This is a genomic window from Actinotalea soli (genome assembly GCF_017565425.1).
Classification (GTDB): Bacteria; Actinomycetota; Actinomycetes; order Actinomycetales; family Cellulomonadaceae; genus Actinotalea; species Actinotalea soli.
Window position 1 is genome coordinate 168,077 of the sequence record NZ_JAGEMK010000005.1, and the last position, 57,671, is coordinate 225,747.

Genomic DNA, 57,671 nt, shown 5'->3' on the forward strand with positions numbered 1-57,671 from the left:
CTCCCGCGGCGTCGATCCCTCCAGCGTGCGCCCGTGCGAGGCGGGACCGCCAGGGACGGACGTCCTGGGCCCGGGGACGACGAAGGCCCCGGCCGGCGAACCGGACGGGGCCTCGTGGTGGTGGCAGGTGAGGGATTCGAACCCACGTAGCTTGCGCGGCTGATTTACAGTCAGCTCCCTTTGGCCGCTCGGGCAACCTGCCGGGTCCACCCCTGGGCAGTCGTGCTGCACAGGTGCGGATGGAAGGATAGCAAGCCTGCGCGGCCTCTCGGGACACGAGCCCAGCCGGTACGGTGCCGAAGGCCCCCCACGCACCCCACCCCAGGAGGAGACATGGCTTCCGAGTCCTCGTTCGACGTCGTCAGCAAGGTCGACCGGCAGGAGGTCGACAACGCGCTCAACCAGGCCGCCAAGGAGGTCTCCCAGCGCTACGACTTCAAGAACGTCGGGGCCTCGATCGCGTGGAGCGGCGAGTCGGTCGTGATCATCGCCAACTCCGAGGAGCGGGCCAAGGCCGTGCTCGACGTGTTCCACACCAAGCTGATCCGCCGGGGCATCTCCCTCAAGGCCCTCGACACCGGCGACCCGGTGGCCTCGGGCAAGGAGTACCGGATGGTCTCGACCCTCAAGGAGGGGCTGAGCAGCGAGGACGCCAAGAAGATCGCGAAGATCGTGCGCGAGGAAGGCCCCAAGGGGGTCAAGACGCAGATCACGGGCGACGAGCTGCGGGTCTCGGCCAAGAGCCGCGACGACCTCCAGGAGGTCATCGCGCTGCTCAAGGGCTCCGACCTCGACGTCGCCCTGCAGTTCACCAACTACCGCTGACCCCCGGGCCCACCAGGGCCCCGCTCCCACCCCGCACCGATCTCGTGTCAGAACCTGGGATACCCAGAGCACCCTGGGCTTCTGACACGAGAGGGGTCAGGGGGTGGGGTGGCCGGCCATGCGGTGCAGGCGGGCGATGCGGTCGGCCATCGGCGGGTGGGTCGCGAAGAGCTTGGCCATCCCGGCGCCCTTGAACGGGTTGGCGATCATCAGGTGCGAGACGTCGACCAGGTCACGGTTGGCGGGCAGCGGCGCTCGCTGGGTGCCGCGCTCGAGCTTGGCCAGGGCCGAGGCCAGGGCCAGCGGGTCCCCGGTCAGCCGGGCGCCGTCCTCGTCGGCGTCGTACTCGCGGGTCCTGCTGATGGCGAGCTGGATGACCATCGCGGCCATCGGCGCGAGGAGGGCCATGGCGAGCATGGCGATCGGGTTGCCGCCGCGGTCCCGCCCCCCGCCGAAGAACATGAGGAACTGCGCGAAGGCCGTGATGATCCCCGCGACGGCGGCCGCGACCGACGAGGTGAGGATGTCGCGGTTGTAGACGTGCATCAGCTCGTGGCCGAGCACCCCGCGCAGCTCGCGCTCGTCGAGCAGGTCGAGGATGCCCTCGGTGCAGCACACCGCCGCGTTGCGCGGGTTGCGCCCCGTCGCGAAGGCGTTGGGCGCCGCGGTCGGTGAGACGTAGAGCCGCGGCATGGGCTGGCGGGCCGTGGTCGAGAGCTCACGCACGATCCGGTACATCGCGGGCTGCTCGATCTCGCTGACCGGCCGCGCCCGCATGGCGCGGATCGCGATCTTGTCCGAGTTCCAGTAGCTGTAGGCGGTGCTCGCCACCCCCAGGCCGGCGAAGAGCCAGAGGAAGCTGCCGCCGTCGACCAGCGCGCCGAGGCCGAGCAGCACGGCCCACATGAACCCGAACAGCGCGGCCGTCTTCAGACCGTTGAAGTGCCGCCGACCACCCACCGTGCCTCCTTCATGCGTCGATGCCAGGTCAACGCACCGATCGCGCGGAGCGTTCCCTCAGGCCTCGCCCCGGATGATCGCGAGCATCTCCTCACGCGGGACCACCTTGATGCGCTGGCGGCCGTGGGGCTCGCCCAGGGACTGCTCGTAGGCGTCCAGGAGCATCCAGCCGGACCACTCGACGTGCCCGACCTCGCGCTCGGCCAGCAGGGCCGTGACGGCCTCGGGGTTGCGCTCGGGCGCACGCTCCAGGGCCGGCACGTCGGCGACGAGGTGCTTGATGGTCTCGGTCGCGTCGGACTTGGTGTGGCCGATGAGCCCGACCGGTCCGCGCTTGATCCACCCGGTGGTGTAGATGCCCGCCATGGGCTCGCCGTCGGCCTGGACGACGCGTCCCTCGCGGTTGGAGATGACCCCGGCGACGTCGTCGAAGGGCAGCCCGGGCAGCGGCGAGCCGAAGTAGCCGACGGCCCGGTAGACGGCCTGGACGGGCCAGTCGTGCATCTCCCCCGTGCCGGCGACCGTGCCGTCACCGGTGAGGACCGTGCGCTCGGTCCGCAGCCCGGTCACGGCCCCCTCCCCGAGCACCTCGACCGGGCGGTGCAGGAAGTGCAGGTGGATCCGGCGGCTCGCGGTGAGCTCCTCGGGCTCCTTGAGGGTCCAGTCCGTGAGGGTCTTGACGACCTGCTTGGTCTGGTTCGACGAGTGGATCGAGGCCATCGAGCCCTCGTCGAACTCGAAGTCCTCGGGGTAGACGATGACGTCGACGTCCGGCACGTGGCCCAGCTCGCGCAGCTCGAGGGAGCTGAACTTGGCCTGGGCCGGGCCTCGCCGCGCGAAGACGTGCACGTCCGTCACCGGGTTGGCGAGCAGCCCCTGGTGCACGTTCTCCGGGATCTCGGTGGGCAGCAGGTCCTCGGGGTGCTTGGCGAGCATCCGTGCGACGTCGAGGGCCACGTTCCCCGCCCCGACGACGGCGATCTGCTCGGCCTCGAGAGGCCAGGTGCGGGGCACGTCAGGGTGCCCGTCGTACCAGGAGACGAAGTCCGCGGCCCCGTAGGAGCCCGGCAGGTCGATGCCGGGGATGCGCAGGTCCGCGTCGCGGATCGCCCCGGTCGAGAAGATGACCGCGTCGTAGAAGCGCCGCATGTCCTCGAGGTCGAGGTCGGTGCCGTAGTCGACGTTGCTCAGCAGCCGGATGTCCCCGCGGTCGAGGATCTTGTGGAGCGCGACGATGATCTGCTTGATCCGCGGGTGGTCCGGGGCCACGCCGTAGCGCACCAGGCCGAACGGGGCGGGCAGACGCTCGAAGAGGTCGATCGAGACCTCGACGTCGGCCTTGGACAGGATGTCGGCGGCGTAGATGCCGGCGGGACCGGCACCGACGATGGCGACGCGCACGGGAGTGCTGCTCACGGCGGGGAAACACCTTCCGGAGGAGGGGCGGGGACGCGCGGGCACGCCCCGGGACGCTCGGGCCAGTCTAGGCGCGACCCGGGGGTGGGCCGGGCCTCGACCACCAGCCGGTGCCTCGCCGTCCCCGGCACCGGGAGGGCGTAGGTTCACGCTCGTGGATCCGCGACCGGCCGCCCAGCCCTCCGCGCCGCTCGGTGTTCCCGGCCCCGACCGCTGGGGACTGGCCCTCGGGGTGAGCGCCTACCTGCTGTGGGGGTTCCTGCCCCTCTACTTCCCGTTGCTCGAGCCCTCGGCACCGATCGAGGTCGTGGCCCACCGGATCGTGTGGTCCCTGCTCTTCTGCGCGGTCGCCCTGCTCGTCACCCGCGGCGGACGCACCGTCGCGGCAGCGTTCCGCGACCCCCGTACCCTGGCGACCCTGGCGACGGCAGCCGTGCTGGTCGCGACCAACTGGCTGGTCTTCGTGCACGGGGTTCTCTCGGGGCACACGGTCGATGCGGCCCTCGGCTACTACATCAACCCTCTCGTCACGGTCGCCCTCGCGGTGCTCGTGCTGGGTGAGCGCATGCGGCGCGCCCAGTGGGTGGCGCTGGGTGTCGGCGCGCTGGCCGTCGGGGTCATCACGGTGGGCCTGGGCCGGCTGCCGTGGGTGGCCCTCGCCCTGGCCGGAACCTTCGGCCTGTACGGCCTGATCAAGAACCGGGTGGGCCGGACGGTCCCGGCCGTGACCTCCCTCGCGGTCGAGACCGCCGTGCTGACCCCGGTGGCCCTGGTCTACCTGCTGTGGCTCGGCTCGGCCGGCCTGGGGACCTTCGCCCAGCACGGGACCCCGCACGCCCTGGCCCTCGCGGGCACCGGGGTCATCACCGCGGTGCCGCTGCTGCTCTTCGGAGCGGCAGCGCGTCGACTCCCGCTGAGCGTGATCGGTCTGCTGCAGTACGCGGCCCCGACCGTGCAGTTCCTCGTCGGGGTGCTCGTGTTCCGCGAGGAGATGCCCGCGCTGCGGTGGTGGGGCTTCGGCCTCGTGTGGCTGGCCCTGGTGATCCTCACGACCGACGGGCTGCGCACCGGACGACTCGAACGCATCGCCCGACGGACGACGCCCGCCACCTGAGCCCGCGGCGCCAGCTCAGCTGGTCGGAGCGGCGGTCCCGGCGGCATCGCCGTCGACCTCGAGCCGCACGGTGAAGCCGTGGTCGCCGATCGCCACCGAAGCACCCACCGGGAGGCGGACCTGCTGGTCGGGGGCGCACAGGATCTGCTGGCCGTCGTCGAGGGTGACCACGGTGCCGTTGGTCGAGTCGCGGTCCTTGATCCACACCGTCCCGCGCTCGACCCCGACGGCGAGGTGGGTCTTGGAGACCGAGCGGGCGGGGTCCTCGATCGTGATGAGCTGGTCGACGTGCTCCCCGGCGCGGGGGGACGGGTTGCGTCCGATGAGCACCGACCCGGTCACGGGCATCCGCCGCCCGTCGGTCAGGTCGAGCACCACCGTCGGGCCTGCGGCGTGCGGGACCTCGGGAACCTTGCCCCGGGCGGGCCGCAGCCGCGTCATCTCGACGTCGTCGGCCAGCGGGCTCGTCGCCGCAGGGGCCTGCGCTGCCGGGGGCGGCGATGCGGGGGGCTCGACGGGCGGTGTCGGCGGGGCGGGGCGCTGCACGGGGATCTGACCCGTCGCGTCGTCCGCCTCCGCGGGGCCAGCCGCGGACGGGTCAGCACCCGTGGCGGGACGACCCGCGACCGGTCCCGGGCCCGCCGCTGCTGGCGAGGGCTCTGCCGTGCCCCGGCTGCCCGGGATCGACGAGATGAGGCCGTCGCCGGTCGGCTGGTCCCTCGGCGGCGAGGCCGGCACCGGCGACGCAGGGGCAGCCGAGGCCGGCGGGGCAGGAGCAGGCGGGGCGGGCGAGGCCGGAGTCGGCGCGGGGGCGGGGGCGGGGGGCGGCGGGGCCGGGGCCGGCGGCGGGACGGGCCGCGGCGGGGCCTCGGCGACCGCGCCGCTCTCCGGGGCGGTCGCGGTGAGCGGCGGGCCGGCCCAGACGGAGAGGTCGTCGGTGCTGGTCCGCTCGGCCCGGGCCGAGTCCTGCCGCAGGATCGCGTCGAGGCGCTGCTGGGCGTGCGCGGCGCCGACGCTCGTCGAGGCCGTCATCGGGTCCACCCCGGTGGCGACGTCGTAGACGATGGTCCCGGCGGCCTTGTCGTGCCAGCCCTGGCGGCGGCCCGAGGAGTCGAAGAACGGCGAGGCGTAGACCACCCACTGGCCCACGCCGCAGGCCAGCGAGCCCGCCGCGGGGACGAGGAACCGCAGCAGGCCGCGGCCCAGGCCCACGGGGCGTCCGGTCTCGGCCCCCAGGACGCGCAGGCCGACCAGGCGCTTGCCGATGGTCCAGCCGCGGGTGCCCAGGTACCACCACTGGAAGACCCCGAGGGCCAGGAGCAGCACCTGCCCGATCAGCATGAGGACCGAGGGGCTCTCGACGGTCGTGACCGGTTCGCCCTCGGCGAGGGCCTGCACGAGGGGCAGGGTCCCGGCCAGGACGAACCCGCCGCCGAGCAGGAGAGCAGCGACGGCGTCGATCACGAAGGCGAGCAGGCGCCGGGTCATCGTGGCCGGCAGCGCCCCGGGGGTCGGCATCAGGTCCTGGTTCCCTTCGGCTCGAGCAGGTGGCAGGGACCCGACGCACCGGGCCCTCCCAGGGGCATCGGCATCCTCAGCCCTGACCCTGAGCCGCGCACGGCGGGGATCGACCCGAGCTGCGATCGTCGCGCCCCCTCGGTCCCGACGATCAGGGGCAGGTTAGCGCGCCGCAGGTGCTGACCGCTCCGGCCCGCGACGGCGGACCCCGAGCAGCGAGGCGCCGACCAGGGCCCCAGCCCCGGCGACCACCCACCAGCCGGTGGCGGCGCGGGTCGGGCCGGTGGGGTCGGCGCGCGCGCCGAGGGCGAGGGTCTGGTCGGCCGGGCTCTCGGCAGCTGGTGGGCGCCCGTGCAGCGGGCTCGGCGGCCCGGGGGCGGTGCCGTCGTCGACCAGGGCCAGGGCCGCGTAGGGCCGGACGACGCCCCACCCGCTCTGGTCGTCGCGCTGGTCGACGGCGCCGCGGGCAGCGGTGGCCATGAGGCGGTGAGCCCACTGCTCGGGCAGCTCGTCGGGGTAGCGCTCGGCGAGCAGGGCCGCGGCGGCGCTCACGTAGGCCGTGGCGAAGCTCGTGGAGGCCTCCCCACCCGCGAGGATGCAGTCCCCCGCGGCGTGGAAGGTGGTCAGCACGTCGGTCCCGGGGGCGGCGACGTCCACGTGGGGGCCGTGGATCGCGTCGGTGGTGGGCTGGTCCGCCGCGTCGACGGCGGTCACCGAGAGCACCTCCGGGTAGGCCGCGGGGTAGCGGGGCGAGTCCGAGGTGTCCTCGGCGGTGAGGCGGTTCCCGGCGCTCGCGACGACGAGGGCCCCGCGCCGGTTCGCGAGCTCGACGGCGGCACGCAGGGCGGGGTCGTCGGTCGGGGAGCTCAGGGACACGTTGATGATCTGGGCCCCGGTGTTGGCCGCCGCGCGGATGCCCTCGGCGATCCGGTCGGTGCGCACCCCGTCCCCGGCCTCGGCCGCCTGGTCCTCGGTCGAGAGGTAGACGCGCACCGGCAGGATGCGCGCGTCCGGGGCGAGCCCCACCAGGCCGGACCCTTCGACCGCGCGGGCCGCGATCTGCCCGGCGACGGCGGTGCCGTGCCCGGCCGGGTCCGACCAGCCTCGCGGGTCGCCCTCGGTGCCGACGAGGTCGACGCCGTCGACGACGGCGTCGGTGAGGTGCTCGTTGCGTGCGTCGACCCCGGAGTCGACCACGGCCACGAGCACACCCTCGCCGGTCGCGAGCTGCCAGGACTCGGCGGCCCCGAGGCGGTCGAGGGCGACCGGGGGCTCGGCCACCAGGCGGGTCACCTCGGGGTCGCAGTCGGCGGCGACGGCAGCGGTGGCCGTGGTGGGCGCGGCCCCCGCGAGGATCAGGGTCGAGGCGAGCGACCCGCAGGCCGCGGCCGCACCTACGCGGAGGACGGCGCCCCCGCGCCCCTCCGGACGGCCACGCCGTGGCCTCACGCCGATCCCTCGGTGCCCTCGGTGCTCTCGGTGCCGTCGGTGCCCTGGGCGGTCTGCGCGCCCTGGGCGGCGCCGTCCACGCTCAGCTCAGGCCCGGTGGCCAGGAGGCTGAGCCACGGCTGGGGCACGCTCGCCACGTCGTCCTCTGTGTAGCCGAGGCGGGCGAGCTCGTCCCCGGCGAGGGGCACGGGGTAGGCGACGCCGGTCTGGTCCACGAGGTGCGCGACGCCGGCGGCGGCTCCTCCTGCCTCGGCCCGGACGAGGGCTCCCCCGGCGGGCTCGACGCGCACCTCGTCGCCCTGCTCGGGGACGACGACGTCGGGGTGCCCCACCAGGTGGACGCCCACACCGACGGCGCCGTCGAGGTAGACGCAAGGGGTGGTCGCCTCGGGCAGGGCTCCGGGGGCCTCGGTGGGCCAGTCAGCGGGGGCAGCCGTGCTGCTCGCGGTGCGCATGCCGGACACCTGGGAGGCGGTGACCTCGACCTCACCGCCGGCCTGCGCCCCCGAGCCCAGGGCGTACAGGGGGGTCGCGAAGGGGGTCAGCGGGGCGAGCTCGCCTCGCTCGTCGACCACGTAGCGCTGCGAGCCGCCGACGCTGTCGGTCACCACCAGGACGGTCCCGACGACGGTCCCGGGGGGCGCGGCGGACCCGTCCGGGAGGGGCTCCCCCGCACCGGGGACGACGACGGGCTCGAGGTCGGCGCCGGGCTCGAGGAGGTTGAGCCAGCGCCCGGTGACCGACCAGGGCAGCGCGGTGTCCTGGCCGATCGCGCGCAGCACCCCCGCGGTCTCGGCCCGGGGGACGAGGTGCCGGCGTCCGGCGGCGACGAGGTAGAGGTCGTCGCCGGCCTCGACGAGCAGGCCGGGCCCGACGTCGCCCGCGGCGTCACGCGCGGCGATCTCGGCGGCGGGGCCGTCGACGTCGGCGGTGAGGACGGTCGCGGTGGCGCGCTCGGGGCCGACGCACGCGAGCCACCCGGAGCCGATGAGGCGGCTGGGGGCGGGGACCGCGTCGGGGGCCGAGGGGATGCCGACCGTCTGCCCGCGCGGGCTCTCGGCGACCTGCTCGGCGCGCACCTGGACCACCTCGAACTCCCCGGGCGGCACGAGGAGCCGTGCGCTGGCGGCGTTGAGCACGGGGTAGAGGGTGCCCTCGAGGGCCACGTAGCGGGAGCCGTCCTCGGTCACCACGAGCCGGTTGTCGTCCCACCCGGCGGGCAGGCCCGGGCTGAGCAGCCCGAAGCCGAGGCTGCCGAGCACGAGCAGCACCGAGAGGGTCACCCCGCCGGCGACGGCACGCAGCGGCTTGGTCGGCTCGAGCTCGCGCCCCCCGGGCGTCCCGGAGACGAAGGCGGTCAGCAGGCGGCGCCGGCTGAAGGTCTGGGCCTCGACGAGGTCCTTCTTGGAGGCCACGGCTCAGACCAGCCCGGCGGCGGCGACGCCGAGGGGCAGCAGCACGGCGAGGGAGAGCAGCTCGACGGTGTCGGCGAGGCGCGCGAGCCCGAGCCGCCGCCGCGGTGCGACGAGGCTCAGGGTGATGACGAGGGCCGCGACGAGGCCGGAGATCAGCGCGAGGCTCGGGCGCCAGTCGGGGTGCGCGGCGGCGGCGAGCACCCCGGTGACGGTGAGCCCGACGATGCCGGTCCCCATGACGACCAGGACGTCCTGGCGTGAGTAGGTCTGGCGGACGCCGAGGAGCATCCCGGCGAAGGCCGAGGCCATGAGGACGGTCCCCGGCACCCCGGTGGCCACGACGGCGGGGGCGGCCGCGAGCGCGAGGAGGGCGACAGCCAGGCGCAGGGCGATCTGGAGCCGGTGACCGCGCCCGTAGTGGTCGCGCACGGCAGCGGGGTCGACGGGGTCCGGGTCGAGGAGGATCTCGGCGTCGCTGCGGGGTGAGACCACGCGCAGGGGGGTGCTGGCGAGGGCGAGCCACGGGATGCCGTTGCCGGCGGTCACGACGATGGCCACGACCACCGCGAGGACCGGTCCGGGCCGCACCTCGGCGGTCGCGACGACCACGCCGACGGTCGCGAGGGTCAGGCCGAGCACCCCGGGGGCCACGAGCAGCTCGCGGCCGCGGGCGATGGCGGGGACCGCCAGCAGGGCGACGGCGAGCATCCCGGCGCCGCCCCACACGGTGGGCCACCCCCAGCCCGGTCCCGAGCTGGTCGCGGTGAGCCCGGCGACGAGCCCGAGCGCGGTGCCGGTGACGGCGAGGGCCTGCGCACCGACCTCGTGGGACCCGACGCGGGCGACCACGGCCGCTGCTCCGACGACGAGGACGGCAGCGAGGGCGGCGACCACGGGCGGGAAGGTCGAGGTGGGGTCGGCACCCAGCAGGAGCAGACCACCGGTGAGCAGGAAGGCGGTCGCGGCGACGACGGCGGTGAGGGCTGAGTCCTGCGCGGTCCACGGGGCGTACTGGCCCTCGACGGCGTCGGCCACGGCCTCGATGACGTCGTCGTAGACGCGGAGGTCCTCGGGGGGCGCACCGGACTCGAGGGTGAGGACGGCACCGTCCTGGACGCCCTGGGCCTGCAGGCTGCGGTCGGTGTCGAGGACCACGCCGTCGGAGCGGACGAGGTGGTAGCCGCCGTGGACGGTCGCGGCGTCGAGCAGCCCGAGGGTCCGCGCGAGGCCGGGCACGAGCTCGGCGACGGGCACCCCGGCGGGGGCACCGAGGTCGGCGCCGCGGTCCCCTGCGCTCACCGAGACCCGGACGAGGGTCCCGAGGCCTGGGCTCGAGCTCGGCGCGGTCATCGTGGTCCTTCGGTCGTCGGGACGGGGCTGCTGGGGCGGAGGGCGGGCGTGCTCATGCGAACGGCTCCACCGTGAAGGTCCGGTCGCCGAGGCGCACGGCCCCGTGCGGCGGGACGACGGCGCGCTCCCCGGGGGCGAGCGGCAGGACGGTGCCGTCCGCGGTGAGGACCGCGGTGCCGTTGGCCGATCCGCAGTCCTCGACCCAGAACCCGGACCCGTCGATGCCGAAGCGCGCGTGGGTGCGGGACAGTGACCGGCCGGGGTCGGCGATGGTGATGAGGTGCTCGCAGGGCTCGCCCTCGGGCGGGCTCGGGCGGCGACCGACGTGGCCGGGGCCCGAGACGCTCATCGCCTCGCCGGTGTCGAGGGTGACGACGTAGGTCGACGGCGCCTGCACCGGCGCTGCGGACGCCCCCCTCGCGGGGTGGGGGAAGGGCCGCGCGGGCGGTTCGAGGGCCTCGACCGGGGGCGTGGCCTCGGGGACGGGGATCGGCAGGGGCTGCGCGGGCTGGTCGGGAACCTTGGCGGCGCGGCGCAGGGCCCGGACGTCGACGACCACGGTGCCACCGACGACGTCGTGCCAGCCCTGCCGGCGTCCCGACCGGTCCATCAGCGGGGAGAGCAGGACAGCCCACTGCCCGACGAGCAGCACGTGCCCGGCACCGAGCACGACGGCCCGCCCCAGGGAGCGACCGAGGCCGGGGGCGTAGGGGCGGGTGGTCTGGGCGACACGAAGCCCGAGCAGGGCGTGGCCCGGGGTGCGTCCGCTGCGCGCCTCCCACAGCACCAGGGCGACGGCGGTCTCGGCGGCGGCGAGGGCTGCGTAGACCCCGTGCGAGGTCAGGACGAGAGCGGCTGCGGCGACGAGGAGGACGGTCAGGGCGTCGAGGCAGTACGCGCCGACCCGTCGTCCGACGGTGGCGACGACGGCACCGTCGAAGGCGGGGCCGAGGGCCGCGTCGTGCGGGAGGCGCACCGCGGGGCCGCCCTCGACGGGCGCGGAGGGAGCGGCGCGGCTCGGGTCGGCGGGGCTGGACGCGGTGGTGGGGGCCAGGGCCCCGCACCGGGTGCAGAACGGGCTGGTCCGGGGCAGGGGGGAGCGGCACTGGGTGCACACGCCCGCGACGGTGGTGCTCACCGTGCCTCCCCCCGGCTCCGCCCGGAATGCTGACCGAGCACCTGCCCGTGCCCTGGGGCCGGGCACAGGGTAGCAACGGGTCGCGTCACCGGGACGTCACCTGCCGGAGCACCTCGACGGCCCCGGCGCCGGTCAGGGCGAGGGGCAGGGCGAGGACGACGGACAGGCCTTCGAGGGTGTCGGCGAGCCGGGAGAAGCCGACCGAGCGCCACCCGCGGCCCATGGGCACGGCGAGCAGCGGCACGAGCACCCCGAGGGCCAGGAGCACGAGGGGGACCTGGGTCTCGAGGGCGAGCCCCACAGCTCCCAGGGCGCCGAGCTGGAGCACGAGGGTCGCGGCCGCCAGGCGCGGCGCCCAGCGGGCCACGGGCCCTCGGGTGGCACGCGGCTGCAGGGCGAGGGCGAGGGCGACGGCGACGACGGCCCCGGCGGAGGTCCAGGCGGTCAGAGGGCCCCTGGGGGCGGTGACCAGCAGGACGGGGGCGACGACGACGGCGAGCACGCTGAGCAGGACCGTCCCGGCGTCGCGGCGGCGTTCGGCGGCCAGGACGGTGCGCCGCACGGCACGGTCGTTGACGCGGCCGCGGGGCCGTGGCGGGGCCTCCCGGACACCCGAGACCGTGCGGGCGACGACGCTCACGTCGACGAGCTGGTCCTCAGGCACGTCGAGGGCCATCGAGGGCAGCGCGCGGACTCCCAGGGGGACGAGCCCGAGGAGGGCACCGGCGGCGAGGGCCCCGGGCAGGCCTGCGAGGAGCACCACCGCGCAGGTGCCCCCGGTCACGCCGAGCACGACGAGCAGGGCGGCGGCGACGTCGCCGCCTGGGTCGCGGTCTCTGCTGAGGACCCCCCACCGGGCGGCGGTGACGATCGCCGCGGCGCCCAGCCCGGCGACGACGACGAGCCGCCCGGACCCGGCCAGCTGCGGGTCGACCGTGAGCGCCCCGGCCCCGGCCGCGACCACGGCGGCGACCGCCGCGGGCCACGCGGCACCTGTGGAGCCGGGTCGGCCACGGGTCACCGCGACGGCCAGGGCGGTGGCTGCGAGGAGGGCTGCCAGCGCCCAGCGCTCACCCGCGGCGAGGGCGCCCAGGGCGGGCCCGCCCCGCGGACCGAGCTCCAGGACGACGGTCGAGGTCAGGACGACGGCGGCGATCCCCGCGAGGCCGAGCCACCAGGGCACCGTGGTGGGCCGGGCCGCGACGCGGTCGGCCACCGGGGTCGCCGCGCCGCGCTGCCCGGACGGCGCCGGGGTGGTCGGTGCGCCGTGCGTGCCCCGGGTGGGTTCGCTCGCGGCGGTCCGCCGCAGCACGTGCAGCACGGCGCCGTCGAGCAGGCCGGTGTCACCGGTGCCGTAGAGGTCGACGTGCCGGCCGGTCGAGTCGACGACGGTGACCGAGGGGTCGGCGATCTCGATCTCGACCGCGCGCAGGGCCTCGTAGAGGGGGGCGCCGACGGGGACGGCGAGGTCGTACGAGCGGTCGCCGAGGACGATGCTGAGGCGGGTGCGAGCGTCGGGCACCGGCAGCTCCCCTCGGGCGTGGTGGGACGACGGGCACATGCTAGGCCGCAGCGGCCCGTCCCCCGATCGAGGGACCACCGAGGTGCCCCGATCGGGTGAGTCACACCCGTCGGCCCGAGGGGTCGATCCACAGCGTGACGCCAGGGGTGGAATGTTCGTTCTGAGCCGCTATCTTGATCTCGCGCCCGCGGGGCGCTCGTCCCGACAGTTGCCGGGGTGGTCGATGGGCTCCACAGGGGGCTGGAGAGAGGGAGGTGACCCATGGCGGCTGAGGTCTCAGCAGCAGATGGTGCGCTCAAGGCCGGTGCGCAGGCCGTGGCGCAGTCGCGGGGCGAGCTGCAGCAGCAGCTCAAGGTCCTCGAGGGCAAGCTCGCCGGCATCGGTGGGCAGTGGCAGGGTCAGGGCGCTGTGGCGTTCTCGACCCTGATGAACCGGTGGCAGCAGAACGCCACGACGATCATCAACTCGCTCAACGAGTTCGAGTCCAACCTGGTCTCCTCGCAGTCGACCTACACCGCGGCCGACGACCAGCAGTCCGCGGTCATGAACCGCCTCACCTCGCGCCTCGGCTGAGAAAGGACCACACCATGAGCAACCTGAAGGTCAACTTCGGCGCCCTGGCGACGGCCTCGGCCGACATCGTGAACGGCGCCAACCAGCTCGAGCAGACGCTGGCCACCATGGACCGGTCGCTCCAGCCGCTGCGGGCCAACTGGACCGGTGAGGCGTCGAACTCCTACGACGCCGCGAAGGCCAAGTGGACTGCTGCGATCAGCGACATGAAGCTCCTGCTCGCCGACGTGGGCCGCGCGGTCGACGCCTCGGGCCAGGACTACCAGACCACCGAGCGGGCCAACGCCGCCCGCTGGTGACCTGCCGCTCAGCATGACCAGCAGCACCGCATGACCTGCGGGTCCGTCCCCGGCTGAGGCCCGGGACGGACCCGCACCGCACGCATCGGGCCCGACGGCCCAGCAGACGAGAACACAGGCCTAGGGGGCACGACGTGGTCGGCATCATGGCTCTCACCCCGCAGATGGTGATGGCGAACGTGAGCAGGCTCGAGGGACTGCTGCGCGAGATCGGCACGCTCGCCGGTCCGCTCGCCGGTCCGCTCGCCGAGGCCCGCGCCCAGCAGGGCCCGGGCAAGTGGAGCGCCATCCCGGAGTGCACGCAGTTCGGCCAGCGCTACGCCCAGACCCTCGACACCCTCGCCCGCAGCCTCGACACCCTCAGCCGCGACGTCGGCACCGCCGCCCGGAACCTGCTGGACAACGCCCAGGCCATGGAGCGGGTCGACGACGACACGCGCGAACGGCTGATGGCCCTGGTCCGCTCGGCCGAGGCCTCGGCCCCCGCCCCTGCGGCGGTCTGCACGCCGTACGACATCCCGGCGGGGCAGGACGCCCTCTACAGCGCCTCCGGCACCGAAGGAACGACGAACGGCGCCGACACGAACGCGTTCGGCCGCTCCTCGTGAGGACCCGGCACCTCTCGGCCGCCCTCTCGGGGCCGAGGAGGTCGGCGCTCGCGGGCGCGGCCGCCCTGACCTGCGTGATCGGCCCGGGCCTCGTCGGGCCGGGCGCCGCCGTGGCCGTCGCCGCCACCCGGCCCGCCGCGCCACCGGCGAGCCAGGCAGCCGACTCTGCCGCCGACAGTCTGTGGTACGTCGACGCCGCCGGCCTCGACGAGGCGCACGCCACCGCCACGGGGCAGGGCATCACGGTCGCGGTCATCGACTCCCCCATCAACCCCGACGTGCCCGAACTGGTCGGAACCGACCTGACCGTCCACGAGCCCTCCTTCTGCGCCGACCCGGCCTCCCCGACGGGGCACGCCCCCGCCGTCGCCACCGACGACAGCGCGCTCCACGGCACGTCCATGGCCTCGTTGGTGGTCGGCACCGGCACGGGCGCGGACGGTCAGCCCGGCGTCCGGGGTGTCGCGCCCGGGGCCACGGTCCTCTACTACGCCCGAGGGCTGGGCGACGACGACGAGGACTGCACCGCTGAGGGCTCCTCGAGCATGGAAGCCGCGATCAGCCAAGCCTTGGACGACGGCGCGCAGATCATCTCCCTGTCCTCGTCGGGCAGCACGACCAACGCTGTGTTCGACCAGATCGCCCGGGCGCACCGCGAGGGCGCGATCGTGGTCGTTTCCCGACCGAACACGGCTACCTCTACCTGGCCCCACGACCTCACCAACGCGAACGGTGCCGTGACCGTCGAGACTGCGGACAGCGACGGTCGACTGCCCCGCAACGCGACGATGAGCCCCTCCAAGGACGTCGTGGCTCCTGGCGAGGACGTCCGGACCCTCTTCCCCGGGGAGGACGAGAGCTGGAGGACGTATGGGCCGTCATCTGGGACCTCGAACGCGACCGCGTTCACCTCGGGCGCTCTGGCCCTGGTGTGGTCAGCCCACCCTGAGGCCACCGGCAACCAGATCATCCAGGCCCTCCTCCGGCACACCTTCCAGAACAGCGGCGAGCTCACCCGTCAGAACGACTCCGTGGGCTACGGCTCGATCTCGGTCCTGAACATGCTCGACGCGGACCCCACGGCCTACCCCGACACGAACCCCCTGATCTCCGACGACCCCTACGCACAGCCCTCAGCCACGGCAATTGCCGGTGACTCCGAGCAACCCGCGCCCTCGCCCGAGGCGACCGACCAGACCGAAGGCACGGTAGAGGCCACCTCGCCGCCGACCGCCTCGGGCGAGGAGAGCAGCGGGCTGCCCGCCTGGGTCGCCCCCACCGCGGGCGCCCTGATCGTGCTGGTCGCACTCACCACGCTCGCCGCGGCCCTGGCCGCCCGTCGCCGCCGCACGCCCGACGCCACCTCGTCACCCACGCCCGGAAGTCACCCATGACGCGCCCGTCCGATGAGCTCGCCCAGGTCGGTGAGCTGCCGAGCACCACGCTGGGTGCGATCGATGCGGAGATCAACAACCTCAGCTCGACGACCGCGGCCCTGGGGGCCGCTGCCCAGCGACTGAACGGTGTGCTCTCCGACACCGGCATCGAGGGCCTGGCCGGCGACAGCGCCGCGATCGCCTTCGAGGGTCTGATCGCGCAGACCAAGAAGCAGATCGAGCTCATCGAGACCACAACCGCTGCCGCCCGGACCGCCAAGGGCGCACTGTCCGAGGCGCGGAGCGCGGACGCGGCGCGCCCGGCGCTCACCTCGCTGCGCGCGCAGGTGCGCGCCGCATCCGACGGGCTGCCGGCGACCTCCACCGAGGTCTACGCCAAGAGCACCCCCGGTCCCGGTCTCTCCGGGCCGAGGAGGTCGGCGCTCGCGGGCGCGGCCGCCCTGACCTGCGTGCTCGGCCTGGGCCTCGTCGGGCCGGGCGCCGCCGTGGCCGTCGCCGCCCCCCGGCCCGCCGCGCCACCGGTGAGCCAGGCGGCCGACCCTGCCGCCGACGGCCTGTGGTACGTCGACGCCGCCGGCCTCGACGAGGCGCACGCCACCGCCACGGGGCAGGGCATCACGGTCGCGGTCATCGACTCCCCCATCAACCCCGACGTGCCCGAGCTCGTCGGGGTCGACCTGACCGTCCACGAACCCTCCTTCTGCGCCGACCCGGCCTCCCCGACGGGGTACGCCCCCGCCGTCGGGACCGACGAGGGGGCTCGGCACGGCACGAGCATGGCCTCGTTGGTGGCCGGCACCGGCACCGGCGCGGACGGTCAGCCCGGCGTCCGTGGTGTCGCGCCCGGGGCCACGGTGCTCTACTACGCCCGAGGGCTCGGGCGCGAGGACGAGGACTGCACCGCTGAGGGCTCCTCGAGCATGGCCGCGGCGATCAGCCAGGCCCTCGACGACGGCGCGCAGGTCATCTCCCTGTCCGGCGGGGGGACCACGACCACTGCGGTGTTCGACCAGGTCGCGCGTGCGCAGCGCGAGGGGGCGATCGTGGTCGTGTCGCGACCGAACACCGCCGTGGTCCCGTTCAACGCCCTCGCCGACGCGAACGGCGCCGTGACCGTCGAGAGCGCGGGCGCCGATGGTCGGCTCCCCCCGGAAGCGGGAACGAGCCCTCGCAAGGCCGTGGTCGCGCCGGGCGAGGAGGTCCGGACGCTCTTCCCCGGTGAGGACGAGAGCTGGAACCGCTACGGGACGACGCGAGGCACGTCGAACGCCACCGCGTACACCGCAGGCGCCCTGGCGCTCGTGTGGTCGGCCCACCCCGAGGCCACCGCCAACCAGATCATCCAGACCCTGCTGCGGCACACGTTCCAGAACGACGGTGAGCTGACCCGTCAGAACGACTCCATCGGCTATGGCTCGATCTCGGTCCTGAACATGCTCGACGCGGACCCGACCGCCTACCCCGACACCAACCCCCTGGTCTCCGACGACCCCGGTGCGCAACCCTCGGCCGCTGAGATCGCCGGGGACGCCGAGGAGCCCGCGCCCACGCCCGAGGCGACCGACGAGACCGAGGCCCCCTCCGAGAACGCACTGCCACCGGCCCCCCCGGCCGACGACAGCGGCGGGCTTCCGGGCTGGGTCGTGCCCGCAGGGGCCACTCTCATCGTGCTGGTCGCACTCATCGCCCTCGCCGCGGTCCTGACCGAGCGTCGCCGCCGCACATCCGACGCCACCCCGTCACCCACGCCCGGAGGTCACCCATGACGCGCCCGTCCGATGAGCTCGCCCAGGTCGGTGAGCTGCCGAGCACCACGCTGGGCGCGATCGACGCAGAGATCAACAACCTCGGCTCGACGGCCGCGGCCCTGGGGGCCGCTGCCCAGCGACTGAACGGTGTGCTCTCCGACACCGGCATCGAGGGTCGGGCCGGCGACAGCGCCGCGATCGCCTTCGAGGGTCTGATCGCGCAGACCAAGAAGCAGATCGAGCTCATCGAGACCACAGCCGCTGCCGCTCAGGCTGCCAAGGGTGCACTGTCCGAGGCGCGGAGCGCGTACGCGGCCCTCCCCGAGGACCAGATCCCGACCTGGCAGCGCAGCGCGATCCTCGCCGGGTCCACCGTCATGGGGCCCCTGGGCGTCCTCGCCGGCAACGAGGCCACCCAGTACCTCGACCGGCGTCAGCGCGAGGCCCGTGACGACGCGGCGCGGCCGGCGCTCACCTCGCTGCGGGCCCAGATGCGGGCCGCGGCCGAGGCCCTGCCGGTAGCCCCCGGCCGCGAGGGCTACGACAACGGCGACTCCGGCTCGGTCCCGGGCCCCACCCCCTCGACCACCCCGCACACGCCCACGAGGGCCAGCGGCAGCTACAACCCGATCACGGGAGGCGGTCCCGCGCTCCCGGCCAGCGCCTCGGCCTCGATCGGCACGGGCCCGGGCGCCACGACAAGCCCGGGCGTCGTGCTCGGTGGCGCGGCCGGCGCGGGTGTCGGGGTCGGGGTCGGCACCGTGGCTGGCGGGCTCGCCGCCGGCGGCCGCAACACGCCCGGCACGGTCTCCTCGGGGTGGGCGGCGCCGACCGGGGGGTCAGGATCTGCCGATGGTTCGCTGACCGGTTCCGTCCCCGGCCAAGGCATGACCGGCGGCACGGGTGCGGCCGGGACAGGGGGCGGGACCACAGCCGGCGGTGTCGGCGGCGCCGGCGGCGCCCTGGCCGGCGGCGTCGCCGTGGGCGGGGCAGCCCTGGGGGCCGGGCTCGGGCGGGGTGGCGCCCTCGGCGGTACCCCTGTCGCGGGGGCCGGTGGAGCGGCCGCTGGCCAGGGCGCGGGCTCTCGTGGCGGCACGTCGGCCGGCCTCGGGGCGGGTCTGCGCCCGGGCACCGGCCTCGGCACACCTGGCGCAGGGTCGGGTGGCGCTGGCGGCGCGTCGGCGATCGGCGGGCGTGGCGGCACGTTCGTGGGGGCCCCGGGCGCAGTCGGCGCCTCGACCGGCGCCTCCGGAGCCGCTGCAGGGGGGACCAACGGCACCGGTGCCGGAGCTCGTACCGGAGCCCTGTCCGGGTCCACCGGGTCGGGCCTGACCGCCGGTTCCTCGACCCAGGCCGGGGCCGGCGCGACGGGTGGGCGCGGCTCGACGATGGCTGGCATGCCCATGGGCGCTGGCGGCGCCGCAGGGAGCTCGGCAGGCAAGAAGCGTCGCAGCGGTGCCGGCTACCTCGCCCCGCACCTGGCCGACGACAGCCCGAACGCCCCCGCACCGGCTGCTGCCGCGGGGTCCCGCGACCGTCTGCCCGACCTGGTCGCACCCCCGGTCACCGACACCGCCGACGAGGACTGGTAGCGAAGCGCCCCATGCCCCGCCCCACCCGCAGGCACCTGGCCGCCACAGGCCCGGGCCTGGCCCTGGCGCTGGCCGGGATGAGCGCCGCAACGGCACACCCGTCGCCGGCGTCCTGGTGATCAGGCGCAGCCGCACGAGGCGATCCACGTCCACCCCCTCGGTCGCGGATACCGCGAACGAGGATCGGTGACCTAGGTTGACCCCGTGACCTCACCGACCGTCCTGGAGCAGATCACCCCGCCGCCCCCGCCGTCGGGCCAGGTCACCGTCCAGCCACCACCCGAGCTCGCCGCCTCCGAAGGCATGAGCGGCACGCTGTCGATGATGGTGCCGATGCTCGGCAGCCTCGGGGGGATCGTCTTCGTGGCCGTCGCGATGCCCGGGCCCCGCGGCATGATCGGCGCCGGCATGTTCCTCGTCGCCACCCTCGGGTTCGTCGGGGTCAACATCTGGCGTCAACGCTCCCAGCACCAGTCGACCGTCGTCGGGGCGCGCCGCGAGTACCTCGCCTACCTCAGCGACCTGCGCGGCCAGGTGCGCAACGCCGCCAAGGCCCAGCGCCGCCACGCCCACTGGTTCCACCCCGACCCCCGCGCCCTCGCATCCGTCGCCGAGGAACGCACCCGGGTGTGGGAACGGGACCTCGAGCACGAGCAGTACCTCACCGTGCGCGCCGGCCGCGCCGACCAGCCGCTGTGCGTCGAGCTCGAACCCGCCGAGACCCCGCCCTTGGCCCAGCTCGACCCCGTCGCCGCCTCCGCGGCCCACCGGTTCCTCGTCTCGCACAGCACCCAGCGAGACCTGCCCCTCACCCTCGACCTGCGCTCCGCCGCACGGGTCGAGGTCGCCGGGGACGAGGACGGCGCCCGCGGCATCACCCGCGCCCTGCTCGCCCAGCTCGCCACCTTCCACTCCGCCGACGACGTCAAGATCGCCGTCCTCGCGGCCCCCACCGCGCTGCGGCACTGGGACTGGGTCAAGTGGCTGCCGCACGTGCAGTCCATGCGCTCGCGCGACGCCGTCGGTCCGGCCCGCATGATCGCCAGCTCCTACGAGGAGATCGCCGACCTGCTCCCTGAGGGCCTCACCGACCGGCCGCGCTTCGCCGTGGACGGCAGCACCGAGGTCCCGCACGTCGTCATCGTCGTGGACGGGGCCGACCTACCCCTCGGCCACCCCGTGCTCTCCCCCGAGGGCACCGCCGGGGTCACCGTCGTGCACCTGCCCGACCACTGGGAGGAGCTCAGCGACGCGCACACCCTGCGGCTGCTCATGGGCCCCCCGCCCCAGGCCTTCGACCAAGGCCACGACCGGCGCCAGGCCTTCCAGGTGATTCGCCTCGGCTGGGGCGCCCGGTCCGGGATCGCCGACCACATGGCCCTCGCCGACGCCGAGGCCACCGCCCGCCGCCTCGCCCCCCTGCACCTCGAGAGCGGCCCCGTCGCCGGTGAGGGCCCCGCGGTCTCCGCCGAGCTCGTGGACCTGCTCGGCATCGGCGACATCCGCGACTTCCAGCCCGCCGTCCAGTGGCGCCCCCGCCTGCAGCGCGACCGGCTGCGCGTCCCCATCGGCCTCACCAGCCAGGGCCAGCCCCTCTCCCTGGACATCAAGGAGTCCGCCCAGCAGGGCATGGGCCCCCACGGCCTCATCATCGGCGCCACCGGCTCCGGCAAGTCCGAGGTGCTGCGCACCCTCGTCCTCGCCCTGGCCCTCACCCACTCCTCGGAGGACCTGAACTTCGTCCTCATCGACTTCAAGGGTGGCGCGACCTTCGCCGGCATGGCCGAGATGCCCCACGTGAGCGCCATCATCACCAACCTCAGCGAGGAGCTCACCCTCGTCGACCGCATGCAGGACGCCCTCCAGGGCGAGATGACCCGCCGCCAGGAGCTGCTGCGCGCCGCCGGCAACTTCGCCAACGTCGCCGACTACGAGAAGGCCCGCCTCGGTGGCCGCACCGACCTCGAGCCCCTCCCCGCGCTGCTCATCGTCGCCGACGAGTTCTCCGAGCTGCTCTCCGCCAAGCCCGAGTTCGTCGACCTGTTCGTGGCCATCGGGCGGCTCGGACGGTCGCTGCAGATGCACCTGCTGCTCTCCTCGCAGCGCCTCGAAGAAGGGCGGCTGCGCGGGCTCGAGTCGCACCTGTCCTACCGCATCGGCCTGCGGACCTTCTCGGCAGCCGAGTCCCGCACCGTGCTGGGCGTGCCCGACGCCTACACGCTGCCGGCCGTGCCCGGCATGGGGTACCTCAAGCCCGACACGACCACCATGGTCCAGTTCCGCGCCTCCTACGTCTCCGGGCCGCCCTCCGCCCGCCGCGGCGCGAGCCGGCCCACCGACCAGCACCACGGCACCGGACGCATCGAGCTGTTCACCGCCGCCCCCGTCGAGGCCGCCCAGCACCCCGACGGCGACCCCCGCGAACCCGTCGAGGTCGAGGCCGCCGAGGACAGCACCACCTTCGACATCGGCGTCGCGCGCATGCGCGACCAGGGCCCGCCCGCCCACAAGGTATGGCTCGAGCCCCTCGTCGTGCCGCACAGCTTCGACCAGCTCATGCCCGACCTCGCCCCCGACCCCGAGCTCGGCCTCGTCTCGCGGACCTGGCGAGACTCCGGGGACCTCGTCATCCCCCTCGGGGTCGTCGACCGGCCCCTCGAGCAGCGACGCGAGAACCTCACCCTGTCCCTCGGCGGGGCCGGCGGGCACATCGCCATCGTCGGAGGCCCCCGCACCGGCAAGAGCACCGCCGCGCGCTCCGTGGTCACCGGCCTGGCCCTGACCCGCACCCCCCTCGAGGTGCAGTTCTACGTGCTCGACTTCGGTGGCGGCACGTTCAGCCCGTTCACCCAGCTCGCCCACGTGGCCGGCATCGCCTCCCGCGCCGAGCCAGACGTCGTGCGGCGCATCGTCGCCGAGATCGACGGGATCATCGACGCCCGCGAGCTGTACTTCCGCACCCATGGCATCGACTCGATCGAGACCTACCGGCAGCGCCGCGCCGCCGGCCAGGTCGACGACGGGTACGGCGACATCTTCCTCGTGGTCGACGGGTGGTCCACGGTGCGCTCCGAGTTCGACGAGCTCGAGGCCGAGATCCAGACCCTCGCCGGCCGCGGCCTCACCTTCGGGCTGCACCTCGTGGCCACCGCCAGCCGGTGGATGGACTTCCGCACCCAGATCAAGGACGTCTTCGGTACCAAGCTCGAGATGCGGCTCGGTGACCCCATGGACTCCGAGATCGACCGCAAGGTCGCCGCCAACGTCCCCGAGCACCGCCCCGGCCGCGGGCTGGCCACCACCAAGCACCACATCCTCACCGCGCTGCCCCGCGTCGACGGCTCCGGGGACGCCGGCACCCTCGGCGGTGGCGTCGAGCACCTGGTGCGGGCCGTCGCCGACGCCTGGCGCGGGCCCCGCGGGCCCAAGCTCCGGCTGCTGCCCGAGCACATCCACCTCGACGAGGTCCGCGCCATGGCGCCGCAGACCCCGCAGCTGCTCCTCGGCGTCGAGGAGTCCCGGCTCGGCCCCGTGGGCCTCGACCCCCGCACCACCTCCCACCTCATCGCCTTCGGTGACAGCGGCTCAGGCAAGTCCGCCCTGCTGCGCGGTGTGGCCGCCGAGGTCCAGCGCGTGCACACCCCCACCGAGGCGCAGATCTTCGCGGTCGACCTGCGCCGCTCCCTGCTCGGGGAGATCCCCGAGGAGTACCTCGCCGGCTACCTCACCACCCAGGACCAGGCCGCCACCGAGATCAACGACCTCGCCGACTACCTGCGCGGGCGCCTGCCCGGGCCCGACGTCACCCCCGAGCAGCTGCGACGGCGCTCCTGGTGGAGCGGTGCCGAGGTGTACCTGCTGGTCGACGACTACGACCTCGTGGCCACCTCCACCGGCAACCCCCTCATGCCCCTGGTCCCGCTCCTCGCCCAGGCCGGGGACATCGGGCTGCACGTCATCATCGCCCGACGCACCGGCGGCGCGGGCCGCGCCATGTACGAGCCCGTCCTCCAGGCCCTCAAGGACCTCGCCGCCCCTGGCCTGGTGCTGTCCGGCAGCCCCGAGGAGGGCGCCCTCGTCGGCGCCGCCAAGCCCGTGCCCGGCCCCCCCGGTCGCGGTCAGCTCGTCACCCGCGAGCGCGGCCTGCAGGTCGTCCAGCTCGCCCTGCTGCCCTCCCAGCACGAGGACGCGCCCGCCTGACCGCAGACGCCCCGAGAGCCCTCAGGGGGCGACCCGGACCGTGGACAAGGCCTCCTGGAGCTCCCCCGACACGAAGGCGCCCTGCGGCCCGCTGACAGACAGCAGCAGCAGGTGCCCGTCCGGGTGCTCGACCGCCAGAGCGATCTCACGGACCCCGTCCGCTGCCCGGGAACCCGTCCGGTGCGAGGCTGAGCCGCGCCAGGCGACGTCGACCGTGCCCGCCTCGTACGGCCCCGCGAGGCCGTCCACACCACGATGCGATCCCGCCTCGACGCTGAGCACGGTCAGGAGCAGGCCCCCGGGGGCGACCCTGCCCCACGCCCCGTCCAGGGCCAGCCCCTGCCCGGCCCCCGTGGACCGCAGGGCGTCCATGCGGTCATCCGGCACCTGCGCCCACGGGCCGAGGGCCTCGGGCAGCACCAGGCTCACCGGGCCGACCTCCGTCGAGCCCGGGTGCGGCTCACCGATCCCGGCCCGTAGCGCGCCGTCGGGCTCGCGGCTGATCAGGCCCGCGGCACCGGCACCCGCGGTGAGGGCGACCAGGGCGAGCGCGCCGAGCACGACCCGGGCCTGGGAGCGCGTCCTGCCCCGCCACCAGGCCGACCACCACGAGGGCTGCAGCACCTGAGACCGCCGCAGCTCGCGGAACCGCTGCGGCGCCTGGGACCGCTGCAGCACCCGGGACTGCTGCGTCGACGCCATGGCCTTACCGTACCGAGAGGGTCAGCGTGCCTGCGGTCGCGCCCTGCGCTGCTCCCGCCGTCGTGCACGCAGCGAGGCCAGGGACCACCGGGCCAGCCACCGCTGGCGTCGGGGGACGACCTCGTGCATCGCCGCGATCGCCGCGTCGACCTGCTGCCAGTAGGCCTCGACCTGCTCCGGGGCCGGCTCGCCCGGCCCGAAAACCACGGCGTCCGCCCCGGCGGCGAGACCGGCCACCGGTCCGCCGACCGTCGCGGCCCGGCGGGTGCTGACGTCGGGGTCCGCCGGTGCGGACCGACCGTGCGGTGCGGCGAACGCCGCGGTGAGCCCGACGGCGATCTCGCGCCGGGTCGAGGCCCGGGGCGCCGGACGCCGCAGGTCCCGCGCATGGTCGAGCACCTCCTCCCAGCCGCCCTGCACGCGGGCGACGGGCACCGCCGCGGTGCGACGACGCTCCCGACGGCGCCGCTTGGCCAGGGCGATCAGCAGCAGCGGGAGGACCAGCAGCACCACGGGGATGCCGACCGCGACCGCGACCGTCAGGACGGTGCGCCAGATCTGCGAGGCGAAAGCGTCCTCCTCGGTGTCCTCGGTGCTGGCCTGCTCGGGGTCGTCGTCGGGCGGGGTGACCGGGTCGGGCGGTGGGGGTGGGGGCTGCACCACCTGGGGCTGGGGCTCGGACTGCTCGGTGGGCGTGTCCTCACGCGGGGTGCGGGACTCGTCAGGGGTCGGGAAGAACGGCACCCAGCCGTGCCCGGCGAAGCTGACCTCGACCCACGCCTGCACGTCCTCACCGTGGATGGTGATCTCCTGCGCGCCGGCCTGCTCCTCGTCCGGCACGAAGCCCAGGACCACGCGCGCGGGCAGCCCCATCTCGCGGGCCATGAGGGCCATGGCCGAGGCGTACTGCTCCCCGTCGCCGACCATCAGCTCACCGGTCAGCAGGGTGGTCATGCGGTCCGCACCGTGGCCCGACAGGGACGGGTACTGCCCCTCGGCGGTCAAGCCGTGGGAGAACCAGCCGCGCTCGGCGAGCCCCTGCTCGAGGGTCCGGGCGATGAGCACGGGCGAGGTCGCGGTCCCGGCCACCTCGCCGGCGAAGAGCGGCACGGCGTCGGGCACGCCGTCGACCTCCGGGAGGCTGACGTTCCCGGTGCCCGCGTTGCCGATGGCCTCGTCGTCAGGCACCGAGGGGACGACGACGGTCGTCTGCCAGCGGGTGCCCGCGGCGACGCCCGCGGTCAGCACGGCGGTGCCGGTCGCGTCGTTGTAGCGCAGGTCTGCCGCGAGGTCGAGGGACCGGGGCCCGGCGAAGTCGAAGCGCTCGGCGTAGCCCACGGTCGGCAACCACACCAGGGGCAGCTCGTGCACCTCGAACTCGACCTCGGTGCGCTCACCCCGCACCGAGGTCTCGATGGTCTCCCCCACTCGGCGGAACTCCCCCGAGCCCTCGGCGGCCTCCGACCCTGCGACGTTCCACACCACGCCGTCGTAGGCGTCCAGGGTCGCCAGGCGCACCGGCGTGCCCTCGGGCAGGCCACGAACCGTCAGCAGCGCGGTCTCGTCCCAGTCCTTGACGAACCGTCGGAACCCCGCGAGGGGGCTGGGGTGGTCGCGCGGGTCGAAGGGCGGCACCATCTCGTCACGCAGCACGAAGCGCGGGCTCTGCTCGGCGACCACCGGACCGGCCACCGCCCCCGAGGCGAGGGCGACGGCCCCGAGGGACACCAGGGCCAGCACCCGGCGCGGCACCAGGTTCCCGCGACGCCACGCCGCCCAGCCCAGCAGCAGCACCGCCATCGCGATGCCGGCGGCGACGGGCAGCACCGTGTCCTTGGTGCCGAGCAGCACCGCGAGGCCGAGCACCGCGACGGGCACCAGCCCGGCCCACGCCCCGCCCCGACGACCGGCCCGCAGCGCGGCGCTCACCGCGGTGATGGCACCGACCAGGGCCAGCAGGTACGGCGCGGCCAGGAGGGTGCCGCTCGCCCCGAGGGAGGGGTCGAGGGTCAGCACCTCCTTCCACACCCGGATGATCGAGGCGAGCAGCTGGACGACGGTCTGCAGGCTCGGCAGCACCCCGAGGACCGTCGTCGTCGGGGCGGCGAGCGCACCACCGGCGAGCAGGTACACCACGAGGGACACCGCGCTGGTGACCAGGGCCGGCCAGCGCCAGCGCGCCCCGGCACCGGCGATCGCGGCCCCCAGCAGGAGGCCGCCGAGGATCGCAGGGGTGGCCGCCGGCCAGCCGTAGACAGGCACCAGGGGCAGCAGGGCCAGGCCCAGGGCGATCACGAGGACCAGGACGTCGACCCACGCCCGGCGGCCCTGCGGGCGCATCCGGGTCGAGCGGGGCGTCGTGGCCGGGGTGGGTGTGGGGGCAGAGGTCGGGGCGCTCATCCGGCCACCACCCGGCGCAGCACGCGCGGCAGGTCCGCGAGGGAACCCATCCGTGCGATCGACAGGGTCCCGTGCTGGGACACCTCGAGGGCCGCCCCCTCGGCGCACACGAGCACCAGGGTCCGCACCCCGGCGGGCAGGTGCCGGACCTGGGCGCGCATCGCCTGGCGGGTGGGAACCGAGCCGACCAGGAGGATCGCGACCGAGGCGTCGGCCGCCGAGCGCGCCACCCACGTGCCGAGCTGGTCCCCGCCGCGGCCCTCGAGGGCGAGCTCGATGGCCGAGCAGTCGTCGAGCAGCCGGGGCGGGCTGTCGGTGCGCAGCGGCCCGGCCCCCGCCAGGACCGTCAGCTCGCGCTCGTCCCGCAGGGCCTGGACACCGATCGAGGCGGCCGCAGCGACGGCCATCTCGAACTCGTCCTCAGTCGCGTAGTCCGCGAGGGCTGTCGACAGGGCCACCGCCGTGTGGGTGCGGCGGGTGTCCTCGAACTGGCGGACCATGAGCTGCCCGACGCGGGCGCTGGTCTTCCAGTGGATGTGCCGACGGTCGTCCCCGGCCACGTAGTCGCGCAGAGCGTGGAAGGACATGTCCGAGTCCGACAGCACCCGGGTGGCCTGCCCCTCGAGGTCACGCAGCACCCCCGAGGCGGCCCCCTGCAGGGACACCAGGGCGGGGTGGACGTACAGGTCGACCGGGTCGGTCCACCGGACCCGCCGCCGCAGCAGGCCCAACGGGTCCCCCCGCACCGAGCGGACCGGCCCGACGACGACGACGGCCCGCCGCGTGGTCGGCACCGCGAAGACCTCCTCGTGCTCGGCGTCCGGCCCCAGGGACGGCAGGTGGAAGTCGGCCGCGCCACGCCCCACCGGCATCTCGATCTGGGCGGGCAGGAGACGACGTCGTGAGGTGTTCCGGACCGTGATGCGTCCTGCGGCCCGCTCCCCGACGGTCACCCGGTTGCCCGAGAGGTCCAGGTCGACGGAGAAGGTCGAGCGGCCCACCGTCAGCGCCAGGGCGCACAGCATCGCCCCGAGCAGGGTCAGCGCCGGCACGGTCATCTCGAGCCAGCCGCGGTCCCAGCCCACCAGGGCCAGCAGCACGCCCAGCAGGAGGACGACCCACCCGACACCCGACACGGGGTGCACCAGACGGCGACCGGCCCTGGCGAGCCGGCGGAGGAGAGCACGCACGTCAGTCGATCCGCGCGGCCGGGGGCTCGGTGTCGGCGAGGATGCGGCCGACGACCTGGGTGGACGTGACGCCGGCGAACTCGGCCTCGGTGTCCAGGATGATGCGGTGCGCGAGGACCGGCTCGGCCAGCAGCTTGATGTCGTCGGGGATGACGTAGCCGCGCCCCTGGGAGGCCGCCCACACCTTGGCGCAGCGCACCAGGGAGATGCCGCCGCGCACGCTCACGCCCAGGGCGGTCTGCGCGTCGACCCGGGTGGCCTCGCACAGGCGCGCCACGTAGTCCAGGACCGCGGCGTCGGTGTGCACGGTCGAGGCGAGCACCGCCATGTCCGCGACGGCACCCGTGGTGATCTTGGGCGTGAGCCGCTCGGTGCGGTCCCGCGAGGCCGAGCCCGAGAGGATCTCGACCATCGAGGCGTGGTCCGGGTAGCCCAGGGAGGTCTTGAGCAGGAACCGGTCGAGCTGGGCCTCGGGGAGGCGGTACGTGCCGGCCTGCTCGATGGGGTTCTGCGTCGCGATGACCATGAACGGGCGACCCACCGAGTGGGACACCTTGTCCACCGTGACCTTGGACTCCTCCATGACCTCCAGGAGGGCCGACTGCGTCTTGGGCGAGGCACGGTTGATCTCGTCCGCGAGCACCACCGAGGCGAAGACCGGGCCCTGGTGGAAGGTGAACTCGTGGGTGTTCTGGTCGTAGATCGTCACACCCGTGACGTCCGAGGGCAGCAGGTCCGGGGTGAACTGGATCCGGCTGTGGGTGCCCTGCACGGTCGCGGCGAGGGCCTTGGCCAGCGAGGTCTTGCCCGTGCCCGGCGCGTCCTCGAGGAGCAGGTGCCCCTCGGCGAGCATCGCCGTGAACGCCAGGCGCACCACGTGGTCCTTGCCGAGCAGCGCCTCGCCCACGTTCGCCACGAGGGTGTCGAAGGTCTCGGCGAACCAGGCGCTCTGCTCAGGGGTGATCGTCACGTGCTGCTCTCCTGTGGTGGGTGGTGCGATGTGCTGCCGGGGGCGGGACGGGCGGTCATCCGCCGTCGCCGTCGCCGGGGTCGGGGTCGGGCGGGTCGGGGAGGCGGTAGTCCTGCGTCTTGGAGGCTCCGGTACCGACCTCGTTGACCGCGGACACACGGACCAGGATCGTCTGCCTGTAGGCGACCTGCCCCGCAGAGAACGGGTACTGGATGCTCGGCTGCCCCGGACGGCCGATCACCGACCACCCGCCGCCGGTGTTGAGCTCCACCACGTACTCGGTGATTCGCGAACCACCGTTGTCAGGCCTCCCCCAGCTCGCGTCGAGACGCGAGAGGTCGTCCGGGACAGAGATCGAGATGTCACCGACCTCACTAGGTTCGCTCGCCCGGGTGAGGGTCACCACCTGACTCGCTCGGACCGCCCCGTCACCGGCACCGGAGTACGCCATGACCTCCACCTGGACCGTCATCGAGCGCTTCCAGAAGTCGAGCTCCGGCAGGTTGGTGCACTGGCCAGATCGCGTCTCGGGGTTGTCCACCCCTTGCCAGCTCCTCGGGCTGCCGTCGACGATGCAGCGGTAGCGGAACCCCCGAGACGAGCCGCCCCCCCCAGTTGCCAGGGGCGTCCCACGTGACGTCGACCCGCGTCGGTCGGTTGCCGCCGTCGCGGACCGGCTCACCGAGGGAGACACCACCCACCTGCCCGGGCCGGGTCACCGGCGTCGCCGATCGTGACCCGCTCCACTCGCCCTTGCCCGCCTCGTTGACGGCGCGCACCCGGACCGACACGGCCTGGCCGCCGGTCAGACCCGTGAGCCGGTGGCTGGTGCCGCCGACCGTGGTCTGCACGCTGCCGTTGACCTCGACCTCGTATCCCGTGATCCGGGAGCCTCGGTCGCTCGGCGCAGGCCAGCTCAGGTCGATGGTCCCCGCCCCGGGGTCGGCGCTGGAGGACGGGTTGGCCTGGAGCCCCGAGACGCCCGCAGGCGCACCGAAGGCCGAGGAGCTCGCGCTGCCGGCGCTCCCCCGCCCAGCCTTGTTCGCGGCCCGCACGGCGAAGGTGTACTGCACGCCGTTGGCCGCGTCCGTGAACGCGTAGGACGTCCCCGTCAGGCCCCCGACGGTGCGTGAGTTCGGCCCGCCGGAGATGACGAGCTCGTAGTCCCGGATCGCGTCACCGTTGGTGGCACCCGGGGTCCAGCGGACGTCGATCTTGCCGCCCAGCGCGTCGTCGACCCGGGTCGCGGTGACGGAGGGGGCGGCAGGGACGCCCGCGGGGGTGTCCTCGGTCCATCCGCTCCACGGCCCGGGATCGGGAGCGCGGTTCTGGGCCCGCACGCGCACCGCGTAGCTGGTGCCGTTGGCGAGGTCGGGCAGGGTCGTGCTGGTGCTCGACGTCGTGAAGGAGCTCTGCCCGCGCTGGTTCGCCGGGCTGATCTCGACCGTGTAGGCCGTGATCGCCGAGCCAGGGTTGTCCGGGGCGCTCCAGCTGGCCGCGATCTGACGGTCGCCGAACACCAGGCTCGGGGAGCCGGGGGCTCCGGGGACCGCGTCGGGCCGGGCCGGTGCCGAGGCAGGGCTCGGGTCGGACCAGTCGATCGCGTTCCGCGCCGCGACGGTGAAGCTGTACTCGACGTCGTTGGTCAGGCCGTCGATGGTGCACGTGGTCGAGGCGCACTCGCGGACGTTGCCGCCTGGCTGGGCGGTGACCCGGTACCCCGTGATGGGTGACCCGTTGTTGGCCGGGGCGTCCCACGAGAGCACCACGGTGCGGTCGCGGACCTCACCGACCCGGGGCGCACGCGGGACGTCAGGCCGACCACGCACCGTCATCCTGATCCGTCCCTCGACCTCACGGTCCGGGTCGCCGGTGACGTCCCGCACCCGGTAGCGGGTGACCATCGTGCCGATGAAGCCCGCCGCGGGTCGGACCGCCACCCCCTGGCCGGAGACGCTCGCGTCGCCGGCACCCGGGGTCTCGACCACCGCGCCGACCACGGTCAGCGGCTCGCCGGGGAACGGGTTCGAGGCGCCGTCGAGCACCGCGACCGTGTGGGTGTTGCCCTCGACCCCCTCGAGCTGGTGGTCCACCACGTTGGCCAGGCGACGCGAGCTGGCCGTCACCTGGAACTCGACCTGCCCGGTCACCGAGCTCGAACCGCCGTAGGCGATCTGGACCCCGACGCCGCCGACCGTGCCCCGGGGCACCGTCGGGTCGGCCTGGACGGTCAGCTGCGTGCCGTCCAGGCTCACGCTGAACCCGCGCGGGGCCTGCGAGGTCAGGCTGTACGCGTAGCGCTCGAGGCCCTCGGCGGTGCCGACCGGGGTCGAGGTGAACACCCGCAGGTCGACCACGGTGACCTCCCCCGGGCCCACCGTGAGCGTGGACGGGCTGAAGGTCGGCGGGTAGGCCTCGGCGGCGAGCACCGTGATCGGCAGGGTCACCACCGAGGTGCGTCCCTCCGCGCCCGGCAGGGCGTCGGTGACCTGGACCGAGATCGACGCCGGTCCGGCGTAGTTCTGCTGCGCGGTGTACTGCAGCGTGCGGTTGTTCACCACGAGGGGGGACCCGTCCGCGCGGGTCGCGGTGACCCGGCTCGCGTCCTCGACACGCACCGACCGGCCGGGGGCGACCTGGATCTGCTCGTCGAGGGAGATCTCCAGCCGCTCCCCCGCGACCACCCGCAGCTCGGGGGCCCGTGGACGGCGCACCGGCGGGAAGTCCCCGAGGGCGGGCACCGTGATGAAGGCCAGGGAGTTCACGCCCTCGGCCTGCGGGTGGGTGTTGGTCAACCGGTACGGGATGCTCTGCGGCTGGGTCGTCAGCTGGACCAGCACGCGGCCGGCCTCGGTCACGCTGGCGACCTCGCCCGCCGAGCGGTGCACCGAGACCTCCAGGTCGGAGCGCGGGCCGCTCGGGTTGTCCGCGACCTCGAGGACGTCCACCTCGACGGTCGACCGGTTGATCGTGTCCACGGCGGGCACGACGACGTCGCGGGCCACGGGGGGCAGGAAGGGCGCGTCGTCGGAGACCGTCACCGTCAAGGTCGCGGTGTCCCGGCCACCGCGGTCGTTCGTCGCGGTGTAGCCGACCTGCACCACGCCCGAGCTCTCCGGGGTCTGGACCACGACGCGCCGGCCCTCGACACGGGCCTCGACCCCTTCCTCGACGTCGAGCTCCTCGGCGAGGGTCAGCTCACCGCCCGAGGTGTCCACGTCGTTGCCCAGCACCCGGACCTCGACCCGCTGACCCGGACGGACGGTGACGTCGTCGTCCCGGGCGACGACCGCAGCCGCCGTCGTCGGGCGCGGGGCGATCCCGACCCGCACCCGTGCGACGGCACGCTGGCCGACCCAGTCCTCGACCGCGTAGGTGAACTCGTCGGTGCCGAGCTCACCCGGCAGCGCCTCGTAGTCCATCCAGTCGGCACCGATCGCCACGATCCGGCCCTTGGACGGCACGACGTCGGGCCCCAGCAGGTACACCCCGTCCCCGTCGCGGTCGATGCCCACCAGCGGGACCGGGATCCGTACCGTCCCGCCCTCGAAGACACGGGCCGTGAGGTTCTCCGGACGCGGCAGAGCCTTGTCCTCCGGGTCGGAGGGGTGAACGCGGACGGTCACGCTCGCGGCCGTGGCGTTGCCCGACGGGTCAGTCACGACGAAGGTCGCGTGCACCTCCATGGGTGTCGCCGGGGCCTGGTAGCGCAGGGTGTCACCCGAGACGAACATCAGGCCCTGGCCGCTCGCGAGGGGCTCGGCGAGGGTCGTCTGCAGGGTCAGGGGGTCGCCGTCGGGGTCGTAGGCGTCCTGGAGCGCACGGATCGTCACGACCCCGCCCGTGCGCACCGTCGCCACGACGTCCGGCACGACCGGGGCCTGCTGGCCGGCCGCAGCAGGGACGGGCTGGACGAGGATCTCCCCCGTCACGGAGGCCACGCCGTTGGAGACGGTGTAGCTCGCGACCACGGGCCCCTCGAGGACGCGCGTCGAGGTGAACCGCACGAGCCGGTGGTTGAGCACGGCCGCGCGCAGCCCGGTGCCCTCGGGCACCTCGACCGACTGGAGCACCATGACGCCCCCCGCGGGGTCGACGTCGTTCGCGAGCGGGTCGATCGTCACCTCACCGCCCGGGGGCAGGAGCGCGACGTCGAGCACCGCGACCGGCGGCGGCGTGGTCTCGGGCTGCTCGAGCACGTCGATGCGCGCCAGGCCGGCGGCCTCCTGCGGGGAGGCCGTGACGAGGAAGCTCACGTAGTAGGTCCCGGGGCGCGGTGCCGTGAAGCTGAAGGTGCCGGCGGTCAGGTCGGGCTCGACCGTCGCCTCGGCGTGGTCGTCGACCCCCGCGAGCCGCACCGGCTCACGCGTCGCGCTGCGCACGCTGGCCAGGGGACGCACCGTGACGGGCTGGTCGACGTAGGTCTCGGCGTGCACCGGGTCGATCAGCGGGGCGAGCGAGCCCGCGGGACGGACGTCCACGTTGACGATCCCGTCGACCGTCTCGATGCCGTCGGAGACCTGCACGGTCACCAGCTGACGGCCCAGGTCGGCGCCGTCCGAGACGAAGGTCAGCTCACCGTTCTGGCGGGTGCGGACCGCGCTGCCCGAGTCGACCGAGGCCCCGACCAGCACCAGGTGGTCGCCGTCCGGGTCGCGGAAGTCCGGGAGCAGGTCGTAGGTCGCCGAGGCGCCCTGCTCGACCAGCACGGTGCCCGTGCGCAGCTGCACGGGCGGCTCGTTGAGGGAGTCGGGGCGCGCTGTCAGGCGAACCTCGGCCGTCGACGGCGCCGAGCTGCCCCGACCGTCGTTGATCGTGTAGGTGAGGTCGACGGTGCCCGTGGCCCCCGGCGTCGTCGTCAGCTGCAGGGCCCTGCCGCCGTACACCGGCACGAGGGTGCCGAAGTCCTCCGGGATCGGGTCGTGCTCGGAGATCGTCAGGATGCCGCAGTCGGAGGAGGTGTCGTTGTCGATCACCGAGAGGATCGTGGTCCGACCCGGCCGCACCCCGAACTCGTCGTCGGCCGCGAGGGGAGAGCTCGAGTCCGCGGTGCACTCGGCCTGGAGGTTCTGCGTGGCCTGCGTCGCGTCGGAGTCGTCGTCGTCCTCCTCGATCTCCTCGTCCGGCTCGATGTCCTGCCAGTTGGGCTCGCGCAGTCGCGGGTCCTCGAGGGGCACCCACAGGCGGCCCCGCGACGTGTCGTTCAGGACCACCACGTCACGGTTGACCCGGAACTTCAGCTCGTCGGAGGTGGTCATCTCCTCGAGGTTCTTGGCCCTGGCGTCCGAGCCGTCGCACAGCTGGAGGTAGTTCCCCGTGGCGGAGGCCCATGCGCCGTGCGCACAGCTGCCCACCCGCACCGGAGCCGCCGGGCGCCCTGAGCCGCCCGCCCGGTGCTCCCGCACGTCGCCGCCGTCCAACGGCACCTCGAGCAGGGCGTCCGGGGTGGCGACCAGCACCTGGGAGGCCTGCGGGCCCGGCTGCTGGACCAGGAGGTCCGTGCCGTAGGCCGCGAGGTCGGTCGACCCCGACGGGGTGTGCACCTGCGTGCCGACCAGCACCACGAGGTCGGTCCCCACCGTGGTCGCCTGGTCGAACCCGGGCACCCCGCCGTCGGGCAGCCCGGAGAGGGTGCCGTCCTCGGCATGGTCGACCGCGTCGCTGCCCTCGACGACCGAGACCTCGTGCAGGGTCCCGTCCACCGAGGCCCCCACGACCGTGCCGTCCTCCCCGACGACGGCGACCCCGCCCTCGCCGAGCTCCACGTGCGGGGTCTCCGAGCCCAGGGCCCCGACCATGGACACCGGCCCGACCCAGAGGCCGCCCGACCCCGGGACGCTGACCGCGACCGTGCCGGCAGCCATCGAGACCTGCGCACCGAAGGGCACCGCAGCCTCCCCGGCGAGCACCACGCCCGCGGGGTCGACCGCCGAGACCTTCCCGGGCTCGACGAGCAGCACGTCCTGCGCGTCCTGCAGCACGTCGAAGTCCGAGGTCGTCGCGACCAGCCCGGCGTTGAGCTCCTCGATCTGCATGTTGAAGCGACCGAGCTTCTGCTGCGAGGTGTTCGTCAGCCACACGGCCCCGTCGTTGAGGTCCACCTGGGCGACGGGCGCGCCCGGGTACATCAGGGCCAGCGTCGCGGCCACGACCGGGATCGTGACGGCAGCGCCCAGCCGCGTCCAGGACCGGCGTCCCTCGTGGGGCCCCGCGGCGGCCCTCCCCAGCACCTCAGCCACCGTTCACGCACCCCACCGCAGGCTGGGCCGAGGACCGGCGGTCGGCCCGCACGATCGCGACCTCGACGCAGACCTCACCGGTGGCCGTCGGGGCGAACAGGACCTGCGGCTCCTCGACGACGGTGAGGACCGTGGCCCCACCAGGGACGACCTCGCCCCACAGGTACTGGTCCCCGTCGAGCGGCTCGGGGTTGACCCAGGTGAACTCGACCTCCTCGCCCACGCGGCGACCCTCGAGCTCGGTCGGGGCCGGCACCGCGAGGACCAGGTCGACGGTCGGCGACGCGTCGGGCGAGGTCTCCTCGGGGGCTGCCTGGGGCTCCCCGCCGAGGGCCAGCACCCCGGCCAGGACGGCCGCACCCAGCACCAGGATCCCGCTCGCGACCAGCGCGATCACGCGGCCTGGCCCGCGGGTGGGCGCAGCCTCAGGGACGGCAGAGGGCACCTCCTGCGCCGAGCGGCGCCACGCCTCGAGCACGTCGTCCGGGTCGCCCTCGGCGAGCCCCGTGGCGACCGGCGCGTAGACCGGACCGGCGACCGACCCGAGCGGCTGCCCGACCGCCGGTGTGGGCCCCGGGCCCGTGGAGGCCGGGACCGGCACCAGCGGGCCGTCGGGCGAGACCGACACCACCGGGCGCAGCCGCGTGGCCTGGTCGCCCTCGCCGTCCCGCTCGCCGTCGGAGACCTCACGGTCCGTCCCGCCGTCGGGACCGCCCGGAACCTCCGAGGTCACGTCCTCCGGGAGGTCCAGAGGGGTCAGCGGCAGCAGCAGCTCGGCCTCGACCTGCTGCAGGGCCCGTGCGAAGGCCAGCGCCGAGTGGTGACGGCGCTCGGGGTTGCGGTCCATCGCCCGGGCCAGCACGGCCTGCAGGCTCTCGGGCACGTCACCACGCCCGGTCGCGCTCAGCGGGGAGCGCTCGATCCGCATGATCAGGTCGGCTGCCGTGTTCGAGCCGTCCGGCACCTCGAAGGGCGACCTGCGGGCCAGCAGCGAGTAGACCGTCGCGGCCAAGGAGTACACGTCCGAGCGGACGTCGCCGGTCGGGTCCTCGACCAGCATCTCCGGCGGGGACCACGGGATCGACATGCCCGTGGCCGCCCCCGAGGCGAGGGTCGTCGCCGCGATCCCGAAGTCGGTCAGGGCCGGCCAGCCGAAGTCGGTGATCAGCACGTTGGCGGGCTTGATGTCCCGGTGCAGGATCCCGGCCCGGTGCGCGGTCTCAACGGCCGAGGCCAGCCGGATGCCGAGTCGCAGCACCTCGGCCACGCCCATGCGCTCGGTGCGGTAGCGCTCCCCCAGCCCCGCCCGGGAGCAGTACTCCATCACCAGGTAGGGGCGACCGTCGGCCGCGACGTCGGCGTGGTAGATCGTCACGATCGACGGGTGGTGGGACAGCTGGGCCATGAGGTCGGCCTCGGTGCGGAAGCGCCCGCGGACCTCGTCGCTCAGGTGGCTCGCCAGCAGGACCTTGACCGCGACCGAGCGGCGGGGCATCTGCTGCGTGTAGAGGAAGACGTCCGCGAAGCCGCCCATGCCGAGCAGGTGAGCCGCCTCGTACCCGGGGATCGCTGGAGGCGCGGACGGTTCGCGGCGGCTGCTCATGTGCCCCGCTCCACGATGAAGGTGACGCCCTCACCGAGGTCCACGACCACGCCCGGCTCGACGACGGTCGGCTCGCCCGGGTGCAACCGCTGCGGACCTGCGTTCTGGCGCAGGAGCAGGACGCCGTTGGTCGAGCGCAGGTCCGTGACCAGCACGTCCTCACCGTCCATGCGGACCTCGGCGTGGGTGCGGGAGATGTCCTGGTTGGGGCTCGCGACGGTCACGAGCCGCGGGAGCTGGCTGTTGGTCACCCTCGAGACCTGCGGGGCGCGCCCGAGCAGCACGGGCCGGTTGAGGGAGACCACCAGGCCTGAGGACAGCTGGATCTTGGCCGGCGGCGGGGCCTGCGGGGCCGGCACCGCGAAGGGCCCGGGTACGGCGTCCCCCGCCCACTCGGGCAGCTGTCGGCGCAGGGCGACGACGTCCGAGCTGAGCACGGTCAGGCCGTCGTGGTCCTCGGCGGGCTCGATCGTGGCGGGGGCGGCAGGCTCGGGGGTGGCCGCGGCGGCGGGCTCGGGGGTGGCCGCGGAGACGGGAGCCGAGGTCGGGACGGGGGCGACCTGCTGCGCCGCGAGGTGGTCCGTCTCGAGCAGGTCGCGCGGGGTCAGCGCCTCGCCCCGGTGGGTCAGGCGGGCCGCGGGAGAGGCTGCGGCCGCGAACGGGACGCTCGCGAGGGCAGGCACCGGCTCGGGGGCGGCCGCCGGCTCGGGCGCGGCCGCCGGCTCGGGCGCGGCGTGCTCGGGGGCGGCCTGCGCGGGGGCAGGCTCGGGGGCAGCGCTCTCACGGCGCGCGTCCGCGCGGGCAGGCTGCTCCTCGCGCACCACCGGAGCGGAGCCCTCGGCGGGCCGACGGTCCTGACGACGGCGCCCCTCGGCCCCGCGCCCGGGCTGCGCCTCGGCCTCCACCTCGGCGCGGGCAGGCACGCCAGCAGCCGGGCGCTCGCCGCCTCGGTCTCTGCTGTCCCGCAGCTCGACCTCGACGCTCGAGGCGCGCACGACCCCGGACAGCACCGGGAGGAGCTCGTGGCCGCCGTCCTGGTCCTGCCCCGGCGTCCTCGCGGAGCCTGCGGCGGGCGCACGCACGGTCAGGCTGCGCGCAGCCCCGACGAGCTCCTCGGTCCAGGTCGCGACCTGTGCCGCGGACAGCACCCGGGTGCCCGACGCCGTCGCGACCTCCACCTCGACCTCGCCTCGCACCACCGCGTGCACCTCCCCGCCCTCGACCGAGACCAGGGCGAACGGGGGCAGCTGAGCGATCCCCGGGGCCAGCAGCACCTGGAGCTGCTCGGTGAGAGCGCCCCCGCCGCGCAGCGAGATCCAGATGTCGCGCACGGTCTCGGCCCGGGTGGTGCCCGGGAGGAGGACGACGCTGCCGTCGGTCACGACGGCGTACCAGTCACCGGCGGTGTAGGCGGGGACGATCATGGGGTCACCTCGGGCTGGGAACGGCTGGGGCGGGGAATGGTGGCACCGTCGATCTCCTCGTCCCACGCGTCCTCGGAGACGGCGGCGGACAGGACCGGTCGGTCCTCCGCACGGAGGGTGTCATCGGTGTCGGCTGCTGCGGCGACCGTGGCGACATCCACCACGACGGCACTGACGTTGTCCCTGCCGCCGGCCTCGATGGCTTGGGTCACCAGGAGCTGGGCGGCTTCCTGCGGGTCGGCGACCGTGTGGAGCACCACGGCGATCACCTCGTCGGGCAGCTCGGAGGTGAGGCCGTCCGAGCAGATCAGGAGCCGGTCGCTGCTCCCGGCGGGGATGAGCCAGTAGTCGGGGTCCGGGTCCGGGCCGGTCCCGACGGCGCGGGTGATGACGTGCCGCTCGGGGTGCTCGAGAACCTGCTCGGGGGCGATCTCACCGCGGTCCAGGAGCTCCTGCACCACCGAGTGGTCGACGCTGATCTGCTCGAGCACGCCGTTGGACCACCGGTACACCCGCGAGTCCCCGATGTTGAACACGAGCCAGTAGGAGCCGCCGTCGTGAGCGGCGATGGCCACCCCCGCGACGGTGGTCCCTGCCGTGCGGCCCGCCGCGACGGTCTCCCGGAGCCTGAGCGCCGTGCGGTGGAAGCAGTCGTGGACGTCGTCGGGGCTGGCCGAGGCTCGGCCGGCGAGCTGGGAGAACTCCTCGACGGCGAGACGGCTCGCGACGTCGCCGGCCGCGTGCCCACCCATGCCGTCCGCGACGAGGAAGACAGGGGGGTAGGCGAGGAGGGCGTCCTCGTTGAGCCGGCGCACGCGACCGCGGTCGGTTGCCGAACCCCACGACGTGCGCACTGAACCCCCATCCCTCCAGCCTCCCCCGGCGCACCTGGACCGTGCGCCACCAGCGGGCAGACTCCCGTCACTCCATCGGCCTAGTGGGGCCAGGACTTGAGCCTTCCGGGCGGACGAGTTTCAGGCGGCTCGGTCGACCAGTGCCTCGGCGAAGGACACGAGGGCGTCCTTGACGGCTCCCGAGGGAAGCGTACCGAGTGCGCGGACCGCATCCTGCGCCCAGGCCTCGGCCCTCGCCCGGGTCTCCTCGACCACGGGGTGGCCCCGCAGGCCGGCGACGGCCTCGGCGAGCGCAGCGTCGTCGGTGAGGTCCGCGTCGAGGAGGCGCACGAGCTCCCGGTCCCCCTCGGTGCCTTCGGGCCCGGCGGCCTGCGCGCGGAGCAGCAGGGCGGGCATGGTGGGCACGCCCTCGCGCAGGTCGGTCCCCGGGGTCTTGCCCGTCTGGGCCGGGTCGGCGCTCAGGTCGATCACGTCGTCGGCGAGCTGGAAGGCGACGCCCACCTTCTCGCCGTACGCGACCAGCGTGCTGACGACGTCGGGCCGGCAGCCCGCGAACATGGCCCCGAACCTCGCCGAGGTGGCGATGAGCGACCCCGTCTTGTCCGAGAGCACCTGGATGTAGTGCTCGACAGGGTCCTCGTGCTCGGCCGGGCCGACCGTCTCGTGCAGCTGGCCCAGGCAGAGCCTCTCGAAGGTGCTCGCCTGGATCCGGACGGCGTCCGGTCCGAGCCCGGCGACCACCGCGGAGGCACGCGCGAACAGCAGGTCCCCGGTGAGGATCGCGACGTGGTTGCCCCAGACCTCGTGGGCTGCGGGGGCGCCGCGACGTACCGGGGCCGAGTCCATGACGTCGTCGTGGTAGAGCGTCGCGAGGTGGGTCAGCTCGACCACGACCGCGGCGTCGACGACCTCGGGACGGTGCCCCTCGCCCAGCTGGGCGGCCAGCAGGGTCAGCAGCGGCCGCAGCCGCTTGCCCCCCGCGTTGACCAGGTGCCGGGAGGCGGTGTCGGCGAGCACGTCCGCGTGGGCGACCGCGCCGCGCAGGCGCTCCTCGACGAGGGAGAGCCGACCCGTGAGCAGCTCGGTGAGCTCCGGGTCGGCCACCGGCAGGGACAGAGAGCTCACGGGATGAAGACCGCCGCGTCGGCGAGCACGTCGAGCAGCGGTGACGGGAAGACGCCCAGCGCGATCGTGCCGAGCACACCGAGACCGATCGCGACCGTCGTCAGCCCCTCGGACCGGACCACGGTCGTCGACTCCCCGGCCGTGCCGATCGGGTCGGTGAAGAACATCAGCACGATCAGCCGCACGTAGAAGAAGACCGCCGCGGCCGAGGCCACCACGCCGACGACGACGAGCCAGGCGAGCCCACCGTCGATCGCCGCCGCGAAGACCGCGAACTTCCCTGCGAAGCCGGCCGTGAGCGGGATCCCCGCGAAGGACAGCAGGAAGAGGGTGAAGGCACCCGCGAGGACGGGGTGACGCTGCCCCAGGCCGGACCACTGCGACAGGTGCGTCGCCTCGGCGACGACGGCCCCACCCGGGCCCGCGTTGACCTCGCGGACCAGCGACACGATCGCGAAGGCGCCGATGGTGGCGAGCCCGTAGGCCAGCAGGTAGAAGAGCACCGAGCTGATCCCGGACTGGGTGAGCGCCACGACGCCGACGAGGATGAAGCCCGCGTGGGCGATCGAGGAGTAGGCGAGCATCCGCTTGATGTCGGTCTGCACGATCGCCACGACGGTGCCGACCACCATGGTGATGACCGTGACCCCGAGCAGCAGGGGCATGAGGTCCCACTCGAGGGGCGGGAGCACCACGTAGACGATCCGCAGCATCGCACCGAAGGCCGCGAGCTTGGTGCACGCCGCCATGAAGCCGGTGATCGGGGTCGGTGCGCCCTGGTAGACGTCCGGGGTCCAGGAGTGGAACGGCACGGCGCCGACCTTGAACAGCAGACCCACGAGCACCAGGACGAGCCCCGCCAGCAGCAGACCGTCCATGCCCACGACCGTGGTCGTGGCGACGGCGATGTCCGCGAGGCGCACCGACCCGGCGAAGCCGTACAGCAGGGCCGCGCCGAAGAGGAAGAAGGCCGAGGCGAAGGCTCCCAGGAGGAAGTACTTCATCGACGCCTCCTGGCTGAGCAGGCGACGACGGCGGGCCATGCCCGACAGCAGGTAGAGCGGCAGGGAGAGGACCTCGAGGGCCACGAAGAGGGTCAGCAGGTCCCCCGCGGCCGGGAAGATCATCATCCCGCCGAGGGCGAAGAGCACCAGCGGGTAGACCTCGGTCTGCTCGAGGCCCTTGCGCCGAGCGACCTCCTCGTAGTCCGAGCCGGGAACCGCTGAGGCCGAGGGCGCGAAGGCGTCCTCCCCCGACTCGGTCCGGTCGGCGATGACCAGGAAGGCCACCAGACCCAGCAGCGCGAGCATGCCCTGGAGCACGAGCGCAGGGCCGTCGAGGATGATCGAGCCGTCGAGCACCACGGTGCCGCCGGTCTCACGGACCCCGGACCACAGGGCTGCGACCGCCACGATCGCGGCCGCGGTCGCGGCCAGGGAGAGGGCGAGCTGCACGGGGCGCCGTACGCGCTGCGGGGCGAAGGCCTCGACGAGCACGCCGATCACTCCCGCGCCGAGCACCAGGAGCACGGGCGTCAGCTGGGCCCAGGCGATCTCAGGCGCCACGAAGGCCGCAGTCACTGGTCACTCCCGTCATCGGTGGTGCTGGTACTGGTCTCGTCGGCGTAGCTCGCGGTGGCGTCCTGGACCCCGACGTCCTCGAGGGTCTGCGAGGCGGGCTCGCGGACCAGGTCGAGGGCGGGGGCGGGGTAGAAGCCGAGCACGAGCATCAGACCGAGCAGCGGCGCGACGGCCACCTTCTCCCGCACCGAGAGGTCAGGGGTGGCGGCGAGCTCGGGGCGCACCGGGCCGGTGAAGACCTTCTGGTACGTCCAGAGGACGTAGATCGCTGCGAGCACCACACCGAGGGTGGCGACGATCGCCGCCGGGCGGTTGGCGCCGTAGGTCCCGACGATGACCAGGAACTCGCTGACGAAGGTCGAGAGCCCGGGCAGGGACAGGGCGGAGAGACCCGCGACCAGGAAGGTGCCGGCCAGGACCGGGACGACCTTCTGCAGGCCGCCGAAGTCCTCGATGCGCTGCGAGCCCCGCCGTGCGACGAGGAACCCGGCGATGAGGAAGAGCGCCCCGGTCGAGAGGCCGTGGTTGACCATGTAGAGCGAGGCACCCTGGACGCTCACCGAGGTGAAGGCGAAGATCCCCAGGACGATGAAGCCGAAGTGGCTGACCGAGGTGTACGCGATGAGGCGCATCAGGTCGCTCTGCCCGATCGCCAGCAGCGCGCCGTAGAGGATCGAGACGACCGCCAGCACGATGATCACCGGCGCCGCCCAGCGCGAGGCCTCGGGGAAGAGCGGCAGGCACAGGGTGAGCATCCCGAAGGTGCCGACCTTGTCCAGCACCCCGACCAGCAGCACCGAGGTCCCTGCCGGGGCCTGCTCGGCGGTGTCCGGCAGCCAGGTGTGCACCGGCCACATCGGCGCCTTGATGGCGAACGCCAGGAAGAAGGCCAGGAAGATGAGCCGCTCGGTGGTGACCGACATCTCCGTGCCGACGAGGTTGTCGACGAGGAATCCCTCGGGGCCGCCGGGGCCCTGCAGGTACAGGGCGATGACCCCCGCGAGCATCACGAGCCCACCGGCGAGCGAGAACAGCAGGAACTTCACCGCGGCGTAGCGCCGCTGGAGGCCGCCGAAGGCCCCGACCATGAAGTAGACGGGGATGAGCATGGCCTCGAAGAGCACGTAGAACAGGAAGACGTCACGGGCCGCGAAGACCGCGACCATGAGGGCCTCGAGCACCAGGACCAGGGCCATGTAGTGCCGGATGCGCCCTCCCGCGACGACCTCGCGAGCACTCGCCGTGCCCTCGGTCCCGGCGGCCGCGCGGTCGGGGTGCTCGCGCCAGGCGGCGAGGAGCACCAGGGGCACCAGCACCACGGAGAGCAGCACCAGGAGCAGGCCGACGCCGTCGACGCCCACGGCGTAGCTCACGCCGAAGGCCGGGATCCAGGAGGCCTGCTCGACCAGCTGGTGGGTGCCTGCGTCCGCGCTGTCGAAGCTCAGCGCCGCGAGGACGCCGACCAGGAGGGCCACGAGGGAGAAGCCGACCGCGATCGGCCGCGCGTGGCGGCGGGCGGCGCTGGGCAGCGCCCAGAGCACCGCGGCCCCGATGAGCGGCACCACGATGAGCGTGGTGAGCCAGGGGAAGGTCTGATCCTGCATGTGTGGTGTCTTCCCCTCAGATCCGGAATGCCAGGACGACCGCGACGAGCACGACGATGCCCGCGACCATGGTGGACGCGTAGGACCGGACGTACCCGTTCTGGAGCTTGCGCAGGACCTCGCCCGAGCTCGCCACCAGGCGGGCCAGGCCGGTCGCGGCGCCGTCGACGACCTGGCGGTCACCGTAGACGAGCGAGCGGGTCAGGTACTGACCAGGTCGCATGAGCAGACCCTCGTTGACCTCGTCCTGGTAGAGGTCGCGACGCGCGGCGCGGGTGAGCACCGATCCCCGCGGCGGGACGACCGCGACCGGTGAGGCCGCGTACTGACGCCAGGCCAGGAAGCCACCGGCGAGGACCAGGAGGATCGTCGCGCCCATGATGACCGGGATCGGCAGCACCGGGTCGTGGTGCTCGGTGTGCCCGACCACGGGCTCGAGCCAGTGGACGAAGCCGTCGCCGATGGCCAGGAGACCGCCGAGGGCGATCGAGCCGACCGCCAGGATGATCATGGGCCAGATCATCAGGGCCGGGGACTCGTGCGGGTTCTGGGCGTGCTGGCCCGCTGCCGGCGCACCCTCGGTGCCGGTCCAGCGGCGGGTGCCGTGGAAGGTCATGAAGTACAGGCGCGACATGTAGAAGGCCGTGATCCCGGCTCCGACGAGGGCGACCGTGCCGAAGACCCACGGCTGCCAGCCCTGGCCGTCAGCCGTCGCGAAGGCCGTCTCGATGATCTTGTCCTTGCTCCAGAACCCGGAGAAGGGCGGCAGGCCGAGGATCGCCAGCCAGCCGGCGGCGAAGGTGATCCAGGTGATCTTCATGTACTTGCGCAGCTCACCGAACCGGCGCATGTCGACCTCGTCGTGCATGCCGTGCATGACCGACCCGGCCCCGAGGAACATCCCGGCCTTGAAGAAGCCGTGGGTCACGAGGTGGAAGATCGCGAAGGCGTAGCCGATGGGGCCGAGGCCGGCGGCGAGCATCATGTAGCCGATCTGGGACATCGTCGAGGCCGCGAGGGTCTTCTTGATGTCGTCCTTGGCACAGCCGACGATCGCACCGAACAGCAGGGTGATCGCACCGATGATCGCGACGACGAGCAGGGCGTTCGGCGCCCCGGCGTACACGGGGGCCGAGCGCACCACGAGGTAGACCCCCGCCGTGACCATGGTGGCCGCGTGGATCAGGGCCGAGACCGGCGTCGGGCCGGCCATGGCGTCCCCGAGCCAGGCCTGGAGCGGGAACTGCGCGGACTTGCCGCAGGCCGCGAGCAGCAGCATGAGGCCCGCCGCGGTCAGCAGGCCCTCGTTGGCACCGCCCGCGAGGGAGAAGACCGTCTCGAAGTCGGTCGCGCCGAAGGCCCCGAAGAGGATCATGATCGCGACGAGGAGCCCGAGGTCGCCCACCCGGTTGGCCACGAAGGCCTTCTTGGCGGCGACAGCATTCGGCATCGAGTGGTTCCAGAACCCGATGAGCAGGTACGAGGCGAGGCCCACGCCCTCCCAGCCGACGAAGAGCAGCACGTAGCTGTCGGCGAGCACCAGCAGGAGCATCGCCGCGACGAAGAGGTTGAGGTAGGCGAAGAACCGCCGGCGCGACGCGTCGTGCTCCATGTACGAGACCGAGTACACGTGGATGAGCGTGCCGACGAAGGTCACGAGCATCACGAAGGACAGCGAGAGCGGGTCGATCCGCAGGCCGGCCGCCAGCTCGAAGGAGCCCGCCGTGATCCAGTCGAAGAGGTGCAGGTCCTGGACGCGCTCCGCGGCGGGGGCGCTCAGGGTCGCGACCATGAGGACGGCACCGACGAGGAAGGCCGAGCCCGAGGCCAGGACCCCCAGCCAGTGCCCCCAGCGGTCGGTGCGGCGGCCGCCGAGCAGCAGCACCGCAGCGCCGAGCAGGGGCAGGGCCACCAGCAGCCAGGCCACGGTGAACACCCCCGTCGCGGGGATCGCCGCCTCACCCACGGTGGCCGTGGGGAGGGAGACGAGAGCAGACGTCAGCACGGGCGCTCCCTCAGCTCTTCAGCAGGTTGGCGTCGTCGACCGAGGCCGAGCGGCGGGTACGGAAGATCGCGACGATGATCGCGAGGCCGATGACGACCTCGGCGGCGGCCACGACCATGACGAAGAAGGCCACGACCTGACCGCTCAGGTCACCGTGGATCCGGGCGAAGGTCACGAAGGCGAGGTTCGTCGCGTTGAGCATGAGCTCGACGCCCATGAAGACGATGATCGCGTTGCGCCGCAGCAGCACCACGGTCGTGCCGATCGAGAAGAGGATCGCCGCGAGGACCAGGTAGTTCGTCAGGTTCATCGGTTGGGCTCCTCACCCGTGATCGACCGATCGGGGGGAGCCGCCCCGGTCGCGTCGGCATCGCCGGTGCTCTCCTCGGCCTCGGTGAGGTGCGGGGCGTCGGGTCCCTGGAAGGCGGCGACCTCGGAGACCGCACGCTCCTGGCCGCGGACCCGCAGCACGCGCGGCACCGAGCTGTCGAGCGGACGCCCGTCGGGCCCGAGGGCCGGGACGTCCATGGCGTTGCTCCGGGCGTAGACGCCCGGGGCGGGCAGCGGGGTCAGCACGGTGCCGGCGGAGACGCGGGCGTCCGCGCGCTCCTTCTGCCCCACGCGGCGGGTGAGCCGCTGGCGGTGGGTCAGCACGAGCGCGCCCAGGGCTGCCGTGATGAGCAGGATGCCGACGACCTCGAGGGCGAAGACGTAGTCGCCGAAGATGATGCGGGCGACGCCCACCGCGTTGGTGTCGGCGTTGGCGGCCTCGAGGCCGACCGGGGTCATGTCCGCCGCGGTCAGGACCACGCCGCTCAGCACCCCGGCGAGGCCCAGGCCCAGCAGGACGCCGACCCAGCGCTGCCCGGCGATCGTCTCGACGAGGGAGTCCGAGGAGTCCACGCCGACGAGCATCAGCACGAACAGGAAGAGCATCATCACCGCGCCGGTGTAGACGATCACCTGCACGACGCCGAGGAAGGGGGCCTCCTGCGCGACGTAGAGGATCGCGAGGCACACCATGACGAGCACGACGCTCATCGCGGCGTGCACCGTCTTGCGGGCGAAGAGCAGGCCCAGGGCCGCGAGGACCATCACGGGGGCGATGAACCAGAAGAGGACCTCCTCCCCCGTGCTCGTGCGTCCGGTCTCGGCCAGGGATGCCAGGACGGGGGCCGCGGGCAGCGAACCCAGGGCCACGGCGGACGCGCTCATCGGGCCTCGCTCTGCTCGTGCCCGGCGGGCCGCAGCGCCGCGAGCGACTCGTCCTCGGGGCGCCACTGAGCGACCCAGTCGATCTGCTCGGGGACGGGGCCCGCCACGTCGCCGCGGTAGTAGTCGTCGTCCTCGGTACCCGGGACCATCGGGTGCGGAGCGGCGAGCATGCCGTCGCCCAGGGGGGCGAGCAGGTCCTGCTTCTCGTAGATCATCCCCCGCCGCGTGGGACCGGCGAGCTCGTAGTCGTTCGTCATCGTGAGGGCACGCGTGGGACACGCCTCGATGCACAGCCCGCAGAAGATGCAGCGCAGGTAGTTGATCTGGTAGACGCGGCCGTACCGCTCGCCGGGCGAGAACTGCGCGTCCGGGGTGTTGTCCGCGCCCTCGACGTAGATGGCGTCCGCGGGGCAGGCCCAGGCGCACAGCTCGCAGCCGATGCACTTCTCGAGACCGTCAGGGTGCCGGTTGAGCTGGTGCCGACCGTGGTAGCGAGGCTTGGTCGGGACCTTCTCGTACGGGTACTGCTCGGTCACCGTCGGCTTGAACATCGACGCGAAGGTCACGCCGAAGCCGGCAGCCGGCGCGAGGATCTCGCCCAGGCCGGACTTGCCCGGCAGGAGCGACTCGTACTCGGCGGCCGGGCGCGGGGCGCCGACCTCGCCGGCCTGGTCGCGCCGGGTGATGTCGTCGTCAGCCACGGGGCTCCTCCTCCTCGCCGTCGGACGGCTGGTCGGTCGTGCTGGCGTCGGCCTCGGCCGTGAGGACTGCGGTCGCGGTCCTCTGCTCGGTCTCCTCGGCCAGGCGCGCTCGGCGTCGGGGCGAGGGGGGCAGGGTCTGCCCCGGCAGCGGCGGGACAGGGTATCCACCTGCGAAGGCGTCGAACTCCTCCGGCTCGCCCTCCGTGGCCGGTGGTGCCTTCTTCTCGGGGATGAGGAAGGAGAGGCCGATCGCGACCACCGCGACCACGCCGAGGGCGATGAGCAGCGTCTGCAGGTCGATGTCGGTGAACTGGCGGACGCTCTGCACCGCGGCGACCATGACGATCCACACGAGGGCCGCGGGGATGAGGATCTTCCAGCCGAACTTCATGAACTGGTCGTAGCGGAAGCGCAGCAGCGTGCCGCGGATCCACACGAACAGGAACATGAAGGTCCACAGCTTGGCGAGGAACCAGAGCAGCGGCCACCAGCCCTCGTTGAACATCCCGTCGTTGATGAGGTGCAGCCCGAAGGGGGCACGCCACCCGCCGAAGAAGAGGGTCGTCGCGATCGCCGAGACGTTGAGCATGTTGATGTACTCGGCGAGGAAGAACCATGCGAACTTCATCGAGGAGTACTCGGTCATGAAGCCCGAGACGAGCTCTCCCTCGGCCTCGGGGAGGTCGAAGGGCAGGCGGTTGACCTCACCGACCATCGAGATGAAGTAGATGACGAAGGCCGGCAGCAGCGGCAGGAACCACCAGATCTGCTCCTGCGAGGCCACGATCTGCGAGGTCGACATCGACCCGGCCAGGATGAAGACGCTGACCAGGGACAGGCCCATCGCGAGCTCGTAGGAGATGACCTGCGCCGTCGAGCGGACCCCGCCGAGCAGGGGGTAGGTCGAGCCCGAGGCCCAGCCTCCCAGGACGATCCCGTACACGCCGAAGGAGGCGGCGGCCAGGATGTAGAGCACCGAGACCGGGAAGTCGGTCAGCTGCAGCGGCGTCACGACGCCGAAGATCGACACCTCGGGACCCAGCGGGATGACCGCGAAGATCAGCAGCGAGGCGAAGACCGAGATCATCGGTGCGAGCAGGTAGAGCACCTTGTCCGCGGCCTTGACGTTGATGTCCTCCTTGAGCAGGAGCTTCATCGCGTCGGCCAGGGACTGCAGGAGCCCGAAGGGCCCGTGCACGTTGGGCCCGGGGCGGATCTGCATCCGCGCCACGACCTTGCGCTCGAACCAGATCGCGACGAGCACGCTCGTGAGCAGGAACACCACGACGCCGACGGCCTTGATCGCGACGATCCACCAGGTGTCGTTGCTGAAGTCCGCCCCGGTGGCCACGGCCACCTGGGTCGGCACGAGCGTCAGGCCCGGCATCAGAGCGTCCCTCCGTCGTCGGCGGCGGTCGTCGCCGTCGTCACCGTCGAGGCCGCAGCGACCTCGACCACGGCACCGGCGTCGACCCCGAGGGTACGGCGCACGGCCGACCCCACCGAGTTCGTCGGCAGCCAGACCACGCCGTCCGCCATCGGGGTCACGGCGACCGGCAGGGTGACCTGCCCGCGAGGCGTGCGCACCGTGATGCCCTGCCCCGAGGCGATCCCGAGCCGGTCGGCGTGCGTGGCCGAGACCCGCGCGACGGGGCGCTGGGAGGTGCCCGCCAGGAAGGCCTCGCCCTCCTGGCAGCGACCTGCGTCGAGCAGCAGGTGCCAGGTCGCCAGGACGGCCTGACCGGCACCCAGGGCGGGAGGCTCGACCGCGGCAGCGGCCGGAGCCGCGACGCGCCCGCCGTCCCAGCCACCGAGCTGGTCGATCTCGGCGTGGACCTCGGTCGTGGTCGCCAGGCCGAGCTGGACGTCCATCGCGTCGGCGAGGGCGTCGAGCACACGGTGGTCGGCCATCGAGGTCGAGGTGAGCGCCTGGGGGAACGGCCGCGGGCGACCCTCCCAGTTGAGGAACGTGCCGGCCTTCTCGACCGGGGGCGCCACGGGCAGGACCACGTCCGCGAGCTCGGTCACCGCCGAGGCGCGGACCTCGAGGGAGACGAGGAAGCCCACGGCCTCGAGGGCTGCGCGGGCCCCGGCGGGGTCGGGCAGGTCGGCCGGGTCGAGACCGCCGACCACGAGGCCGCCGAGCTCACCGGACCGGGCTGCCGCGAGGATCTGCTCGGCGTCACGGCCCGGCTCGGCCGGGAGCCTCTCGACGTCCCAGGCCGCGCCGACGTCGACCCGCGCCTGCGGGTCAGCCACGGGGCGCCCACCCGGCAGCAGGGTCGGCAGGGTGCCGAGCTCGACACCGCCGCGCTCCCCCGCGCGACGGGGGATCCACGCCAGGCGGGCCCCGGTGCGCTCGGCGAGGCGGAGCACCGCGCTCAGCCCGCCCGGGACCGTCGCCAGACGCTCCCCGACCAGGATCACTGCCTCGGGGCCCAGGGCCTCGGCGACCGCCGAGACCGAGGACTCGCTCGAGGTGCCGACCGCGTCGAGCACCTCGGGCTCGGTCCCGGGGACCGCCTGGACCAGGGTGCCGTCGAGGCGCTCGAGGCCACGGCTCGCGAAGGGGGCGACCGAGAAGACCTTCGTGCGACCGCCCTGGACACCCTTGCGGAGCCTCAGGAAGGTGATGCCGCCCTCGTCCTCGGCCTCGAAGGCCACCAGCAGCACCGTGGGTGCGTGCTCGAGGTCGGCGAAGGTCACGGACATCCGCGACCCGGCGACGTGGTGACCGAGGAAGGCCTCCTCCTCGGCCGAGGCCGGACGCGCACGGTGGTCGACGTCGTTGGTGCCGAGAGCGACCCGCGCGAACTTCCCGTAGGCGTAGGCGTCCTCCATCGTCAGTCGGCCACCAGGCAGCACGCCGACCCCGCCGGCGGCGCGGGCGGCCGCGAGGCCCTCGGCCGCGGCCTCGAAGGCCTCGGCCCAGCTCGCGGGGCGCAGCTCGCCGCGGGTCCCGTCCGCACCGGGCTCACGGACCATCGGCGCGGTGAGCCGGTCGGCCAGGCCCTGCCAGGGGAAGCCGAAGCGGTCCTTGTCGCTGATCCACTCCTCGTTGACCGCGGGGTCGTCCCCCGCGAGGCGGCGCAGGACGACGCCGCGTCGGTGGTCGACGCGGATGGCCGCGCCGTTGGAGTCGTGCTCCGCGATGCCCGGGGTCGAGACCAGGTCGAAGGGGCGCGACCGGAACCGGTACGCGGCGCTGGTCAGGGCTCCGACGGGGCAGATCTGCACCGTGTTGCCCGAGAAGTAGGAGGCGAAGGGCCGGCCCGAGGTGTCGACCGTGGCCATGCCCGCGGGCCCGGCCGGGTCGGCGGGGTCGGTCGAGGGCAGGCCCGTGGCAGCACTGATCGGCGTGCCGTCGGGCTGGACCCCGCGGTAGACCTCGGCCGGCTCGCTGCCCGCGAAGCCGAGCACGCCCGGGTCGAAGATGCCGATCTGCTGCTTGACCCCACGCTGCTGCAGGTCGATGAACGGGTCGCCGGCGATCTCCTCGGAGAAGCGGGTGCAGCGCTGGCAGAGCACGCAGCGGTCCCGGTCGAGCAGGATCTGGGTCGAGATCGCGATCGGCTTGGGGAAGGTCCGCTTGACGTCGTGGAAGCGGCTCGTGCCTCGCCCGTTGCTCATCGCCTGGTTCTGCAGGGGGCACTCGCCGCCCTTGTCGCAGGTGGGGCAGTCGAGCGGGTGGTTGATGAGGAGCAGCTCGAGCACGCCGTGCTGGGCCTTGTCCGCCACGGCCGAGCTGCGCTGGGTCTTGACGACCATGCCCGGGGTGGCCTCGAGGGTGCAGGAGGCCTGCGGCTTGGGCATCGGCCGGACGTTGCCCTCGCGGTCCGGGGCGGCGACCTCGACCAGGCACTGCCGGCAGGCGCCCACCGGGGCGAGCAGCGGGTGGTCGCAGAACCGGGGGATCTGGATCCCGATCTGCTCGGCGGCGCGGATGACCAGGGTGCCCTTGGGCACCGCGACCTCGACGTCGTCGATGGTGAACGTCACCTGGTCGGCCGGGGCGGGGGTGCTCCCCGAGGTCCCGGTCTTCGGTGTCGTCGTCGTCATGCTCCCACCGTTCCTGCTGCCGTCCCGGACAGCGCTCGGACGTCCGAGCGCCGGGGTGTGTACTCGAAGAGGGCCGAGGCGGCCGGGTCGAGGGGGCAGCCACCGCCGGTCACGTGGGCCTCGAACTCCTCGCGGAAGAGCGCGATGCCCGAGGTGATGGTCGAGGTGGCGCCGTCGCCCAGGGCGCAGAAGGAACGACCCAGGATGTTGTCGCACACGTCGAGGAGGGTGTCGAGGTCCTCCATGGTGCCCTGGCCGTGCTCGATCCGTCCGAGCACCTGCTTGAGCCAGTACGTGCCCTCGCGGCAGGGCGTGCACTTGCCGCAGGACTCGTGGGCGTAGAACTCGGCCCACCGGGTGATCGCGCGGACCACGCAGGTGGTGTCGTCGAAGATCTGCAGGGCCCGGGTCCCGAGCATCGAGCCCGCGGCCCCGACCGACTCGTAGTCGAGGGGCACGTCGAGGTGCTCGGCCGTGAACAGCGGCGTCGAGGACCCACCCGGCGTCCAGAACTTGAGCTCGTGGCCCTCGCGGACCCCGCCGGCCATCTCGAGCAGCTCCCGCAGGGTGATGCCGAGCGGGGCCTCGTACTGGCCGGGACGCTGGACGTGGCCCGAGAGGGAGAAGAGGCCGAACCCGGCCGACTTCTCGGTACCCATCGAGCGGAACCAGTCCACCCCGCCGGTGATGATCGCCGGGACCGAGGCGATCGACTCGACGTTGTTGACCACGGTCGGACGCGCGTAGAGACCCGCGACGGCCGGGAAGGGGGGCTTGAGCCGAGGCTGGCCGCGCCGCCCCTCGAGGGAGTCGAGCAGCGCCGTCTCCTCGCCGCAGATGTACGCCCCCGCCCCGGCGTGCACCGTGACGTCGAGGTCGTAGCCGCTGCCGAGGATGTTCTTGCCGAGGTAGCCCTTCTCGTAGGCCTCCTCGACCGCGCGGAGCAGCCGCCGGTAGACGTGCAGGATCTCGCCGCGCACGTAGATGAAGGCGTGGTCGCAGCCGATCGCGCGCGAGGTGATCGCGACACCCTCGATGAGCATCTGCGGGGACGCCATCATGAGCGGCGTGTCCTTGCAGGTGCCGGGCTCGGACTCGTCGGCGTTGACCACGAGGTAGCGCGGCCCGCCGTCAGGGGCGGGCAGGAAGCTCCACTTGAGGCCGGTCGGGAAGCCGGCGCCGCCACGGCCGCGCAGCCCCGAGTCCTTGACCGCGGTGACGATGTCCGCCGGGTCCATCTCGAGGGCCTTGCGCAGGCCCTGGTAGCCGCCGTCGGCCTCGTAGGTCGCCAGGGTCCAGGACTTCTCGGCGTCCCAGTGGTGGCTCAGGACCGGGCTCAGGGTGCTGCCCATCACGTCTCCTTGCTCGCGTCGCGACCGGTCGTGGTGTCGGACGTGCCACCCGAGGGCGGCGCGGACGGGGTGTCGACGCTGGACTGCTCGCCGCCGGCCTCCGGGGCCACGGGGGCGTCCTGCCCGGCAGCGGACGGCCCGCCGTCGGCCGCGCCCGCGCTGCTCTGCGAGGGGGCCTCCCAGCCCTGCTCGCGGGCGAGCCGGCGACCGACCAGGGTCGGCTCCCCTGCGCCCACGCCCTCGTCGGCGCGGCCGTCGTGGAAGCCCGCGAGGACGCGGGACATCGCCTTGAAGGAGCAGACCGAGGAGGCGCCGCGGGTGGGTGCGACCTGCTCGCCGGCGCGCAGCCGGTCCACGACCTGCTTGGCCGAGTCGGGGGTCTGGTTGTCGAAGAACTCCCAGTTGACCATCATCACGGGCGCGTAGTCGCACGCCGCGTTGCACTCGACCCGCTCGAGGGTGACCTTGCCGTCCTCGGTGGTCTCGTCGTGGCCCACGCCGAGGTGCTCGGAGAGCTCGTCGTAGATCGCGTCCCCACCCATGACCGCGCACAGGGTGTTGGTGCAGACCCCGACGGTGTACTCGCCGTTGGGGTGGCGCTTGTACTGGGTGTAGAAGGTCGCCACGGCCGAGACCTCGGCGGTGCTGAGCGCGAGGGTCCGGGCGCAGAAGGCGATCCCGTCGGGGCTCACGTAGCCGTCCTCGGACTGCACGAGGTGCAGCAGCGGCAGCAGGGCCGAGCGAGGGTCGGGGTAGCGCGCCGTGGCGGCCGCGGCGTCGCGCTCGAGGCGCTCGAGCTTGGCCCCCTCGTAGGGCTCGTAGGTCGTGCTCGCCATCAGCGGTCCACCCCTCCCAGGACGGGGTCCAGCGCGGCCACCGAGACGACGACGTCGGCCACCTGGCCGCCCTCGCACATCAGGGAGACCGCCTGGAGGTTGTTGAAGGACGGGTCGCGGAAGTGCGCCCGGTAGGGGCGCGTGCCGCCGTCGGACACGAGGTGCACCCCGAGCTCGCCGCGCGGGTGCTCGACGCTCTGGAACACCTGGCCCGCCGGCACCCGGAAGCCCTCGGTCACGAGCTTGAAGTGGTGGATCAGGGCCTCCATCGAGGTGCCCATGATCTGCTTGATGTGGTCGAGGGAGTTCCCCATGCCGTCCGCGCCGATCGCGAGCTGCGCGGGCCACGCGATCTTCTTGTCCGCCACCATGACCGGCCCGGCGCCCATGGCCTGCAGCCGCTCGACCGTCTGCTCGACGATCCGCAGGGACTGGTAGCACTCCTCGAGGCGGAGCACCACGCGGGAGTAGCTGTCGGCCTCGGTCGAGGTGGGGACCTCGAAGTCGTAGGTCTCGTACCCGCAGTACGGGTCGGCCTTGCGCACGTCGTACGGCAGGCCCGCCGAGCGCAGCACCGGGCCGGTGATGCCCAGGGCCATGCAGCCCGCGAGGCTGAGGTACCCGACGTCGACCATGCGGCCCTTGAAGATGGGGTTGGCGAGCATGAGGTCGCCGAGCTGGGCGAGGTAGTCGCGGACCTTGGGCAGCGCCTCGCGCACCGTGTCGAGGGCACCGGGCGGGATGTCCTGCGCGACGCCGCCGGGGCGGACGTACGCGTGGTTCATGCGCAGGCCCGTGATCAGCTCGAAGATCCGCAGGATCTCCTCACGGGCCGTGAACCCCGTGGTCATGATGGTCGTGGCGCCGAGCTCGTTGCCGCCCGTCGCGATCGCGACCAGGTGCGAGGCCACGCGGTTGAGCTCCATGAGCATGACCCGGATGACCGTGGCCCGCTCCGGGACGTCGTCGGTGATGCCCAGGAGCTTCTCGACCCCCAGGCAGAAGGCCGTCTCCTGGAAGAACGGCGCGAGGTAGTCCATGCGGGTGCAGAACGTGGGCCCCTGGGTCCACGTCCGGTACTCCATGTTCTTCTCGATGCCGGTGTGGAGGTAGCCGATGCCGCAACGCGCCTCGGTCACCGTCTCGCCGTCGATCTCGAGCATGAGGCGGAGCACACCGTGGGTCGAGGGGTGCTGGGGGCCCATGTTGACGACGATGCGCTCCTCGCCGAGGCGCGCGGCCTCCTCGGCGATGTCGGACCAGTCGCCGCCCGAGGCCTCGAAGGACGGGACGCCCTCGGCGGACTCGTCGACGATGTGCGCGCTCGCGCGGGGGGTCTGCGTGTCGCTCATCAGTTGTACGACCTCCGCTCGTCGGGCGGAGGGATGCTCGCGCCCTTGTACTCCACCGGGATCCCGCCGAGCGGGTAGTCCTTGCGCTGGGGGTGCCCGGGCCAGTCGTCGGGCATCTCGATCCGCGCGAGCCCGGGGTGCCCGTCGAAGACGATCCCGAAGAAGTCCCAGGTCTCACGCTCGTGCCAGTCGTGCCCGGGGTACACACCCGTGGTCGACGGGATGTGCGGATCGGCCTCGCTCACGGCGACCTCGAGCCGCAGACGGCGGCTGTGGGTGACCGAGACCAGGTGGTAGACGGCGTGCAGCTCGCGGCCCTCGTCGTGCGGGAAGTGCACCCCCGAGACGCCCAGGCCGAGCTCGAAGCGCAGGTCCTGGTCGTCGCGCAGGGCCTGGCACACGGGCACGATGTGGTCGCGACGCACGTAGAGGGTGAGCTCCTCGCGGTCCACCACGACCTGCTCGACGGCGGCCTCGAAGGACGACCCGCCCTCGGTGAGGACCTCGGCCAGGATGTCGACGACCTCGTCGAACCATCCGCCGTAGGGCCGCTCGCTCGCCCCGGGCATCGCCACGGTGCGCACGAGCCCGCCGTAGCCCGAGGTGTCCCCCGACCCCTGTACCCCGAACATGCCGGTGCGCACGTCCACGACGTCGAGCCGGGTGCGCTCACCCGGGCCCGCGGGCAGGTTCTGCGACCCGGCCTCGAGGGCTGCCTCGCTGGTCTTCTGCGGGGTCGTGGCGGCCTCGGTGCCGACCGGCGCGCTGCCCGCCTTGGCCGCGGCCGAGGCGTCCTTGGCCTCCTGCGGGGCGGCGGCCTGCGCCGCAGTCGTCTCCTCGGTCGGCGCCAGGGTGTCGTCCTTGGGCTGGTCCTGGGGCTCGTCGCTCACCGCAGCAGGCCCTTCATGTCGGAGGTGGGAGTCGCCTCGAGCGCGGCGGCCTCGGCGGCGCGGGCCGCCTCCTCACGGTTGACCCCGAGCGGCTCGGCCTGGATCTGGTCGTGCAGGGTGAGGATCGCGTTGAGCAGCATCTCGGGCCGCGGCGGGCAGCCGGGGAGGTAGATGTCCACCGGGACGACGTGGTCCACGCCCTGGACGATCGCGTAGTTGTTGAACATGCCGCCCGAGGACGCGCAGACGCCCATCGAGATGACCCACTTGGGCTCGGCCATCTGGTCGTAGACCTGTCGGACGACGGGGGCCATCTTCTGGCTCACCCGCCCTGCGACGATCATCAGGTCGGCCTGCCGCGGCGAGGCCCGGAAGACCTCCATGCCGAAGCGCGAGATGTCGAACCGCGAGGTGCCGGCGGCCATCATCTCGATGGCGCAGCACGCCAGACCGAAGGTCACCGGCCACAGCGACGCCTTGCGCATGTAACCGGCGAAGTTCTCGACCGTCGTCAGCAAGAAGCCGGACGGTGCGTCCTCGATACCCATGTCGTTCCTCCTCCCTCGTCCTTCGTCAGTCCCACTCGAACCCGCCACGGCGCCACTCGTACACGAAGGGCACCGTGATCAGGACGAGGAAGGTCATCATCGCGACGACCCCGAACAGGGCGAGCTCGCCGAACGCGACGGCCCACGGGTACATGAACACGACCTCGATGTCGAAGATGATGAAGGTCATCGCCACGAGGTAGTACTTGATCGGGAACCGGCCACCACCCACGGCGTGGGGGGTGGGGTCGATCCCGCACTCGTAGCCCTCGAGCTTGGCCCGGTTGTAGCGCTTGGGGCCGATGATCGCGCTCGCGCCGACACCACCGAGGGCCAGCACGGCGGCCACGCCCATGAGGACCAGGATCGGGACGTACGGGTTGCTCATCGGGCCCTCCGGTCGAGCGGTCGAGGTGTGGCGAGTCCGCGGGTCCGGCCCAGGCTCGGCCCCGGCGCCTTCGCCGAGTGTGGACGGGTCATGCTGCGGGCGCAATCCGGGTCAGCGCGGAGATGAACCGGTCCGACAGGTCCCCACCACGGGGCTCGTAGACGTCGGCCAGGAGCTTGAGGGTCAGGCGCATCAGCGCCGGGCGCGGCAGGCCGTGGCGGGTGCAGATGCGCATCACCTCGGGGTGCTCGATCAGCTTCACGAAGACCCTGCCCAGGCTGTAGTAGCCGCCGAGCTCCTCGGCCATGATCCGCGGGTAGGTGGCCAGCGTGCTCTCGCGGGCCGAGTCCGTGGTGCGCGAGCGGGCCTGCGCGACGACCTCGGCGGCACGGCGCGCGCCCTGCATGGCGTAGGCGATGCCCTCGCCGTTGAAGGGGTTCACCATGCCCCCGGAGTCCCCGACCAGCATGAGGCCGCGCGAGTAGTGGGGCTTGCGGTTGAAGCCCATGGGCAGAGCCGCGCTGCGCACGGGACCGACCTGGTTCTCCGGGGTGAACTCCCACGAGGCCGGGGTGTTCGCGACCCACCGCTGGAGCAGGTCCTTGTAGTCGATCTTGGTGGTGGTCGCCCGCGAGCTCACGCTGCCCAGGCCCACGTTGGCCGTGCCGTCACCGAGGCCGAAGATCCAGCCGTAACCAGGCATGAGGTTCGAGCGGCCGGGCTCGCCGTCCCAGAGCTCGAGGTGGCTCTCCATCCAGTCGTCCTGGTGGCGGGGGGTGCGGAAGTACGTCCGGACCGCGACACCCATCGGCCGGTTCGGGTTCTTCTCGATGCCCAGGGCCAGGGCCAGGCGACCCGAGACGCCGTCGGCCGCGATGACCACGGGGGCCCGGTAGGTCTGCTCGTCACCGGCCCGGCGCCCGTCGACGTCGACCGGGCGGGCGGTCACGCCCACCACGCGGCCCGTCCGCTCGTCGACCACGGGGCCGGTCACGCTGCGCTGCTCGAGGATCGTGGCCCCGGCCGCGACGGCGTGCTTGGCGAGGGTGTCGTCGAAGTCGCGACGGGTGCGGCTCACCCCGTAGCTGGGGAAGGCGTCGAGGTCGGGCCAGGGGAGCTCGATCCGGTGGCCGCCGCCGTAGACCCGCAACCCCTTGTTGCGGATCCAGCCGTCCTCCTCGCGCATGGGCACGCCCATCGCGACCAGCTCACGGACCGACCGGGGGGTGAAGCCGTCCCCGCACACCTTCTCGCGCGGGAAGGCCGTCTTCTCGAGCACGAGGACGTCGAGGCCCGCCATCGCGAGGTAGTACGCCGCGGTCGACCCGGCAGGGCCAGCACCGACGACGATGACGTCGGCATCGTCGCGCTGCGTCACAGTCCCCACCCCAGCCTCGTTCCCTTGTGAAGGGTTTCACGAACCAAACGTCCCAAGTCTATCGACGGCCTCGGGACGTGTCTGTTAAGGCTTGCCTTCCTTGGGACCCTCAGCCCTTGCGCGGGGCCTCGG

43 protein-coding genes and 1 tRNA gene (1 of these 44 cut by a window edge) are annotated in these 57,671 nt (G+C 73.5%); 9 read left to right on the top strand and 35 right to left on the bottom strand.

The annotated features are described in order from the left end of the window. Positions 1-118: 118 nt before the first annotated feature. Positions 119-202: transfer RNA gene (locus tag J4G33_RS11310), tRNA-Tyr, on the bottom strand. A 131-nt stretch (positions 203-333) separates the two neighbouring features. Between J4G33_RS11310 and J4G33_RS11315 the strand changes: the two genes are divergently transcribed. Beyond that, on the top strand, positions 334-825 hold the full coding sequence (locus J4G33_RS11315; protein WP_208056074.1) for a YajQ family cyclic di-GMP-binding protein: 492 nt from the start codon (positions 334-336) through the stop codon (positions 823-825). Between the two features lie 96 nt (positions 826-921). On the opposite strand, the gene htpX is transcribed toward J4G33_RS11315, so the two are convergent. Then, a complete protein-coding gene (gene htpX / locus J4G33_RS11320; RefSeq protein WP_208056075.1) occupies positions 922-1,785 on the bottom strand; it encodes a zinc metalloprotease HtpX in 864 nt (287 codons plus the stop codon). Between the two features lie 57 nt (positions 1,786-1,842). Then, entirely contained in the window at positions 1,843-3,201 is a 1,359-nt protein-coding gene (locus tag J4G33_RS11325) for an FAD-dependent oxidoreductase (protein WP_208056076.1), read from the bottom strand. Between the two features lie 154 nt (positions 3,202-3,355). Between J4G33_RS11325 and rarD the strand changes: the two genes are divergently transcribed. Beyond that, complete coding sequence (gene rarD, locus J4G33_RS11330; protein WP_307793860.1) at positions 3,356-4,315, top strand: EamA family transporter RarD; 960 nt, start codon at positions 3,356-3,358, stop codon at positions 4,313-4,315. Positions 4,316-4,330: 15 nt separating this feature from the next. On the opposite strand, the gene J4G33_RS11335 is transcribed toward rarD, so the two are convergent. The 6 genes from J4G33_RS11335 to J4G33_RS11360 form a co-directional block, all read right to left on the bottom strand. Continuing rightward, positions 4,331-5,833, bottom strand: a complete 1,503-nt coding sequence (locus tag J4G33_RS11335; RefSeq protein WP_208056078.1) for an RDD family protein — start codon at positions 5,831-5,833, stop codon at positions 4,331-4,333. A 162-nt stretch (positions 5,834-5,995) separates the two neighbouring features. Beyond that, on the bottom strand, positions 5,996-7,282 hold the full coding sequence (locus J4G33_RS11340) for a S8 family serine peptidase (RefSeq protein ID WP_208056079.1): 1,287 nt from the start codon (positions 7,280-7,282) through the stop codon (positions 5,996-5,998). Continuing rightward, the gene (gene eccB, locus J4G33_RS11345; protein WP_208056080.1) at positions 7,279-8,697 is read right to left on the bottom strand and encodes a type VII secretion protein EccB; all 1,419 of its coding nucleotides are present in this window, start codon (positions 8,695-8,697) and stop codon (positions 7,279-7,281) included. The genes J4G33_RS11340 and eccB overlap by 4 nt, the downstream gene beginning before the upstream one ends. Before the next feature lie 3 nt (positions 8,698-8,700). Continuing rightward, a complete protein-coding gene (locus tag J4G33_RS11350) occupies positions 8,701-10,047 on the bottom strand; it encodes an EsaB/YukD family protein (protein ID WP_208056081.1) in 1,347 nt (448 codons plus the stop codon). 52 nt (positions 10,048-10,099) lie between these two features. Then, positions 10,100-11,185: an RDD family protein gene (locus tag J4G33_RS17625; RefSeq protein ID WP_208056082.1), complete on the bottom strand. Its 1,086-nt coding sequence runs from the start codon at positions 11,183-11,185 to the stop codon at positions 10,100-10,102. Positions 11,186-11,270: 85 nt separating this feature from the next. Then, positions 11,271-12,707, bottom strand: a complete 1,437-nt coding sequence (locus tag J4G33_RS11360) for a hypothetical protein (protein ID WP_208056083.1) — start codon at positions 12,705-12,707, stop codon at positions 11,271-11,273. A gap of 261 nt (positions 12,708-12,968) precedes the next feature. On the opposite strand from J4G33_RS11360, the gene J4G33_RS11365 reads away from it, so the two are divergent. The 7 genes from J4G33_RS11365 (at position 12,969) to eccCa (ending at position 23,124) form a co-directional block, all read left to right on the top strand. After that, positions 12,969-13,280 carry a WXG100 family type VII secretion target gene (locus J4G33_RS11365; RefSeq protein ID WP_208056084.1) on the top strand — a complete coding sequence of 104 codons (312 nt, stop codon included), beginning with the start codon at positions 12,969-12,971 and terminating at the stop codon, positions 13,278-13,280. Between the two features lie 14 nt (positions 13,281-13,294). Then, a complete protein-coding gene (locus J4G33_RS11370; protein ID WP_208056085.1) occupies positions 13,295-13,579 on the top strand; it encodes a WXG100 family type VII secretion target in 285 nt (94 codons plus the stop codon). Positions 13,580-13,725: 146 nt separating this feature from the next. After that, positions 13,726-14,187 (top strand): hypothetical protein, encoded by a 462-nt coding sequence (locus J4G33_RS11375; protein ID WP_208056086.1) that lies wholly within the window; start codon positions 13,726-13,728, stop codon positions 14,185-14,187. Then, on the top strand, positions 14,184-15,581 hold the full coding sequence (locus J4G33_RS11380; RefSeq protein WP_208056087.1) for a S8 family peptidase: 1,398 nt from the start codon (positions 14,184-14,186) through the stop codon (positions 15,579-15,581). Before J4G33_RS11375 ends, J4G33_RS11380 begins: the two co-directional genes overlap by 4 nt. Then, the gene (locus J4G33_RS11385; protein ID WP_208056088.1) at positions 15,578-17,350 is read left to right on the top strand and encodes a S8 family peptidase; all 1,773 of its coding nucleotides are present in this window, start codon (positions 15,578-15,580) and stop codon (positions 17,348-17,350) included. The genes J4G33_RS11380 and J4G33_RS11385 overlap by 4 nt, the downstream gene beginning before the upstream one ends. Next, positions 17,347-18,924: a hypothetical protein gene (locus J4G33_RS11390; protein WP_208056089.1), complete on the top strand. Its 1,578-nt coding sequence runs from the start codon at positions 17,347-17,349 to the stop codon at positions 18,922-18,924. Before J4G33_RS11385 ends, J4G33_RS11390 begins: the two co-directional genes overlap by 4 nt. 204 nt (positions 18,925-19,128) lie before the next feature. After that, positions 19,129-23,124 carry a type VII secretion protein EccCa gene (gene eccCa / locus J4G33_RS11395; RefSeq protein WP_208056090.1) on the top strand — a complete coding sequence of 1,332 codons (3,996 nt, stop codon included), beginning with the start codon at positions 19,129-19,131 and terminating at the stop codon, positions 23,122-23,124. Positions 23,125-23,145: 21 nt separating this feature from the next. Here the strand turns inward: eccCa and J4G33_RS11400 are convergent, their stop codons facing one another. The 26 genes from J4G33_RS11400 to J4G33_RS11525 form a co-directional block, all read right to left on the bottom strand. Then, positions 23,146-23,826, bottom strand: a complete 681-nt coding sequence (locus tag J4G33_RS11400; RefSeq protein ID WP_208056091.1) for a hypothetical protein — start codon at positions 23,824-23,826, stop codon at positions 23,146-23,148. A 21-nt stretch (positions 23,827-23,847) separates the two neighbouring features. Next, a complete protein-coding gene (locus tag J4G33_RS11405) occupies positions 23,848-26,226 on the bottom strand; it encodes a transglutaminase TgpA family protein (protein ID WP_243758975.1) in 2,379 nt (792 codons plus the stop codon). Next, positions 26,223-27,416, bottom strand: coding sequence for a DUF58 domain-containing protein (locus tag J4G33_RS11410; protein WP_307793861.1), 1,194 nt, complete (start codon positions 27,414-27,416; stop codon positions 26,223-26,225). Before J4G33_RS11410 ends, J4G33_RS11405 begins: the two co-directional genes overlap by 4 nt. A 1-nt stretch (position 27,417) precedes the next feature. Further along, positions 27,418-28,386 carry an AAA family ATPase gene (locus J4G33_RS11415; protein WP_208056092.1) on the bottom strand — a complete coding sequence of 323 codons (969 nt, stop codon included), beginning with the start codon at positions 28,384-28,386 and terminating at the stop codon, positions 27,418-27,420. Between the two features lie 55 nt (positions 28,387-28,441). After that, positions 28,442-28,858, bottom strand: coding sequence for a fibronectin type III domain-containing protein (locus tag J4G33_RS11420; RefSeq protein WP_208056093.1), 417 nt, complete (start codon positions 28,856-28,858; stop codon positions 28,442-28,444). Then, complete coding sequence (locus tag J4G33_RS17835) at positions 28,815-34,535, bottom strand: Ig-like domain-containing protein (protein WP_208056094.1); 5,721 nt, start codon at positions 34,533-34,535, stop codon at positions 28,815-28,817. The genes J4G33_RS11420 and J4G33_RS17835 overlap by 44 nt, the downstream gene beginning before the upstream one ends. 82 nt (positions 34,536-34,617) lie before the next feature. Further along, positions 34,618-36,228, bottom strand: coding sequence for a serine/threonine-protein kinase (locus tag J4G33_RS11430; protein WP_208056095.1), 1,611 nt, complete (start codon positions 36,226-36,228; stop codon positions 34,618-34,620). Next, complete coding sequence (locus tag J4G33_RS11435; RefSeq protein ID WP_208056096.1) at positions 36,225-37,652, bottom strand: FHA domain-containing protein; 1,428 nt, start codon at positions 37,650-37,652, stop codon at positions 36,225-36,227. Before J4G33_RS11435 ends, J4G33_RS11430 begins: the two co-directional genes overlap by 4 nt. Beyond that, complete coding sequence (locus J4G33_RS11440) at positions 37,649-38,467, bottom strand: PP2C family protein-serine/threonine phosphatase (protein WP_307793862.1); 819 nt, start codon at positions 38,465-38,467, stop codon at positions 37,649-37,651. Before J4G33_RS11440 ends, J4G33_RS11435 begins: the two co-directional genes overlap by 4 nt. Before the next feature lie 159 nt (positions 38,468-38,626). Further along, on the bottom strand, positions 38,627-39,631 hold the full coding sequence (locus tag J4G33_RS11445) for a polyprenyl synthetase family protein (RefSeq protein ID WP_208056098.1): 1,005 nt from the start codon (positions 39,629-39,631) through the stop codon (positions 38,627-38,629). Further along, on the bottom strand, positions 39,628-41,211 hold the full coding sequence (nuoN, locus tag J4G33_RS11450) for an NADH-quinone oxidoreductase subunit NuoN (protein WP_208056099.1): 1,584 nt from the start codon (positions 41,209-41,211) through the stop codon (positions 39,628-39,630). Before nuoN ends, J4G33_RS11445 begins: the two co-directional genes overlap by 4 nt. Further along, positions 41,208-42,815, bottom strand: coding sequence for an NADH-quinone oxidoreductase subunit M (locus J4G33_RS11455; protein ID WP_208056100.1), 1,608 nt, complete (start codon positions 42,813-42,815; stop codon positions 41,208-41,210). Before J4G33_RS11455 ends, nuoN begins: the two co-directional genes overlap by 4 nt. A 16-nt stretch (positions 42,816-42,831) precedes the next feature. Continuing rightward, positions 42,832-44,781, bottom strand: coding sequence for an NADH-quinone oxidoreductase subunit L (gene nuoL, locus J4G33_RS11460; protein ID WP_372435052.1), 1,950 nt, complete (start codon positions 44,779-44,781; stop codon positions 42,832-42,834). 49 nt (positions 44,782-44,830) lie between these two features. Further along, a complete protein-coding gene (nuoK, locus tag J4G33_RS11465) occupies positions 44,831-45,130 on the bottom strand; it encodes an NADH-quinone oxidoreductase subunit NuoK (protein WP_208056101.1) in 300 nt (99 codons plus the stop codon). Then, positions 45,127-46,035 (bottom strand): NADH-quinone oxidoreductase subunit J, encoded by a 909-nt coding sequence (locus J4G33_RS11470; RefSeq protein ID WP_208056102.1) that lies wholly within the window; start codon positions 46,033-46,035, stop codon positions 45,127-45,129. Before J4G33_RS11470 ends, nuoK begins: the two co-directional genes overlap by 4 nt. Continuing rightward, positions 46,032-46,655: an NADH-quinone oxidoreductase subunit NuoI gene (gene nuoI, locus J4G33_RS11475; protein WP_243759028.1), complete on the bottom strand. Its 624-nt coding sequence runs from the start codon at positions 46,653-46,655 to the stop codon at positions 46,032-46,034. Before nuoI ends, J4G33_RS11470 begins: the two co-directional genes overlap by 4 nt. A 73-nt stretch (positions 46,656-46,728) precedes the next feature. Then, complete coding sequence (gene nuoH / locus J4G33_RS11480) at positions 46,729-48,123, bottom strand: NADH-quinone oxidoreductase subunit NuoH (RefSeq protein WP_208056103.1); 1,395 nt, start codon at positions 48,121-48,123, stop codon at positions 46,729-46,731. Next, a complete protein-coding gene (locus tag J4G33_RS11485) occupies positions 48,123-50,795 on the bottom strand; it encodes an NADH-quinone oxidoreductase subunit G (protein ID WP_208056104.1) in 2,673 nt (890 codons plus the stop codon). Before J4G33_RS11485 ends, nuoH begins: the two co-directional genes overlap by 1 nt. Beyond that, positions 50,792-52,147 (bottom strand): NADH-quinone oxidoreductase subunit NuoF, encoded by a 1,356-nt coding sequence (gene nuoF / locus J4G33_RS11490; RefSeq protein WP_208056105.1) that lies wholly within the window; start codon positions 52,145-52,147, stop codon positions 50,792-50,794. Before nuoF ends, J4G33_RS11485 begins: the two co-directional genes overlap by 4 nt. Continuing rightward, complete coding sequence (gene nuoE, locus J4G33_RS11495) at positions 52,147-52,983, bottom strand: NADH-quinone oxidoreductase subunit NuoE (protein WP_208056106.1); 837 nt, start codon at positions 52,981-52,983, stop codon at positions 52,147-52,149. Before nuoE ends, nuoF begins: the two co-directional genes overlap by 1 nt. Next, positions 52,983-54,335, bottom strand: coding sequence for an NADH-quinone oxidoreductase subunit D (locus J4G33_RS11500; protein ID WP_208056107.1), 1,353 nt, complete (start codon positions 54,333-54,335; stop codon positions 52,983-52,985). Before J4G33_RS11500 ends, nuoE begins: the two co-directional genes overlap by 1 nt. Next, entirely contained in the window at positions 54,335-55,024 is a 690-nt protein-coding gene (locus tag J4G33_RS11505; protein WP_208056145.1) for an NADH-quinone oxidoreductase subunit C, read from the bottom strand. Before J4G33_RS11505 ends, J4G33_RS11500 begins: the two co-directional genes overlap by 1 nt. A gap of 197 nt (positions 55,025-55,221) precedes the next feature. After that, complete coding sequence (locus J4G33_RS11510; protein ID WP_208056108.1) at positions 55,222-55,773, bottom strand: NuoB/complex I 20 kDa subunit family protein; 552 nt, start codon at positions 55,771-55,773, stop codon at positions 55,222-55,224. 25 nt (positions 55,774-55,798) lie between these two features. Beyond that, a complete protein-coding gene (locus J4G33_RS11515) occupies positions 55,799-56,161 on the bottom strand; it encodes an NADH-quinone oxidoreductase subunit A (RefSeq protein WP_208056109.1) in 363 nt (120 codons plus the stop codon). Positions 56,162-56,249: 88 nt separating this feature from the next. Next, a complete protein-coding gene (locus tag J4G33_RS11520) occupies positions 56,250-57,548 on the bottom strand; it encodes a geranylgeranyl reductase family protein (protein ID WP_208056110.1) in 1,299 nt (432 codons plus the stop codon). Between the two features lie 100 nt (positions 57,549-57,648). After that, positions 57,649-57,671 carry the 3' portion of a demethylmenaquinone methyltransferase gene (locus tag J4G33_RS11525; protein ID WP_208056111.1) on the bottom strand. The gene runs 697 nt beyond the window's last position, so only the last 23 of its 720 coding nucleotides appear in the window; its start codon lies beyond the right edge, outside the window — the gene reads right to left on this strand; its stop codon occupies positions 57,649-57,651.

Bases quoted from the DNA above. Each gene is read 5' to 3' on its own strand.
- J4G33_RS11315 (WP_208056074.1), top strand. From the start codon at position 334: ATGGCTTCCGAGTCCTCGTTCGACGTCGTCAGCAAGGTCGACCGGCAG.
- J4G33_RS11335 (WP_208056078.1), bottom strand. From the start codon at position 5,833: ATGCCGACCCCCGGGGCGCTGCCGGCCACGATGACCCGGCGCCTGCTC.
- J4G33_RS11350 (WP_208056081.1), bottom strand. From the start codon at position 10,047: ATGACCGCGCCGAGCTCGAGCCCAGGCCTCGGGACCCTCGTCCGGGTC.
- J4G33_RS11365 (WP_208056084.1), top strand. From the start codon at position 12,969: ATGGCGGCTGAGGTCTCAGCAGCAGATGGTGCGCTCAAGGCCGGTGCG.
- J4G33_RS11370 (WP_208056085.1), top strand. From the start codon at position 13,295: ATGAGCAACCTGAAGGTCAACTTCGGCGCCCTGGCGACGGCCTCGGCC.
- J4G33_RS11375 (WP_208056086.1), top strand. From the start codon at position 13,726: ATGGCTCTCACCCCGCAGATGGTGATGGCGAACGTGAGCAGGCTCGAG.
- J4G33_RS11385 (WP_208056088.1), top strand. From the start codon at position 15,578: ATGACGCGCCCGTCCGATGAGCTCGCCCAGGTCGGTGAGCTGCCGAGC.
- J4G33_RS11390 (WP_208056089.1), top strand. From the start codon at position 17,347: ATGACGCGCCCGTCCGATGAGCTCGCCCAGGTCGGTGAGCTGCCGAGC.
- J4G33_RS11400 (WP_208056091.1), bottom strand. From the start codon at position 23,826: ATGGCGTCGACGCAGCAGTCCCGGGTGCTGCAGCGGTCCCAGGCGCCG.
- J4G33_RS11405 (WP_243758975.1), bottom strand. From the start codon at position 26,226: ATGAGCGCCCCGACCTCTGCCCCCACACCCACCCCGGCCACGACGCCC.
- J4G33_RS11420 (WP_208056093.1), bottom strand. From the start codon at position 28,858: ATGACGGTCCAGGTGGAGGTCATGGCGTACTCCGGTGCCGGTGACGGG.
- J4G33_RS11430 (WP_208056095.1), bottom strand. From the start codon at position 36,228: ATGAGCAGCCGCCGCGAACCGTCCGCGCCTCCAGCGATCCCCGGGTAC.
- J4G33_RS11435 (WP_208056096.1), bottom strand. From the start codon at position 37,652: ATGATCGTCCCCGCCTACACCGCCGGTGACTGGTACGCCGTCGTGACC.
- J4G33_RS11455 (WP_208056100.1), bottom strand. From the start codon at position 42,815: ATGCAGGATCAGACCTTCCCCTGGCTCACCACGCTCATCGTGGTGCCG.
- nuoK (WP_208056101.1), bottom strand. From the start codon at position 45,130: ATGAACCTGACGAACTACCTGGTCCTCGCGGCGATCCTCTTCTCGATC.
- J4G33_RS11470 (WP_208056102.1), bottom strand. From the start codon at position 46,035: ATGAGCGCGTCCGCCGTGGCCCTGGGTTCGCTGCCCGCGGCCCCCGTC.
- nuoH (WP_208056103.1), bottom strand. From the start codon at position 48,123: ATGCCGGGCCTGACGCTCGTGCCGACCCAGGTGGCCGTGGCCACCGGG.
- J4G33_RS11485 (WP_208056104.1), bottom strand. From the start codon at position 50,795: ATGACGACGACGACACCGAAGACCGGGACCTCGGGGAGCACCCCCGCC.
- nuoF (WP_208056105.1), bottom strand. From the start codon at position 52,147: ATGGGCAGCACCCTGAGCCCGGTCCTGAGCCACCACTGGGACGCCGAG.
- nuoE (WP_208056106.1), bottom strand. From the start codon at position 52,983: ATGGCGAGCACGACCTACGAGCCCTACGAGGGGGCCAAGCTCGAGCGC.
- J4G33_RS11500 (WP_208056107.1), bottom strand. From the start codon at position 54,335: ATGAGCGACACGCAGACCCCCCGCGCGAGCGCGCACATCGTCGACGAG.
- J4G33_RS11510 (WP_208056108.1), bottom strand. From the start codon at position 55,773: ATGGGTATCGAGGACGCACCGTCCGGCTTCTTGCTGACGACGGTCGAG.
- J4G33_RS11515 (WP_208056109.1), bottom strand. From the start codon at position 56,161: ATGAGCAACCCGTACGTCCCGATCCTGGTCCTCATGGGCGTGGCCGCC.